Origin of the sequence: Methylobacterium oryzae, assembly GCF_021398735.1 — a bacterium.
Taxonomy (GTDB): Bacteria; Pseudomonadota; Alphaproteobacteria; order Rhizobiales; family Beijerinckiaceae; genus Methylobacterium.
On sequence record NZ_CP090349.1, the window covers coordinates 4,697,947 to 4,753,952 of the forward strand.

At 71.9% G+C, this 56,006-nt stretch carries 55 protein-coding genes and 1 pseudogene (2 of these 56 only partly in view); 25 read left to right on the top strand and 31 right to left on the bottom strand.

What is annotated here, in order from left to right:
- Positions 1-405, top strand: partial view of a cytochrome ubiquinol oxidase subunit I gene (locus LXM90_RS22390; RefSeq protein WP_020091563.1) — the 3' portion only. It extends 1,038 nt beyond the left edge of the window; the window shows 405 of its 1,443 coding nt (coding positions 1,039-1,443); its start codon lies beyond the left edge, outside the window; the stop codon is at positions 403-405.
- 4 nt (positions 406-409) lie between these two features.
- On the top strand, positions 410-1,423 hold the full coding sequence (gene cydB, locus LXM90_RS22395) for a cytochrome d ubiquinol oxidase subunit II (RefSeq protein WP_020091562.1): 1,014 nt from the start codon (positions 410-412) through the stop codon (positions 1,421-1,423).
- Positions 1,424-1,495: 72 nt separating this feature from the next.
- On the opposite strand, the gene LXM90_RS22400 is transcribed toward cydB, so the two are convergent.
- From LXM90_RS22400 to LXM90_RS22435, 8 genes are all read right to left on the bottom strand, one after another.
- Entirely contained in the window at positions 1,496-2,320 is an 825-nt protein-coding gene (locus LXM90_RS22400) for an alpha/beta hydrolase (protein ID WP_020091561.1), read from the bottom strand.
- 64 nt (positions 2,321-2,384) lie between these two features.
- Positions 2,385-3,668 carry a hypothetical protein gene (locus LXM90_RS22405; protein ID WP_234081055.1) on the bottom strand — a complete coding sequence of 428 codons (1,284 nt, stop codon included), beginning with the start codon at positions 3,666-3,668 and terminating at the stop codon, positions 2,385-2,387.
- Entirely contained in the window at positions 3,665-5,449 is a 1,785-nt protein-coding gene (locus LXM90_RS22410) for an alpha/beta fold hydrolase (protein ID WP_234081056.1), read from the bottom strand. The genes LXM90_RS22405 and LXM90_RS22410 overlap by 4 nt, the downstream gene beginning before the upstream one ends.
- Positions 5,439-7,874, bottom strand: coding sequence for a glycosyl hydrolase 2 galactose-binding domain-containing protein (locus LXM90_RS22415; RefSeq protein WP_234081057.1), 2,436 nt, complete (start codon positions 7,872-7,874; stop codon positions 5,439-5,441). Before LXM90_RS22415 ends, LXM90_RS22410 begins: the two co-directional genes overlap by 11 nt.
- Before the next feature lie 8 nt (positions 7,875-7,882).
- A complete protein-coding gene (locus LXM90_RS22420) occupies positions 7,883-8,854 on the bottom strand; it encodes a DUF1839 family protein (protein WP_020091557.1) in 972 nt (323 codons plus the stop codon).
- A gap of 4 nt (positions 8,855-8,858) precedes the next feature.
- Complete coding sequence (locus LXM90_RS22425; protein ID WP_020091556.1) at positions 8,859-9,815, bottom strand: amino acid--[acyl-carrier-protein] ligase; 957 nt, start codon at positions 9,813-9,815, stop codon at positions 8,859-8,861.
- The gene (locus tag LXM90_RS22430) at positions 9,815-10,978 is read right to left on the bottom strand and encodes an acyl-CoA dehydrogenase family protein (RefSeq protein WP_020091555.1); all 1,164 of its coding nucleotides are present in this window, start codon (positions 10,976-10,978) and stop codon (positions 9,815-9,817) included. Before LXM90_RS22430 ends, LXM90_RS22425 begins: the two co-directional genes overlap by 1 nt.
- On the bottom strand, positions 10,975-11,223 hold the full coding sequence (locus tag LXM90_RS22435) for an acyl carrier protein (protein WP_170855117.1): 249 nt from the start codon (positions 11,221-11,223) through the stop codon (positions 10,975-10,977). Before LXM90_RS22435 ends, LXM90_RS22430 begins: the two co-directional genes overlap by 4 nt.
- A gap of 390 nt (positions 11,224-11,613) precedes the next feature.
- Between LXM90_RS22435 and LXM90_RS22440 the strand changes: the two genes are divergently transcribed.
- The 9 genes from LXM90_RS22440 to LXM90_RS22480 all read left to right on the top strand — a co-directional run bounded on the left by LXM90_RS22440 (position 11,614) and on the right by LXM90_RS22480 (position 24,216).
- Positions 11,614-12,702, top strand: coding sequence for an acyltransferase family protein (locus LXM90_RS22440; protein ID WP_020091553.1), 1,089 nt, complete (start codon positions 11,614-11,616; stop codon positions 12,700-12,702).
- Between the two features lie 309 nt (positions 12,703-13,011).
- Positions 13,012-14,181: a glycosyltransferase gene (locus LXM90_RS22445; protein WP_020091552.1), complete on the top strand. Its 1,170-nt coding sequence runs from the start codon at positions 13,012-13,014 to the stop codon at positions 14,179-14,181.
- Positions 14,182-14,192: 11 nt separating this feature from the next.
- Positions 14,193-16,388 (top strand): GumC family protein, encoded by a 2,196-nt coding sequence (locus LXM90_RS22450; RefSeq protein WP_020091551.1) that lies wholly within the window; start codon positions 14,193-14,195, stop codon positions 16,386-16,388.
- The gene (locus tag LXM90_RS22455) at positions 16,385-17,611 is read left to right on the top strand and encodes a glycosyltransferase (protein WP_020091550.1); all 1,227 of its coding nucleotides are present in this window, start codon (positions 16,385-16,387) and stop codon (positions 17,609-17,611) included. The genes LXM90_RS22450 and LXM90_RS22455 overlap by 4 nt, the downstream gene beginning before the upstream one ends.
- Before the next feature lie 44 nt (positions 17,612-17,655).
- Positions 17,656-18,792 (top strand): glycosyltransferase family 4 protein, encoded by a 1,137-nt coding sequence (locus LXM90_RS22460; protein WP_020091549.1) that lies wholly within the window; start codon positions 17,656-17,658, stop codon positions 18,790-18,792.
- The gene (locus LXM90_RS22465; RefSeq protein ID WP_020091548.1) at positions 18,773-20,029 is read left to right on the top strand and encodes a glycosyltransferase family 4 protein; all 1,257 of its coding nucleotides are present in this window, start codon (positions 18,773-18,775) and stop codon (positions 20,027-20,029) included. The genes LXM90_RS22460 and LXM90_RS22465 overlap by 20 nt, the downstream gene beginning before the upstream one ends.
- 110 nt (positions 20,030-20,139) lie before the next feature.
- Positions 20,140-21,363, top strand: coding sequence for a glycosyltransferase family 4 protein (locus LXM90_RS22470; RefSeq protein WP_026604684.1), 1,224 nt, complete (start codon positions 20,140-20,142; stop codon positions 21,361-21,363).
- The gene (locus tag LXM90_RS22475) at positions 21,360-22,871 is read left to right on the top strand and encodes a lipopolysaccharide biosynthesis protein (protein WP_020091546.1); all 1,512 of its coding nucleotides are present in this window, start codon (positions 21,360-21,362) and stop codon (positions 22,869-22,871) included. Before LXM90_RS22470 ends, LXM90_RS22475 begins: the two co-directional genes overlap by 4 nt.
- A gap of 115 nt (positions 22,872-22,986) precedes the next feature.
- Positions 22,987-24,216: an O-antigen ligase family protein gene (locus LXM90_RS22480; protein WP_234081058.1), complete on the top strand. Its 1,230-nt coding sequence runs from the start codon at positions 22,987-22,989 to the stop codon at positions 24,214-24,216.
- A gap of 38 nt (positions 24,217-24,254) precedes the next feature.
- Here LXM90_RS22480 and LXM90_RS22485 read toward each other — a convergent pair whose 3' ends face one another.
- From LXM90_RS22485 to mdcA, 8 genes are all read right to left on the bottom strand, one after another.
- Entirely contained in the window at positions 24,255-25,736 is a 1,482-nt protein-coding gene (locus LXM90_RS22485; RefSeq protein ID WP_020091544.1) for an aldehyde dehydrogenase, read from the bottom strand.
- A 68-nt stretch (positions 25,737-25,804) separates the two neighbouring features.
- Positions 25,805-26,788: a GDP-mannose 4,6-dehydratase gene (gene gmd, locus LXM90_RS22490; protein WP_020091543.1), complete on the bottom strand. Its 984-nt coding sequence runs from the start codon at positions 26,786-26,788 to the stop codon at positions 25,805-25,807.
- A gap of 176 nt (positions 26,789-26,964) precedes the next feature.
- Complete coding sequence (locus LXM90_RS22495; RefSeq protein WP_020091542.1) at positions 26,965-27,891, bottom strand: acyltransferase domain-containing protein; 927 nt, start codon at positions 27,889-27,891, stop codon at positions 26,965-26,967.
- Positions 27,888-28,547 (bottom strand): malonate decarboxylase holo-[acyl-carrier-protein] synthase, encoded by a 660-nt coding sequence (gene mdcG, locus LXM90_RS22500; protein ID WP_020091541.1) that lies wholly within the window; start codon positions 28,545-28,547, stop codon positions 27,888-27,890. Before mdcG ends, LXM90_RS22495 begins: the two co-directional genes overlap by 4 nt.
- A complete protein-coding gene (gene mdcE / locus LXM90_RS22505; RefSeq protein WP_020091540.1) occupies positions 28,540-29,256 on the bottom strand; it encodes a biotin-independent malonate decarboxylase subunit gamma in 717 nt (238 codons plus the stop codon). The genes mdcG and mdcE overlap by 8 nt, the downstream gene beginning before the upstream one ends.
- Entirely contained in the window at positions 29,243-30,172 is a 930-nt protein-coding gene (locus tag LXM90_RS22510; RefSeq protein ID WP_020091539.1) for a biotin-independent malonate decarboxylase subunit beta, read from the bottom strand. The genes mdcE and LXM90_RS22510 overlap by 14 nt, the downstream gene beginning before the upstream one ends.
- A 2-nt stretch (positions 30,173-30,174) precedes the next feature.
- Positions 30,175-30,483, bottom strand: a complete 309-nt coding sequence (gene mdcC, locus LXM90_RS22515; protein ID WP_042671880.1) for a malonate decarboxylase acyl carrier protein — start codon at positions 30,481-30,483, stop codon at positions 30,175-30,177.
- A gap of 38 nt (positions 30,484-30,521) precedes the next feature.
- Entirely contained in the window at positions 30,522-32,168 is a 1,647-nt protein-coding gene (gene mdcA, locus LXM90_RS22520) for a malonate decarboxylase subunit alpha (RefSeq protein WP_020091537.1), read from the bottom strand.
- A gap of 227 nt (positions 32,169-32,395) precedes the next feature.
- On the opposite strand from mdcA, the gene madL reads away from it, so the two are divergent.
- The 3 genes from madL (at position 32,396) to LXM90_RS22535 (ending at position 34,400) form a co-directional block, all read left to right on the top strand.
- Positions 32,396-32,827, top strand: a complete 432-nt coding sequence (madL, locus tag LXM90_RS22525) for a malonate transporter subunit MadL (protein ID WP_042671878.1) — start codon at positions 32,396-32,398, stop codon at positions 32,825-32,827.
- Positions 32,828-32,844: 17 nt separating this feature from the next.
- Positions 32,845-33,609: a malonate transporter subunit MadM gene (gene madM / locus LXM90_RS22530; RefSeq protein WP_026604683.1), complete on the top strand. Its 765-nt coding sequence runs from the start codon at positions 32,845-32,847 to the stop codon at positions 33,607-33,609.
- Positions 33,610-33,731: 122 nt separating this feature from the next.
- Positions 33,732-34,400 (top strand): GntR family transcriptional regulator, encoded by a 669-nt coding sequence (locus LXM90_RS22535; protein WP_020091534.1) that lies wholly within the window; start codon positions 33,732-33,734, stop codon positions 34,398-34,400.
- Between the two features lie 15 nt (positions 34,401-34,415).
- On the opposite strand, the gene LXM90_RS22540 is transcribed toward LXM90_RS22535, so the two are convergent.
- Entirely contained in the window at positions 34,416-35,300 is an 885-nt protein-coding gene (locus LXM90_RS22540) for an NmrA family NAD(P)-binding protein (RefSeq protein ID WP_020091533.1), read from the bottom strand.
- Positions 35,301-35,374: 74 nt separating this feature from the next.
- On the opposite strand from LXM90_RS22540, the gene LXM90_RS22545 reads away from it, so the two are divergent.
- On the top strand, positions 35,375-35,809 hold the full coding sequence (locus LXM90_RS22545; RefSeq protein ID WP_026604682.1) for a winged helix-turn-helix transcriptional regulator: 435 nt from the start codon (positions 35,375-35,377) through the stop codon (positions 35,807-35,809).
- A gap of 72 nt (positions 35,810-35,881) precedes the next feature.
- Here the strand turns inward: LXM90_RS22545 and LXM90_RS22550 are convergent, their stop codons facing one another.
- Positions 35,882-36,253, bottom strand: coding sequence for a cell division protein ZapA (locus tag LXM90_RS22550; RefSeq protein ID WP_234081059.1), 372 nt, complete (start codon positions 36,251-36,253; stop codon positions 35,882-35,884).
- A 42-nt stretch (positions 36,254-36,295) separates the two neighbouring features.
- On the bottom strand, positions 36,296-36,580 hold the full coding sequence (locus LXM90_RS22555) for a DUF4164 family protein (protein ID WP_020091530.1): 285 nt from the start codon (positions 36,578-36,580) through the stop codon (positions 36,296-36,298).
- Between the two features lie 450 nt (positions 36,581-37,030).
- Between LXM90_RS22555 and gap the strand changes: the two genes are divergently transcribed.
- The 6 genes from gap (at position 37,031) to LXM90_RS22585 (ending at position 43,018) form a co-directional block, all read left to right on the top strand.
- Entirely contained in the window at positions 37,031-38,035 is a 1,005-nt protein-coding gene (gene gap, locus LXM90_RS22560) for a type I glyceraldehyde-3-phosphate dehydrogenase (RefSeq protein WP_012317185.1), read from the top strand.
- 89 nt (positions 38,036-38,124) lie between these two features.
- Positions 38,125-38,619 (top strand): hypothetical protein, encoded by a 495-nt coding sequence (locus LXM90_RS22565; protein WP_026604681.1) that lies wholly within the window; start codon positions 38,125-38,127, stop codon positions 38,617-38,619.
- Between the two features lie 34 nt (positions 38,620-38,653).
- Entirely contained in the window at positions 38,654-39,856 is a 1,203-nt protein-coding gene (locus LXM90_RS22570; protein WP_020091528.1) for a phosphoglycerate kinase, read from the top strand.
- A 377-nt stretch (positions 39,857-40,233) separates the two neighbouring features.
- The gene (gene fba / locus LXM90_RS22575; RefSeq protein WP_020091526.1) at positions 40,234-41,304 is read left to right on the top strand and encodes a class II fructose-bisphosphate aldolase; all 1,071 of its coding nucleotides are present in this window, start codon (positions 40,234-40,236) and stop codon (positions 41,302-41,304) included.
- A 20-nt stretch (positions 41,305-41,324) separates the two neighbouring features.
- Positions 41,325-41,969: a thiamine phosphate synthase gene (locus LXM90_RS22580; protein WP_020091525.1), complete on the top strand. Its 645-nt coding sequence runs from the start codon at positions 41,325-41,327 to the stop codon at positions 41,967-41,969.
- A gap of 17 nt (positions 41,970-41,986) precedes the next feature.
- On the top strand, positions 41,987-43,018 hold the full coding sequence (locus LXM90_RS22585; protein WP_020091524.1) for a tetratricopeptide repeat protein: 1,032 nt from the start codon (positions 41,987-41,989) through the stop codon (positions 43,016-43,018).
- A 4-nt stretch (positions 43,019-43,022) separates the two neighbouring features.
- Here LXM90_RS22585 and LXM90_RS22590 read toward each other — a convergent pair whose 3' ends face one another.
- The 9 genes and pseudogenes from LXM90_RS22590 to LXM90_RS32060 form a co-directional block, all read right to left on the bottom strand.
- On the bottom strand, positions 43,023-43,463 hold the full coding sequence (locus LXM90_RS22590) for a cupin domain-containing protein (protein ID WP_020091523.1): 441 nt from the start codon (positions 43,461-43,463) through the stop codon (positions 43,023-43,025).
- Positions 43,460-43,873: pseudogene (locus tag LXM90_RS22595) on the bottom strand (carboxymuconolactone decarboxylase family protein). Before LXM90_RS22595 ends, LXM90_RS22590 begins: the two are co-directional and overlap by 4 nt.
- A gap of 28 nt (positions 43,874-43,901) precedes the next feature.
- A complete protein-coding gene (locus LXM90_RS22600; RefSeq protein ID WP_026604679.1) occupies positions 43,902-44,327 on the bottom strand; it encodes a DUF779 domain-containing protein in 426 nt (141 codons plus the stop codon).
- Positions 44,328-44,489: 162 nt separating this feature from the next.
- Positions 44,490-46,013 carry an aldehyde dehydrogenase gene (adh, locus tag LXM90_RS22605; RefSeq protein ID WP_020091519.1) on the bottom strand — a complete coding sequence of 508 codons (1,524 nt, stop codon included), beginning with the start codon at positions 46,011-46,013 and terminating at the stop codon, positions 44,490-44,492.
- 308 nt (positions 46,014-46,321) lie between these two features.
- Positions 46,322-46,669, bottom strand: a complete 348-nt coding sequence (locus tag LXM90_RS22610; protein ID WP_020091518.1) for a DUF3325 domain-containing protein — start codon at positions 46,667-46,669, stop codon at positions 46,322-46,324.
- Complete coding sequence (locus tag LXM90_RS22615; RefSeq protein WP_020091517.1) at positions 46,666-48,159, bottom strand: PepSY-associated TM helix domain-containing protein; 1,494 nt, start codon at positions 48,157-48,159, stop codon at positions 46,666-46,668. Before LXM90_RS22615 ends, LXM90_RS22610 begins: the two co-directional genes overlap by 4 nt.
- Before the next feature lie 26 nt (positions 48,160-48,185).
- A complete protein-coding gene (locus tag LXM90_RS22620) occupies positions 48,186-48,497 on the bottom strand; it encodes a hypothetical protein (protein WP_020091516.1) in 312 nt (103 codons plus the stop codon).
- Between the two features lie 161 nt (positions 48,498-48,658).
- A complete protein-coding gene (locus LXM90_RS22625) occupies positions 48,659-48,925 on the bottom strand; it encodes a hypothetical protein (RefSeq protein WP_020091515.1) in 267 nt (88 codons plus the stop codon).
- Positions 48,926-49,021: 96 nt separating this feature from the next.
- Positions 49,022-49,810 (bottom strand): cold-shock protein, encoded by a 789-nt coding sequence (locus tag LXM90_RS32060; RefSeq protein ID WP_020091514.1) that lies wholly within the window; start codon positions 49,808-49,810, stop codon positions 49,022-49,024.
- A gap of 314 nt (positions 49,811-50,124) precedes the next feature.
- On the opposite strand from LXM90_RS32060, the gene LXM90_RS22640 reads away from it, so the two are divergent.
- From LXM90_RS22640 to LXM90_RS22655, 4 genes are all read left to right on the top strand, one after another.
- On the top strand, positions 50,125-50,598 hold the full coding sequence (locus LXM90_RS22640; protein ID WP_012317168.1) for a response regulator: 474 nt from the start codon (positions 50,125-50,127) through the stop codon (positions 50,596-50,598).
- 110 nt (positions 50,599-50,708) lie between these two features.
- Positions 50,709-51,791: a Ppx/GppA phosphatase family protein gene (locus LXM90_RS22645; protein WP_020091512.1), complete on the top strand. Its 1,083-nt coding sequence runs from the start codon at positions 50,709-50,711 to the stop codon at positions 51,789-51,791.
- Positions 51,792-51,801: 10 nt separating this feature from the next.
- A complete protein-coding gene (locus tag LXM90_RS22650) occupies positions 51,802-52,527 on the top strand; it encodes an RlmE family RNA methyltransferase (RefSeq protein WP_020091511.1) in 726 nt (241 codons plus the stop codon).
- 11 nt (positions 52,528-52,538) lie between these two features.
- Complete coding sequence (locus LXM90_RS22655) at positions 52,539-53,300, top strand: hypothetical protein (protein ID WP_234081060.1); 762 nt, start codon at positions 52,539-52,541, stop codon at positions 53,298-53,300.
- Between the two features lie 69 nt (positions 53,301-53,369).
- Here LXM90_RS22655 and LXM90_RS22660 read toward each other — a convergent pair whose 3' ends face one another.
- The 3 genes from LXM90_RS22660 to prfA form a co-directional block, all read right to left on the bottom strand.
- A complete protein-coding gene (locus LXM90_RS22660) occupies positions 53,370-54,422 on the bottom strand; it encodes a DUF4167 domain-containing protein (protein WP_020091509.1) in 1,053 nt (350 codons plus the stop codon).
- 420 nt (positions 54,423-54,842) lie between these two features.
- Positions 54,843-55,742, bottom strand: coding sequence for a peptide chain release factor N(5)-glutamine methyltransferase (prmC, locus tag LXM90_RS22665; RefSeq protein ID WP_020091508.1), 900 nt, complete (start codon positions 55,740-55,742; stop codon positions 54,843-54,845).
- Between the two features lie 8 nt (positions 55,743-55,750).
- Positions 55,751-56,006, bottom strand: partial view of a peptide chain release factor 1 gene (gene prfA, locus LXM90_RS22670; RefSeq protein WP_020091507.1) — the 3' portion only. The gene runs 830 nt beyond the window's last position; only the last 256 of its 1,086 coding nucleotides appear in the window; its start codon lies beyond the right edge, outside the window; its stop codon occupies positions 55,751-55,753.

Genomic DNA, 56,006 nt, shown 5'->3' on the forward strand with positions numbered 1-56,006 from the left:
CTCTGGCTGCGCCACCGCGGGCGGCTCTACGACACGCCCTGGCTGCACCGCTTCGCGGTCGGCATGGGGCCGTCCGGCCTGATCGCGGTCACGGCCGGCTGGACGGTGACCGAGGCGGGGCGTCAGCCCTTCACCGTCTACGGCGCGCTGCGCACCGTCGACAGCGTGTCACCGGTGGCGGCCCCGGCCGTCGCCGCCTCGCTGGCGGCCTTCGCGGCGGTCTACCTCGCGGTGTTCGGCGCGGGCATCTGGTACCTCCTGCACCTGTTCAATCAGGCGCCGCACGCCCACGAGCCCGGCCCGCCGCCCGGACAGCCGATCCGCACCGCCGGCATCACGCCCGCCCCCGCCCTCGTCGCCGGCGCTCCGACTGCCGGCCGCCCCCTCGCGCAGCCCGCGGAGTAGCCCGATGCCCCTCGATCTCACGCTCATCTGGGCGCTTCTCATCGCCACGGCGGTCTTCCTCTACGTGGTGATGGACGGCTTCGACCTCGGGGTCGGCATCCTGTTCCCGGCGGTGCGCGGCAAGGCGGACCGGGACGTCATGGTCAACACCGTGGCGCCGGTCTGGGACGGGAACGAGACCTGGCTCATCCTCGGCGGCGGCGGGCTGTTCGCGGTGTTCCCGCTGGCCTACGCCACGATCCTGCCGGCGCTCTACATGCCGCTGATCCTGATGCTCCTCGCGCTGGTCTTCCGCGGCGTCGCCTTCGAGATGCGGTTCCGCGCGGCCTCGCCCGCGAGCCAGCGGACCTGGGACCGGTCCTTCTCGTGGGGCAGCTACGTGGCGACTTTCTGCCAGGGCATCTGCCTCGGGGCCCTGGTCCAGGGCATCCGGGTCGAGGGTCGCGCCTACACGGGCGGCTGGTGGGACTGGCTGACGCCGTTCTCGGTGCTGACCGGGGCCGCCCTGGTCGCCGGCTACGGTCTGCTCGGCGCCTGCTGGCTGATCTGGAAGACGGAGGGCGAGCTCCAGCTCCGGGCCTACCGGCTCGCGCGCCGGCTCGGCCTCGTCACGCTGGCGGCCATCGTGGTCGTCTCGGCGGCGATGCCGATCCTCAGCGACGCGTTCCGCGCGCGGTGGTTGTCCTGGCCGAATCTCGCCCTGGCCGCGCCGGTGCCGGCGCTCGTCGCGCTGCTGGCGTGGCGCTTCTTCGTCGCGCTCGATCGGCGGGCCGAAGTGAAGCCGTTCCTCTGCGCCCTGGGCCTGTTCCTCATGTCGTATGTCGGGCTCGGCATCAGCCTGTGGCCGATGATCGTCCCGCCGGTGGTCACGATCTGGGACGCGGCGACCCACCCGAGCAGCCAGGCGTTCCTTCTGGCCGGCGCGGTGATCCTGGTCCCGATGATCCTGGCCTACACCGGCTACGTCTACTGGCTGTTCCGCGGCAAGGTCGCGGCGGGCGCGCCGGGCTATCACTGAGACCCGCGGCCCGTCGAATGGGGACGCAGGGATCGGCGCGCCGCGCCGGTCCCTGCCCTCGCGCGCTCGGCCTCACGGGCCGGCACGGGCGCCCTTAACGAAACGCGCGACGTCGTCCGCGACCGAGTACCGGAGACTGAACGGGAAGCTCATCGCGTGGACGATCTGCCCGTGCCCGAGACCCGGGTAGATCTTAATCGTCTCCCTGCCGTCGAAGCCGCGCAGCGCCCGGTCGAGCGACAGGGTTCCGGCGGGGTTGACGTCGAGATCCGCCGCGCCGGTGGCCAGCAGCATCGCCGGATGGGGATCGGCGGCGTGGTTGATCGGCTGCAGGGCCGGATCGCTGCCCGCGAACACCTGGCGATCCAGCGGATCGGTCAGCGCCGAAGTCGCGTAGGGTCCGGCCAGCCCGACGATCCCGGCGAGCTTGGCGGGACTGGAGCCGGCCCGCTGGAGCCAAGTCGCGTCGAGGCCCAGCATCGCGGCGGCCCAGGCCCCCGAGGAATGCCCCACGACGGTGACGCGGGCGGGATCGCCGCCGTACTCGGCCGCGTGCGCGAGGGTCCAGGCGACGGCGGCGGCGTTGTCCGCGAGGATGTCCTGGAGGCTCGCCGCCGGCACGTGGCGGTACTCGGGGATGACCGCGACGACGCCCCGCCGCGCGAAGGCCGCGCCCACGTAGGCAACCTCGTCCTTCGATCCGGTCCGCCACCCGCCGCCGTACAGGAACACGGCGACCGGACGCGGCTTCCCGGCGGCTGGCCGGTAGATGTCGGCGCGGTGCGCGCTCCCGTCGGCATAGGGGACGCCCTTGTCCACGTGGACTTCGAGCGGCGCCAGCGCGTTCAGGACCGCGAGGGTCAGGCCGACGATCGTGTCACCCAGGTAGCTCAGCATGGATCAGGCCTCCGCGAGAATCGGAGATCGGGCGCGTCACGGAACGACTCCGTCGGCGGCGACCCTAGGTGAGCTCGACGACGCCGAGGCGGTCCGTGACCGGGACCGGCACCCGCCTGTCCGCGGGAAGCTCCACCACGCTCACGGCGCCGTCGTCGTCGAAGCGATGGAGGCGCACCCGCCGGGGCTGCCGTGACAGCCGGAGCTCGGCGGTCTGCGCCGGCAAGTCCGGCCGGGGTGCCCGGCTACGCCGGTCCCAGCCGTCGAGGCCGAGCCAGATCGGGACGAGCGTCGCCCCGTCCCGCCGCGCGAACCGTGCGGTGATGAGATCGGGAACGGGGCTGCCGAGCGTGACGTCGCGATCGGCCGGAACGGCGGCGATCTCCCCGGCGGGGGCGCCGAACAGCCGGACGAGGTTGCGCACCGCCGCGAAGGCGGGTGTGGGGCGACCGTCGTGGGCGAGAAGGCCGAAGCGGCTCTCGGGATCGGCGTCGCCGCGGTCGAAGCTGGAGATCAGCTCGTACAGGTAGGTCCGCCGCACGCTCTGGAGGTAGCTCCAGAGCAGCATCCGCGGGAGGTAGCGGGCGCGCAGTCCCGGCGAGATCGGCAGGTGGGCGCTGCCGGTGGCGAGCGCCGTGTGGTAGCCGTTCTCGGTCGCGATCACGGGCGCGTCGCCGAAGACCGGGCGCGCGGCCGCGACGAAGCGCGCGAGGCTGCCGCCGCCGTCGGTTTCCGGGTGCTCGGCCCCGGGATAGGCGTGGATGTTGGCGAGGTCGACGACCGCCGCGAGGTTCTGCGCCGCCGCGACGTTACCCTGGATGTAGCTCGGTCCGGCCACACGCACGGCCTCGGCCCGCGTGTCCGCCCGCACCGCGCGGAACAGGGCCGCCTGATGATCGGCCGAGAGCCGCGCGAGGCCCGGCCGCGCCGCGACCGGCGGCTCGTTGCCGCCCTCCGCCACGATGAGCCCGTCGCCGGCCCAGCCGGCGATCTCGGCGAAGCGCTCCGGCGGCACCCGCGGCCCCGGCGTGAGCCCGTCGTAGAAGATCAGGCTGAAACGGTAGCCCCGGTCGGCCAGATCGGCGATGCGCTCGAACTGCCCGGCCGGCTCGTCGCCGACGAGCACGATGTCGTCGCGCAGGTGCCGGATCCCGAGTTCGTCGAGCGCCTGGGCGCAGGCGGCGAAGCGGTCGACGTAGGGGGTGCCGCGATGGCCGAGATGCACGTTGACGCCGATCGAGTCGATCAGCGCCTCGCAGCGGTGCAGCGGCTCGGCCGCGGCGGCCCGCCCGGTCGCGAAGACGCCCGCCGCCAGGGCGAGGGCCGACCGGCGCGTGAGACGGGTCACGTCCGGCCCGCCAGGGTGAGACCGCTTCCCGGCGCGGCGGCCTTCGCCGCGACGGTGCGCGTCGCGTGGGCGCGGCGGACGGCGCGCAGGAGGTCCTGCAGCGCCTCCGCGACCCGGGCCTGGGCCTGGCGGGAACCGAAATTGTGGTCCACGCCCGGTACCACCGTCACGGGCGCTCCGACACGGCGGTCGGCCGGTCCGGGCGAGCGTCCCAGATGGCGGCGGACGGCCGCGAGGCCCGGATCGCCCGCGCTGAAGAGCAGGCGGATCTCCGCGCCCCGCCGACGGAGGGCCGCGACCCGCCGGGCGGGCGAGCCCCCGAGCGGACCGGGGCGGAGAGCCCGGCGCAGGCGGCGGATCCCGGCCTCGATGCCGCGCCGGGCGAGGACCGAGGCGATGGCGGCGATCCGGATCTCGCCGCGGATCAGCCGGCGCCAGGTCGCGCCCCGCTTGAGCAGGGCCGCGTAGGTGGACGCGCTTCCGAAGGTCTGCCGGATGACCTGTTCGAGGTCCTGATCCGGGTCCCAGTCGAAGCAGTAGAGGTTGAGCAGGAGCGCGCCGTCGATCCGGCGGTCCCGGCAGAGCGCGTGGAAGGCCGCGTAGGCGCCGCTGCACCCGCCCACCAGCAGGATCGGGCCGCCCGCGCCGGCGATCAGGTCGACCGCCGCCGCGACGTCGGCGAAGCCGTCCCCGGCGAAGAGGGGCTTGCGGCCGTCCGGCCGCTCGTCGCTGTCGCCGATGCCGCGCAGGTCGAACCGGACCGACGCGATCCCCTCCGCGGCGAGGCGCCGGGCGAGATCCGTGGTCTGGCGCCCCCATCCGGAATGCACGCTCATGCCCGTCGAGACGAACAGGATCGTCGGCGCCGCGCTTTCCGCCCGGTCGGGCCGGCAGCGGATGCCGATCAGGCCGCGCCCGAAGCGGACCGGCGCCTCCGCCCAGCCCGGTCCGGTCAGCCCGTTCCGGCGCCCGTCGATGGCGATGCCGCCGGGTCGCGGCCCGGCGGCCGCCATCCCGTCGGTCGCGAAGCCGATGACGCGGGCGAAATCCGCGGTCGGGACATCCGAGAAGATCGGATCGGCGACGAGCGCCGCGAGACCCGGGAACGCTCCCGTCGCCACGTCGCAGCCGAGAGCGCCGAGGTTCGCGGCCAGCGCCTTGGTCTCGGGTGCGAGGAGCAACGCGTGGCGGGCCGGCGCCCGCGCGAGCCGCGCGAGGTTCAGGTCGGCGAGATCGGTGAGGAACGCCGCCTCCATCCGGAAGCCGCCCACGGTGAGGCTGTCCGGCTCCTGCGCCGGGGCGGACCCGTCCGGCAGGCGGCCGATCGTCTGCGCCCGCAGCCGCATCTCGCGCAGATACGCGCGCCCGGTCGTGACCGGCGCCAGCAGGACGAGGCGGTCGACGGCCTCCGCCTCGCCGGCCAGAGCCGCGAAGGTCGCGCCGAGCCGCAGGCCGACGACGACGATCTCCGCGACGCCGGTCGTCGCGCGCAGGTACGCGACGGCCCCACGCACCGCAGCGACGCAGCCAGCGACCCGCGCCTCGTCCAGATCGGCCGAGTCGCCCTCGCCCGGATAGTCGAAGCGCAGCGTCGGGCAGCCCGCCGCGGCGAGGCCCTCGGCCAGGGAGCGCCAGGGCCGATGCGCGGCCATCTGCTCGAAGCCGTAGGCCCCACAGAGGACGACGCCCCGCGTCCCGGCCGCCGGATGAAGCCACCCGAACAGCCCGTCGAAGGTCACCGGCACCGACACCGCGGCCTCGGACCCGACTTCACCCGTCATGACCGAATTCCACGATCTCGTCGCTGTTGATGGCCCGCACGCGCCCGCGCGGGAGCCGGGCGGCCTCCGCGAAGGAGATGATCCGGCTCGACCTCGGGGCGAGGTGGAAGCCGCTGTCGGCCGGCCGTGCCCCCGGGGCCAGCACCTGGACGCCGCGGGCGAAGCGCTCGGTGCTGATCCGCAGACCCGGCCCCGCCTCGGTCGCGACAGCTTCGGCCCGGAGGCCGACGGTCGACCGGTCGAGCGGCCCCGCGCTCAGGACGTGGAAGCTGTCGGCGATCACGCGCCCGTCGGCGTCGGTCAGCCGCGCGTGCGCGAGATCGTGGATCCGGGGCCCGAAGCGGTAGCTGTCGGTGGCGTCGAAGAAGCGCCCGAGAAGGGTCGCGGAGGTGAACGTGAGCGCCGCCCGCGGGCCAACCACGAGATCGCGCTCGGCGCGCGCCGCGACGCGGCCCGCCACATCGCAGAAGATCAGGGACAGCGTCAGCGCCCGGGCCGTCGCCGTCTCGTTGAGGACGTGGACATGGAGGCCGTCGAGGCCCTCATCGGTCAGGAGGACTTGGACCGGGCGGAAGGCGCGCCTCATCGCGTACCAGGCCGATTTCGGGCGCTGCGTCCAGTCGATCACGCCCCAGCCGGCTCCGGGCGCGAGGTCGCGCATCATCAGGACGAGGCCGCCGGCCGTCGGCGAGCGCGGCCGGCGCCACTCGGAGAAAGTCGCCTCCATGACCTCGGCCACCGCGGCGCGGCCGAGCTCGAGGTAGCGGTCCGGGTCCTCGGCGCGCAGGGACGCCGGATCGACGCCGTAGAGCGCGCCGACGTAGTGGTCGCGCACCGTCTCGAAGTCCCAATCGGTGCCGCGGTCCTGCGGGATGCCGGCCTGCCAGAGCGGGTCGGCCGGTCCGGTCGGGCCCAGCGTGCCGGGTTCGGGCGGGTTGGCGAAGGCGAGGCACTCGCTGGCGAACCCGACCTCGGCCCGGCGGGCATCTTCCAGGGGCCGTCGATAGGCGCCGACGCCGAAATAGTGCGTGCAACCCCCGCGCGGCGAGAACGGCAGGTCGCCGCCGGAGGGCGAGTTCGGCACGACGACGAGATCGGGCCGCCGCGCTGCCACCCGCTCCGCCAGCGTCTCCGCGCAGTAGGCGTCGGCCCAGACGGCGCGCGGCGCCCCGAGCATCGCCGCCTGCTGCCAGACCTCGCTGCCGCCGCAGACCACGCAGAGCGACGGCGCGGTCTGCGTGCGGTCGAGGAATCCGGTCAACTCGCGGTCGAGCGCGGCCGCGAAGGCCGGTTCGACGTGCGGGTAGTCGAAGTTGGCGAGCATCAGGTCCTGCCAGACCAGGATGCCGAGCTCGTCGCAGAGATCGTAGAAGTCCGGGGCCGGATAGAGCGTCGTCCCGGGCACGCGCAGCATGTTCATGCCGGCCTCGCGCGCCAGCTCGAGCGAGGCGCGGGTGCCGTCCGAGCCCAGCCCGACGAGGTCCGGCGGCGTCCAGACGGCGCCTCGGCAGAAGAGCGGCACGCCGTTCACGGCCAGCGCGAGCCCCTCCGCGAACGGTCGCGTGAGCGACAGGGTCCGGAAGCCGACGCGGCCCAGGTCGATTTGCGCCCCGTCGACGCGGACTTCGACCGGGTGGAGGTTCGGTGCGCCGTGGGTATGCGGCCACCAGGGCGCGATGCCGGGCAGCGCCAGCGCGCCCGCGAACAGGCCCGGCTCGACCTCCGCGAGCGGGGCTTCGCCGCCGCCGCATCGGAGGAGGACGATGCCGACCGGACCGTCGACCCGCAGGCGCACGGCCACCCGGCCGACGTCGCCGTCGAGGGTCGTACGCACATCCGCGGCGCTCGCGCGGGGGCGGACCGGCTCGACGGTTATCGGGCGGTAGGGCCCGACGAGGTCGATCTCGGGACACCAGCCCGGCATGAAGCCGAGGACGCTGGTGCGCACATGGCGCAGCGACCCGGGCGTGATCATCCGCGGCCGCCAGCGCCCGCGCTTGGCCGGGCGGTCGAGTTCCGCGCGGAGCGCGCGGAAGCACAGCGCGAGGTCGGAGGCGCCGCCGAGGTCCACGTCGACGACGTGCTCCTCGAACATTGCGCGGGCGCACAGGACTGGGACACCGTCGAGCCAGACCTCGGCGAGGGTGGCGAGGCCCCTGAAACGCAGCCGGGCCGGGCCAGAACCGGAGATGCGTGTCCGATACCAGACGTCGCGGTCGTGGATCGGCTCCGGCGCCGCCTCGCTCCAGCGTCCGGCGGCTCGAAGGGCGTCGGCGGCGGTGCCCGGAACCTCGGCAGCGATCCAGCCGGTGACCTCATCAAGATTGCCGGGACCCGCGCAGGCGCCCGCCGGCGTCGCGGCGAGTCGCCAGGGTCCGAACCGGACCTCCGGCGCGCGGTCGTCGACGCTGCGGATGCGGGCCACGACGCCTCTCAGCGGTCCAGCGCGCGGTCGAGATCCGCGAAGACGCGGTCGTAGGTCGCCGCGAGGCGGTCGAGGCGCGGCGCCAGGCCCTCGGCCGAGCGGCGATGGAACGCGCGGGCGAGCTGGAACTGGAAGGCCTTGGCCTCGCGGCTCAGGTCCGCGGCGGCCGCGGCGGCTGGCCCGAATCCGTCGGCCTCCCGGTCCTCGAGCCACGTGAGATGGCTGGCGAGCATCTCGAAGTTGCCGCCAAGCTGGCGCGTCGTGTTGAAGGCATAGGCGTGGAACACGCTGAGCGGCCGGACGACCAGCTCCGCGGCCGTCGCCGCGAGGGTGTCGCGGAACGCCAGGACGGGGTTGCGCCGGGGCGCCCGGGCGCGATGCCGGACGAGCAGTTCGCGCGCGACCGCCGGCAGATCCGCCGCGCCGAGCGACGGTGCGACGGTCTTCACGAACTCGGCGTAGGGCGGCAGCGTCGCCGGCCCGAAGATCCCGGCGTAATCCTTCCCGGCGAGGCGGAAGCGACCCGCATTGTGCAGGTAATCGAGCTCCTGCGCGGCCGGATCGAGGGCCAAGATCCCGATCGTGGTCTTGCCGTGCTCGCGTCCGTAGGTGGTCCCCTGGGTGTCCGGCAGGTAGATCGCGTCGACCTCGACCAGCACCGGCCGGCCGGCCGCGGCCTGGATCACGGCGTGGTTCTCGAGGCCGCCGTAGACCGCGAGTTCCAGCACCTCCAGACCGTAGAGGCGCTCGATATCACCGGTCGGCGGTTTGAAGAAGGTGAACTGGTCGCCCTCGAAATCCTGCCGCAGGGTGAAGCCCAGCATCGCCTCCGGCACGAGGCCGCGTCCGTGCAGGAGCTCGATCCAGAGGTCGACGTAGCAGTTCGTCTCCGGCCAGTCGCGGCCGGAATCGTGGAGCGGGTGCGGGACGTAGGGTCCCGCGGCTCTGAGACCCTCCGGCAGGCGCAGCGCGGCGGTCACCGCCTCAGCCCCACAGCTCGGCGCGCACGGCGGCCGGCCACGCGGCGAGATCGAGCCCGTGGTGGCGCAGGAGCGCCAGCGTGATCCGCTCCAGGCCGAAACCGACGCAGGCCGTGTGGGCGACCTCGCCGTCGGCCTGGCGCAGCTCCCAGGTGCTGCCGAAATGGTCCTGGTGATAGTTGAAGCTGAGGCAGGCCGTCGGCTTGTCGACGCTGTTGACCGGGACGTTCAGCTCGAACTTCAGTCCCTGCGCCCGCTGGTTGTTGGCGAGCATCCGGCCGGCGCGGCCGAAGAACGGGTCGTTGGCCGCGTCGATCGCGAGCGGGAGACCGAGGGCGCGGATCATGGCCGTGCCGCGCTCGAGCCAGGCTTCGCGGAAGGCCAGGACCTGCTCGGGGCTGCCCATGCGCACGTATTCGCGCATCCGGAACAGCTGCATCCGGGTCGGCTCGAGCGAGGGCTCGCGCCGGAAGCAGTAGGATTGCAGGTCGAACAGGCGGCCTTCGGCCGGCAGCGCGCCCCGCGCGGCGGCGACCGGGTAGACCGGGTAGCAGGCCGCGGGCGTCAGCACGATGTCGGTGGCCTCCTGCTGCCCGGTCCAGTCGGTCCCGGCTTCGAGGCAGGCGAGGATCTCGGCGTGGCCGCGCGCGTCGCCGCAGAAGCTGTGTACGGTGCCGGCGAGGTTCGGGAAGCCCTTCAGGTAGCCGCTGCGCTCGAAGGCCGGGCGGCTCATGGCCGGCGGGAAGCGCAGCACTTCGGCCTCCTCGGCGGCTCCGAGTCGCGTGATCATCCGGTCGAGGGCGTCGACGACGCTCTCGAATCCGCCGCTGCGGCCGTAGAGGCCGTCGACGCCGGTTCGGACGAGCAGGCCGTGGTCGAACAGGCGGTCGAGGAAGGTGGGACCGCCGGCCGGCTCGTCCTCGAGCACGACGTCGCCGGGGGGAGAGGAGATCGATTCCATCACGCGCTCATGAGCTGGCCGCTGCCCTTCTGCACGAGCAGGAGCTTGGCGGTGTTGGCGAGGATGCGGTCATTGCCGATCATCAGCGGCGCGGAGAGGACGTCGCGCAGCGGCCGGCCCAGGCTGAAGGGCGTGTCGTTGCGGTAGCCGGCGAGGCCGACGATCGCGAGCGCCCGCCGGACGATGTCGACCGCCATGTCGGAGACGGTGATCTTCAGGTTGTTGAGCATCACGCAGAAGCCGACGGAGCCGATCGTGTCGGCGTCGCCGTGCGCGTCCTCGAAGCGGCGCAGGGCCGACACGATGGTGCCGCGCATGGCCTGATGCGCGCTGGAGACCTCACCGAGGCGCGTCGCGGTCGGCGGCACCTGCCCGGGCCGGCGCCGCGCCTCGGCCTGCACGAAGGCGCGGGCGCGGTCGACCGCGTAGGTCGCGATCCCGTACCAGACGCTGCTCCACAGGAGGTGCGATGAGGCCAGCATCGACTGGGCGGCGATCTCCGCGAACGGCTTCGGGAGGATCTGCTCGACCGGGACATTCCGCGCCTCCAGGCGGAAGCCGTCGCTGCAGGTCCCGCGCATCCCGAGCGTGTCCCAGTCGCCCGTTCGCGCGAGGGAGATCTGGTCGGCCATCAGCGCGACGAGGACCTGATCGGACGTCGCGGCGTCCGGATGGCGCCGGGCTGTGGCGAGAATCAGGTCGGCGTGGGCGCCGTAGGAGATCACCGACGCGTCCTTGCCGAGGGCGAAGACCTCGCCGGTCGTCTCCACGGCGCAGAGGCTGTTGCGCAGGTCCCCGCCGATGCCCGCCTCCGTGGTCGAGGAGGCGACCAGCAGCTGCTCGCGCGCGATGCGCTCCATCAGGCGCCCGTGCCACGGGCTGTCGATGCCGTGGGTCACGAGGCTGGAGACCTTGATGTGGTGCATCGCGAAGACCATCGCGGCCGCGCTGCAGGCCTGCCCGAGCGTGCTGCACAGCTCGGCGATCTGCGTCAGCCCCGCCCCCTCCCCGCCGAACTGGCCCGGGATCTGGAGGCCGAGTAGCCGCTCGGACCTCATCGCGGCCACGGCCTCCTCGGGAAAGCGGCCTTCGCGGTCGACGGCGTCGGCGTGGTGCGCCGCCACCGCCGCGGCCCGCTCGGCGCGCGCGGCGAGCGTGCTCATGCGGCTTCCTGCTGGATGAGGGTGGAGACGGCCTCGCGGATCGCGCGGATCGACGAGAACGACTTGCGGTTCAGGAGCTCGTCGGGGAACTCGATGCTGAAGCGCTCCTCGAGGCCCAGCATCAGCTGGACGGAACCGAACGAGTCCAGCCCGAGATCGAACAGGCTGTCATCCTCGGAGAGCTGGTCGGCCTTCCCGGCGAAGGCTTCGTTCGCCCCGAGAATCTCACGGATGTCTTGAGCGATGTTCAAGGCGGAACTCCTTATTCCAGTTATCACGACGCTATTGAACGGATCGGCTCGGCGTCAAATTATCTATTGATTAATAGTAAATAGCGGTCCGTAGAGGGCGACACAGGGTTGCGCGCCGTGCAAACAGGAACCGGATGTGGCCGGCGGCTTACATTCGGCGGCGCGACCTTTACGATCACTTTCCAGCTCTTGCTTTCGTGATCGTCCGTCCAGAGATTTCGCGGATTTAGCAACTCATGCGTGTAAATGCCCCGCCTGATCTTAAATTCGAGACCCGGGCCATTTAGGACGTTTCCGGACTCGTCGTGACGCGGCGGGGCCATCTCGGCCATAAGGGCGCGACGTCGCCCTTCCCGGGCGGGCCCAGCGATCAGCCGGCGCGCGATGATCTACAACCTCCAAATCCTGCGCGCCGTCGCCTCGTACCTCGTCTTCCTCACGCATTTCGGCCTCTACATCGGCCCCGTGCTGCCGAGACCGGATCTGCTCGCCTTCGGCGCGAGCGGGGTCGACGTGTTCTTCGTGCTCTCCGGGTTCATCATGTTCGTGAGCACGAGCGGGCGCCGCGAGAGCCCGGGCGAGTTCCTGCTCCGCCGCGCGTCGCGCGTTGTCCCGGTCTACTGGCTCGTCACGCTCGCCCTGGCGCTCATCGCGCTGACGGGCCTGAAGCCCATCGGGATCGTGGAGATCCGGCCAGATTACGTCGTCCAGTCCCTGCTGTTCCTGCCGTTCTCCCGCGGCGGCTTCGTCGAGCCGCTCAACTCCGTGGGCTGGACACTCAATTACGAGATGTTCTTCTACGTGGTCTTCGCGGCGCTGCTCATGGTGCCGAGACCCGCCTTCCGGGCGTTCGGTGCGGCCGCGATCTTCCTGGCGCTGATCCTGCTCGGATTGCTGCCCGCGTCGAATCTCTACTGGGCGTACTACACGAAGCCGATCCTGATCGAGTTCGCCGCCGGCATCGGGCTGGGATACGCCTACCTGCGGCTCCGGGCGCCGGCCGCGGGCTTCCCGGTCCGGCGCGTGGCGTGCGCGGCCGTCGCGGCCGCTCTTGTGCTCATCCTCGGCGGCCAGATCGTGGCCGACGCGCTCGGCGTCAGCCCCGAGCTGTCCGGCTTCGCGCGCCCGCTGATCTGGGGGTCAGCGGCCGTCCTGATCGTCGGTGCGATGCTGCTGCTGGAGCGGGGCGGCATCGCCCTGAAGTCGCGCTGGCTGCTGTCGCAGGGCAATGCCAGCTATTCCTTCTACCTGGTCCACAACCTGCTGCTGCACAGCGCCGCCAAGATCGCGGCGCTCGTCGTCGCGCCCGGCTTCGCGCGCGCCGCCCTGATCTTCGCGATCGCGTTCCCGGCGGCGGTCGCCGCCGGCGAGTTGCTGTTCCGGTATGTCGAGACGCCGGTGATCGCGGCCCTGCGGCGCCGGCTCGACCGGCGGCCCTCGCCCGATCCCCTGCCCGTTCCGGCCGCTTCGTAGGCCGCGCAGCCGGGCCCCCGCCGCCGGTGTGCCGACCCGGCGCAGCGGGCACCCACGGGGAGTCATGCCGAAGATTGCAGGTCTGAGAACACCCTTCGCTTAACGTTAATTATTGGCAAAAATTAAGTTTACACGCCGCGTCTCTCGTCTAAACAGGCGCTATTTTCGACTGTTGCTGCGGCGGTGACCCCTTTTTTACAGATCACGCTGCTATTACCCTCTCGTGTGTGCCTTGGCCCGCTGTCACCGGCGGGACCGGCAGGACGTAATGCATGGTCCAGCGTCCGGCGCACCGACGAGGAAGCTGTGATGCGTGTCGCGATCGTTCACGACTGGTTGTACATCGTCGGTGGCGCCGAGCGTGTCCTCGAGCAGCTGCTGCGGATCTATCCGGACGCGGATGTCTTCGCGCTCTTCGACTTCCTGCCTGAAGCAGACCGGGCGCGGCTGGGCTACACCCAGGCGCATACGAGCTTCATCCAGCGCATGCCCTTCGCGCGGACGCGGCACCGCAACTACCTGCCGCTGATGCCGCTCGCGATCGAGCAGTTCGACCTGTCGGCCTACGATCTCGTCATCTCGAGCAGCTACGCGGTGGCGAAGGGCGTCCTCACCGGGCCCGACCAGCTCCACGTCTCCTACATCCACTCGCCCATGCGCTACGCCTGGGACATGCAGCACACCTACCTGCGGGAGAGCGGCTGCGACGCGGGCATGAAGAGCGTGCTCGCCCGGCTGATCCTGCACCGGATGCGCGTCTGGGATTTTCGCACGGCGGCCGGTCCCAACGCGATCGTGGCCAACTCCGCTTTCGTCGCCCGCCGCATCCACAAGGTCTACGGCCGCACCGCCGAGGTCATCCACCCGCCGATCACGCTGCCGATCCAGCAGTATGACGGGCCGCGCGGCAACCACTTCCTCGTGGCCAGCCGGCTCGTGCCGTACAAGAACGTCGAGGCGGTGATCCGCGCGTTCGCGCTGCTCCCCGACCTCGAACTCGTGGTGGCGGGCACCGGGCCCGATGCCGCGCGGCTGCGCGAGATCGCGGGGCCGAACGTGTCGTTCTCCGGCTTCGTGCCCGACGCGGAGCTGCGCCACCTCATGGCCACGGCCCGCGCCTTCATCTTCGCGGCCGAGGAGGATTTCGGGATCATCGTGGTCGAGGCCACGTCGGAGGGCACGCCGGTCCTCGCGTTGGGCCGCGGGGGCGCCCGCGAGACGGTCCAGACCCGCGGCCCGCAGCGCACCGGGATGTTCTTCGACACGCCCGAGCCCGTGGCGATCGCCGAGTGCGTCCAGCGCTTCCTGCTGCAGGAGAGCCACTTCACCCGCGAGGCCTGCTGGGCGCAGGCCGAGCTGTTCTCGGCCGAGCTGTTCCGCAGCCGGTTCTCGACCTTCGTCGACGACCAGATGGCGATGCACCGGGCCGCCTGCGAGACGCGCCCGCGGATCCTGCCGCGCCTCGAAGCCGTCGGCTGAGGACGCGCCGCATGTCCTTCCTGACTGTCGATCTGGCCGACCGGACGCCGGTTCGCGCCCTCGCCCAGGAGCCGGCGCGCGGCGGTCCGCTGGCCGCGGCCCTCGCCCGGATCTGGCATCGCCGCTACCTGTTCGCGGCGGTGTTCGCCACCGTCCTCGGCCTCGCCGTGACCGCCCTGCTGATGATCCAGCGGCAATACGTGGCGAGCGGCTCGGTCATCGTGGCCGAGGCGGAACCGGGCGCCAATAACGCCTCGATGGCCTGGATCCAGAAGATCGGCGACCCGGCCGACATCGAGAGCCAGATCCTGGTGATCCGCTCGCCGCGGCTCCTGCGCCTCGCGATCGACGACAACCTGGTCGCCGCGGTGCTGGCCGAGTGCCGCTACGCGGCCACAGGGGGGCATCCCGACCGGATCAGCGAGAAGAAGGACGCCGCCTGCACGAAGCTCACGACCGACCGCAACGCGCTCGTCGACTACCTGCAGAAGCGCTACACGGTCCTGAGCTCCGGTCGCTCGCGCATCATCACCATCGGCTACAAGTCGCCGCTGCCCGAGACGGCGCAGACGATGGCCAACGGCCTGATCAACGCCTTCTTGGATGACCAGCGCGAGGCGCAGGCCTCGAGCCGCAAGGCGGCGGCCGACTGGCTGCACACCGAGATCAGCCAGCTGGACGCCTCGATCCGGGCCGACGAGACCCGCATCCAGACCTTCCGGCGCCGCAAGGGCCTGCTGAAGGGCTCGCTCGCCCCGATCAGCGCGGAGCGGCTCACCAGCATCAGCCAGCAGCTCGCCGCGGCCGAGACCGCCAAGGCGGACGCGGCCGCGCGGCTCTCCGAGATCGAGGCCAAGGGTGCCCGCGGCGCCGACAGCGCCCCGGCCGTCCTGGCAAGCCCGACCATCGTCTCGCTGAAGCAGCAGCTCAGCGGCGTCAGCGCGCAGCTCGCCAACCAGAGCACCCTGCTGGGCGCGAACCACCCGGTGATCCGGGCGCTCGAGACCGAGCAGGCGAGCCTGCGCGCTCGGATCGAGCAGGAGATCGGCAACGTCGCCAAGGGCCTGCGCAAGTCCTACGAGGCTTCGAACGCCCTGGCCAAGTCGCTGCGCGCCCAGCTCGAGACGGCGAAGACCGACGCCGCCGCCGCCATGGACGACGAGGCGTCGATCGAGGGCATGGTGCGCAACGCCGAGATCAAGCGCACCCGCTACGCCGATCTGGTCAAGCGGGCGGGCGAGCTGGAGACCGAGCGGCGCATACTCACCGGCAGCACGCGGCTCGTCAGCCTCGCCGAGCTGCCGCAGGAGCCGTTCTCGCCCAAGGCCGTGCCGTTCCTGGCGGGCGGCATCGTGCTGGCGGGCGTGCTCGCGGCCGCCGCCGCGCTGCTGCGCGACTACACCGACCGGCGCGTGCGCACCTCGGCGCAGCTCATGGCCGGCACCGGCGCCCCGGTCTTCGCGCAGCTGCCGAGCCTGGAGCCCGCCGGCCTCGTCGGCCGCTTCTCCGAGCGGCAGCGCGAGCTCGACCTCGCGGAGGCCCTGGCGCGGGCGCGGGTCGACCCGGTGATGCAGAACGTCCTGCGCAACCTGCACGCCCATCTCGTGCTGGCGGGCGCCTGCAAGTCCCGCGTCATCCTGGTGACTTCGGCGAAGCCGCGGGAGGGCAAGTCGTTCACGGCCTTCGCGCTGGCCGGCATCGGCGCCGCGAGCGGCCGCCGGGTGCTGGTGGTCGAGTGCGACCTGCGGCGGCCGAACTTCGAGGCCTCCCTAGGACTCGGCCGCGGCCCCGGCCTCGGCGGCGTGCTCCGCGGCGAGATCGACCCGGCCGACGTGGTGGTCCAGGCCGGACGCTTCGACGTCATCCCCGCGGGAACGCCGACGGCCGACTCGACCGAGCTCCTGATGGGCGACCGGATGGCCGACTTCCTCAAGTGGAGCCGCCGCTACGACCTCGTCCTCTTGGACACCCCGCCGACCAGCCTCCTGATGGATGCGGCGATGCTGGCCCGCCACGTCGACGGCGTGCTCTGCTGCGCCCGCTACGGGCGCTCGCAGCTCTCCGATACGGTCGAGACCGTGGCGAACCTGCGCCGCGCCGGCGGACACGTCCTCGGGATCGCCATGACGATGGTCCGCCCGGGCATCCAGTCGACCTACGACGTGATGCCGCTGCCCGATCCCCGCACGGCCGCGAGCGCGCGATGACCGAAGTGCTCCCCGCCGACGCGCTCGCGAAGCGCGGCCTCCTGGACCGGGCGCAGGCCGCGCGGTCCGTCGTCGCCGCGCGGCCGCGGGTCCTGTTCGTGAGCCATACCGGAACGATGTCCGGTGCCGAGCTGGTGCTCCGCGACGCAGTCCGGCCTTGGGCGGGCTCCAGCGCCTTCCTGTTCGAGGACGGCGCGCTGACCGCGGCCCTCCGCGACGCGGGTCTGGAGATCCGTCTCGCGCGTCGCCAGTCCGCCCTGGCGGGCCTCCGGCGGGACGTGTCACCGCTGAGCGCGCTCCCGGTCCTGGGCCAGCTCGGCGCCCTGGCGCTGGAGATCGCCCGATCGGCCCGGTCCTGCGACGTGGTCTACGCCAACTCGCAGAAGGCCTTCCTGCTCTCGTCTCTGGCCGCGCGCGCCGCCGGGCGCCCCCTGATCTGGCACCTCCACGACATCCTCGACGGGGCGCATTTCGGCCGGGCGCAGCGCATCCTGCAGATCCGGCTCGCCAATCTCTGCGCCGCCCGGGTGATCGTTCCCTCCGAGGCCGCCGCGCGGGCCTTCGTCCAGGCCGGCGGGCGCCGGTCGCTGATCCGCGTCGTGCCGAACGGCCTCGACGTCGATCCGGCACCCTGCTCCGCCGCCGTTCTGCGCGCGGAACTCGGCCTGCCGGACGGCCCCCTCGTCGGCGTCTTCAGCCGCCTCGCGCCCTGGAAGGGGCAGGACGTTCTGATCGAGGCGCTGGCGACCCTGTCCGGCCTCCGCTGCGTCGTGGTCGGGGCGCCGCTATTCGGCGAGGATGCCTACGCGGCGCACCTGCGCGACCTCGCGGCGCGGCGCGGCCTCTCGGACCGGGTGCTGTTCCTCGGACAGCGCGACGACGTCCCCCGGCTGATGCAGGCGGTCGACGCGGTCGTGCACCCCTCGGTCGATCCCGAACCGTTCGGCCGCACCCTGGTCGAGGCGATGCTGGTCGGCGTGCCGGTGATCGCCACCGACGCCGGCGCGTCCACTGAGATCCTCGACGGCGGCGCGGCCGGGACGCTGGTGCCGCCGCGTCGGTCGGATCGCCTCGCGGCGGCCCTGTCGGCGCTGTTCGCCGATCCCGACGCCTTCAGGGCGCGCGCCGCGCTCGCGCGCGAGCGGGCGCTGTCCCGCTACGGCGCGGAGAGCATGCAGCGCGATCTCGCCGACATCATCCTCCAGGTCGCCGGCCGGGCCTGACGGGCCGGCGATCCCCCTTCCCGTTCGGAGCCGCCAGACCCGCCATGCCGCGCGTCCTCGTCAACATGCCGAGCCAGCATGCCGGTCGGCCGTCGGGCGTCGCGCTCGTCGCCTTCCGGGTGATCGCCGGCCTGGTCGCGCGCGGCACCTTCGCGGTGGTGCTCCGCTCCCCGTGGCGCCGCGACCAGCTGCCGGCGTCGATCCGCGACCGCGTCGAGGTCGTGACGGTGCCGCGGCCGCGGATCATGCTGCTCGACGTCCTGCGCCAGTGCCTCGCCGTCCCGCGGCTGTGCCGCGCCCGCGCCATCGACGTCGTGCTGAACATCGACCCGTACGGGGCGGCCTTCGGCGGCCGCGTCCGCGTCAGCGTGGTGCACGACCTGTATTTCCGCACGCTGCCCGAGCGCGTCCGCTCCCGCGAGGCCCTGACCACCGACCCGATCTTCCGCCTGGTCCTCGGCAACAGCGCCCGGGTAATCGCCGTCTCGGACGCGACACGGCGCGATCTGGAGTACCATTACCCGCGGCTCCGCGGCCGGACGCGCACCGTGCCGTCCGCGGCCATGCTGGACCCATCAGTGGCTTGTTCCGTCGCCGAAGTCCCGGCGGGGCCGTACGTGCTGGCCGTCGGCAACGCCCTCTACAACAAGAACTTCGCGACCCTTGCGCGCGCCGTGGTCGCGCTCGGGAGGCCGGGGATCGGGATCGTCCACGTCGGCGAGGATTCCGACGAGGCCGTCGCCGCCGCAATCGGCGACGCGCCGATCCCCCTGACCCGCCTGTCGGGCATCGGCGACGACAGGCTGGCGGCCCTCTATCGCGGCGCGCTGTGCCTGTGCGTCCCGTCCTTCGCCGAGGGATTCTGCCTGCCCGTTCTGGAGGCGCAGGCCCTTGACTGTCCCGTGATCTGCTCGGACCGCTCCGCGACGCCCGAGATCGCGGGAGCCGGCGCCCTCACCTTCGATCCCGCCGACGCGGCGGCGCTGACCGAGTGCCTGCGCCGCCTGCTGGACGAGCCCAATCTCAGGGACACGCTGATCGCCCGCGGCCGCGACAATGTCCGGCGCTACGACTGGGCCGAGACCGCCCGCCGCTACGAGACACTGCTGCTCGACGCGCTTCAAGACGGCGCGGCGGCGCGTTCCGCCCGGGAGGTGCCGCATGCGCATCCTGCACCTTAGCTCCCTCTACGCACCCGAGCAGGTCGGCGGCGCCGAACTGATGGTCGAGACGCTCGCCCGGACCCAGGCGGATCTCGGCCACAGCGTCGCCGTTGCCTGCGCGGCGCGGACCGAGGGCGGACCGGTCCTGCAGGACGGCGTCACGGTTTACCGGATCGGCTACGGGACGCCGTTCCACATCCTCGATTGGCCGCAGCGCGGGCGGGTCGAGCGCCTCCGCTACAAGGTCGCGGCGCAGTGGAACCGCCACGCCGTCGACCGGATGGAGCGGGCGGTCCGGGACTACGCCCCCGACCTCGTGAACACGCATTCCATCTCCGAGCTACCGCCGGCGCTCTGGCCGATGCTCCGGCGGCTCCGGGTGCCGGTCGTGCACACGCTGCACGACTTCACCAGCCTCTGCACCAACGGCGCGATGGTGCGCCACGGGCGTCCCTGCGCCCGGCAGCATCTCAAGTGCCGCCTCTACGCCGCGCCGCACCGGCGCTGCCAGCGCGCCGTGACGGCAGTCGCCGCCGTGGGCTCGGACATCCTCGACCGCCACCTCGCCGCCGGCCTCTTCGCTCATGTGCCGCCGTCGCTGCGCCGGGTGATCTGGAACCCCATCCCGCCCGGCTCGCCGGTGACGCGGGCGAAGCGGGCGCCCGGCGCGCCGGTCCGGTTCGGCTATCTGGGCCGGATCGAGGGCGCAAAGGGCCTCGACGTCCTCCTCGAGGCCTGCCGGCGCCTGCCGGAAACCGGCTGGCACCTCGCCGTCGCGGGCCGTGCCGTGGACGGGCTGGACCGCTACCGTGCCCTGGCCGAGGGCCTGCCCGTCACCTTCCCGGGCTACGCGGAGCGCGACGCCTTCCTCGACGATCTCGACTGCCTCGTGGTCCCGCCGATCTGGCCCGAGCCCTTCGGCCGGACGGTGGCAGAGGCCTACGGGCGCGGCGTCCCGGTGATCGGCACCGCGACCGGCGGCATCGGCGAGCAGGTCGGGTCCGGCCCCTGGCTGGTCCCGCCCGGCGACGCGCCGGCGCTCGCCGCCGCGATGGCCCGGATCATCGCGGAGCCGGCCCGTCTCGCCGAGGGGCTCGCCCGCGCCGCACGCATCCGCGCCGGCACCGATCCGGTCGCTGTGGCGACCGCCTATCTCGATCTCTACGCCGCGACCCGCGACGCGGCCTCCATCGAACCGCTTCCCGAGCCTTCCGCCCGCGCGGAGCGCCCGCACCTCAGCGAGTGCCGTTCATGATGACCCCCACCCTGTCGTCGAGCTACGCCCGGGTCCTCTCGGAGGAACCCCGCGCCCAGGACCGGGACCGCCCGAGGGATCAGGCGGCCGCGCGCGCGGTGACCGGCCCCCTGCGGATCCTGCATCTCAGCGCCCTCTACCCGCCCTACATCGTGGGCGGCGCCGAGCGCTCGGTGGAGCACCTCGCCGAGGAACTCGTCGCGGCCGGCCACACGGTGGCGGCGGCCTGCATCGCCCGGGAGCCCGAGCCCAAGAGCGTGCGGGGCGGCGTCACCGTCTACCGCATGGCCCACCACAACGATTTCTGGCTCGAGGACTGGCCCCAGGCGAGCCGCTTCGGCCGCGCCTGGGCGAAGCTCAAGCAGCAGTGGAATTTCGCCGTCGCGGCCGAGTTCGGCCGCGTCCTCGACGATTTCCGGCCCGACATCGTGAACACGCACTCGCTGCTCGACGTCTCGACTCTCGTCTGGCGCGAGGCGGCCAAGCGCGGGATCCCGATCGTCCACACGGTCTGCGAGTACGACCTGATCTGCGGCAACGCCGCGATGTTCAGGGACGGCAAGCCGTGCGACCGCTGGCACCTGGGCTGCAAGGTGGTCAACGCCGCCAAGCAGATCACGAACCGGTCGGTGGACGCGGTCGTCAGCGTCGGGACCGAGATCCTCAAGACCCATGTCGGCCACGGGTTGTTCGCGCATCTCGCGCCCGAGCGGCGCCGGGTGATCTTCTATTCCTGCACCGTCCCAGAGGGCGACCCGGAGGCCAGGCGCCGGATCGACCGGACCGGCCAGCCGATGACCTTCGGCTATCTCGGCCGGATCAACAACGAGAAGGGGGTCGGCACGATGATCGACGCCTTCCGGCGGATCGGTCCCGGCGATTGGCGCTGCCTCGTCGCCGGCCACGCGATGGACGACTCGATCGAGCGGTTCAAGGCGCAGGCCGAGGGCCTGCCCATCGACTTCGTCGGCTGGGCGAAACCCGCCGAGTTCCTCAGCGCGATCGACGTGCTCATCGTCCCGTCGTTCTGGGCCGAGCCGTCGCCGCGGACGATCTACGAGGCCTACACGATGGGCGTTCCGGTGATCGGGGCGGGCTCGGGCGGCATCCCCGAGCTGATCGGCGAGGACAATGCCGACTGGCTGTTCACGCCGGGCGACGACGCCGACCTCGCCGCACGGCTGCGGACCGTGATCGCCCGCGGCCGCGGTGACCTGCCGGACGAGCGCGCCTTCCAGCACGTCATCCGCGAATCGACCTCGGAGCGCGTCGCCGAGAAGTACCTCGATCTCTACGCCGAACTCGTTGCCGAGCGTCGGGCGAGCCGCCCGTGAGCGCCGCCGCGCCGGTCCTGTCGGAGGCGGCCGCCGCCGAGGAGGAGCCGGGGCTCGCCTCCGGCGCCGCGGTGACGCGGCGCTCGTTCGACGCCGCGCGCTGGGTGGCGGTGGCCTCGGTCGGCAACGTGGTCCTCAGCTTCGGGGTGTTCCTCGTGCTCGCCCGCCTCATCGGGCCCGCCGAGTTCGGGATGGTGGCGATCGCCGCGGTCTTCATCGACATCCTGCAGATCGTCGCGCGCTGCGGCCTGCCCGACGCGGTGGTCCAGCGCGCCGACCTCGACGAGGACTTCGCCGCCACCGCCTTCTGGGTGATGCTCGCCACGGGTGTCCTGTGCGCCGTGGGCCTCGTGGCCCTGGCCGGCCCGATCGCCTGGATCTTCGACCTGCCAGCGCTGCGGCCGGTCCTGTGCGCGCTCTCCGCCTGTTTCGTCATCACCGCAGCGGGTGCGATCCACGAAGCGCGGCTCCAGCGGAGCTTCGGGTTCCGCAAGCTCGCCCTGCGGGCGCTCGGCGCCAACGTGCTCGGCGGCGCCGCGGCCCTCGTGCTGGCCCTCGACGGCTACGGCGTCTGGAGCCTGGTGGTGCAGCGGCTCGTCGCCGCGACCGCGACCACGCTCCTGACCTGGGCGGCGGCCCGCTGGATTCCGCCGCTGCGGCTGCATCTCGCCTCCGTGCGCGAGCAGATCGCGTTCGGCTCGCGGCTGTTCTGCACCTATCTGCTGCTCGTCGCCTCGATCCGGAGCCAGGAAGTCATCGCGGCCTACTTCCTGTCCGCCACCGATGTCGGCTACCTGCGCCTCGCGTGGCGCTGCATCGACCTCGTGAGCCAGGTCGCGGTCATCCCGCTGACCACGGTCGGGCTGACCACCTACGCGCGCCTCCAGGACCGTCCGGGCGAGCTGGCCGCGGCCTTCCACGGATTCACCGAGGCCTCGGCCTTCCTGGCCGTGCCCGCCTTCTTCGGCATGGCGGCCGTCGCCCCGACCCTCATCCCGTTCCTGTTCGGCGACCAGTGGCACGACGCGGCGCCGGTGCTGCGGACGCTCGCGCTCCTCGCCCCGGAATTCGTCGCCACCTCGATGCTGTGGATGATCTTCACGGCCCTGGGCCGCAACGGCACGGCCCTGCGGCTCGCCGGCGCGCAGTTCGGCCTCGGCGCCGCGGCGGCCCTCGTCACCGCGCCCTTCGGCCTCGCCGCACTGGTCGCCGGGCACGTGGTGCGGGCCTACCTGTTCACGCCCGCGATCGTCGCCAGCGTCGGGCGCGTCGTCCCGGTCACGAACGGGCGGCTCGTGCGGCTCCTCGCGCCGATCACGCTCTGCGCCGGCGCGATGGCCGGGCTGGTGCTGCTCGTCCAGGGGCCGATCCACGCCGCCCTCGGGGACCGGGTCGGCCTGTTCGCGGCGGTCGGAATCGGGATCGCGGCCTATCTGGGCCTCGCCTGGATCTTCATGCGCGGCACGCTCCGCACGGCCGTCGGCCTGGTCCTGAGACGCCCCGCCTGATCTGCACCCTCCGCCAACCTTTGTGGGCGACACTGCCCGCTAGAGGCCGCGGCCGGCGGAGCGTTCATCGGCGGCCGATGCGCGGGGACGGTGCAGGGTGATGGCGGGACAGGCGTTGCCGATCGAGACGCGTGCGCCGGCCGCGTCCCTCCTCGCGGACCGCGTCGCCGTGTTCCTGCTCGGCGCCGCCCTGAACTTCAACGTCCTGACCTCGACCTTCGGGCTGCCGTTCCAGCGCCTGTCCGACCTGCTGCCGTTCCTGCTCATCCCCTGGCTCGGGTTGCGCCGCGCCGTCGTCGCGGAGGCACTGCGGCAGGCCGCGCCCCTCGCCGGCATCCTGGCGCTGATCGCGGCCTCGTTGGTGCTGAAGGCCCACAAGCAGGCGGGCGACGTCTACCTGACCCTCGTCCTGCTGCTCTACGTGGTCCAGGCGTTCATCCTGCTGGTGATGTTCCGCGACCGGCGCGTCGAGGACGCATTCTGCGTCGGCCTGCTCGCCGGAATGCTCGCCTCCCTCGCGGTCCTGCTGCTCGCCGCCTCCGGCATGCCGCTCGACCGGTTCGGACTCGCCGTTCCCACGGACGGGCTCGACGAGGAGCTGAAGCTGTTCGTGCAGGACAAGCAGGGCGGCCTCTGGGCCTCCGGCAACGAGACCGGCCACGTCTTCGCCCTGGCCGGGGCCGCGGCCCTGCTGCTCAGCCTGCGCTATCGCCTGAAGATCGTCTATCTCGCCTACTTCGCGGCCCTCCTGGCGAGCTTCCCGTTCACCAACAACCGCGCCGGCCTGTTCATGCCGATCCTGTTCCTCGGCCTGCTGATGCGGCGGAACCTCAAGGCGCCCGCGGTGCTGGCCGCGCTCGGCGTCCTGGGCGTCCTGCTCGTGGCCTGGGCGGTGACGGGGGAGATCCCGCTGCCGGGGACGCTGTCCCAGGCGATCGAGCGGCGCTTCGCCGAGGACCACAACGTCACGGGCAATTTCGACGAGCGGTTCCTGTCCGGCGTGACCGCGCTCCAGCTGGTCCTCGAGTACCCGTTCGGCGTCGGCGAGGTCGCCCGCCGGGAGGAGCTGCAGGCCCTGACCGGGCTCGTGACACCACACAACGGCTTCGTGTCGCTGGCACTCCAGAGCGGCATCGCCGCGGCGCTGCTGCTCGTCGCCGGCCTCGGGCGGATCCTGCTGGCGCCCGCCGCCTTCGGGCCGTTCCTGACCTACAGCGCGGTGTTCCTGATCCCGTCGCTCATGTTCGAGGAACTGTCGGTCAACCAGTACTTCCTCTTCTTCATGGGCTTCGTCCTGGCATCCCTCGCGCTGCCACCGGACCGCGCCCAATCGACCCCGGATTAGGGACCGCGCCGCCACGGATCGCGGCGCGGCCCGCGGGCTCAGCGCATGACGAAGGGGTTCTCCGGGGCGTCGCGGCTCGTGGAGATCCAGACGCTCTTGGTCTCCAGGTACTCGCGGATCGACTCGATGCCGCTCTCGCGGCCGATGCCCGAGCGCTTCATGCCGCCGAACGGCATCATGTAGCTCACCGCCCGGTAAGTGTTCACCCAGACGGTGCCGGCCCGCAGACCCTTCGACATGCGCATCGCGCGGCCGATATCCTGGGTCCAGACACCCGCCGCGAGCCCGTAGATCACGTCGTTGCCGACCCTCAGCGCCTCGGCCTCGTCCTCGAAGCCGATGATCGACAGCACCGGGCCGAACACCTCCTCCTGGGCGATGCGCATGTCGTTGGTGACGCCCGTGAAGATCGTCGGCTCGACGAACTGGCCGCCGAGCACGCCGGGTCCGGAGGCGGGGTTGCCGCCGAAGACGCAGCGCGCGCCCTCGCTCTTGGCGAGCGCGATGTAGTCGAGCACCTTCGTGTACTGGGGCGGCGTCGTGATCGGCCCGATATTGGTGTCGGCCTGCATCGGGTCGCCGAGCTTGGCGGTGCGGGCCAGCTCGATCAGGCGCTCGGTGAATTCCTGGCGGATGCTGTTCTGCACCAGCAGGCGCGAGCCGGCGATGCAGGTCTGCCCGGTGGCCGCGAAGATGCCCGAGATCGCCCCCGCGGCGGCGGCCTTCAGGTCGGCATCGGCGAAGACGATGTTGGGCGATTTCCCGCCTAGCTCCAGGGAGACGCGCTTGATCTGCCGGGCGGCGGCCTCGTAGACTTTCGCGCCGGTGACGTCCGAGCCCGTGAAGGTGATCTTGGCGACGTCGGGATGCTCGACGATGGCGGTGCCGGCCTCGCCGCCGTAGCCGGTGACGACGTTGAACATGCCGTCGGGCAGCCCGGCCTCCTTGGTCAGGCGGGCGAATTCCAGCGTGCTCGCGGAGGCGAACTCGGACGGCTTCACCACGACCGCGCAGCCCGCCGCGAGCGCGGGCGCGCATTTCCAGGCGACGAACAGGAGCGGCGAGTTCCACGCCGTCAGCGCCCCGACCACGCCTACGGGCTCGTGCCGGGTGAACGCGAAGGTCTCGGGCTTGTCGATCGGCACCTGCGCGCCCTCGACCTTGTCGGCGAGCCCCGCGTAGTACCACCACCATTCCGGCTGGTAGCGGGTCTGGCCGTACATCTCGGCGAAGAGCTTGCCGTTGTCGCGGACCTCGATCTCGGCCAGCGCCTTGGCCTCGCGCTCGACGAGATCGCCGATCCGGCGCAGGACCTTGCCGCGGGCCGAGGCCGTCATGATCGCCCAGGGTCCGTCCCACATGGCGCGCTTGGCCGCGGCTACCGCCCGGTCGACGTCGGCGCGCCCAGCGCGCGGGATCCGCGCCCAGGGCTCGCCGCGATAGGGGTCGATGGACTCGAACCACGAGCCCTCGACCGGATCGACGGACTGGCCGTCGATGTAGAGCTGGTAGGTCTTCACGGCGCGCCTCTCCGTCCGGGGATGCGCGCCATATGGATCCGGAGCCCGCTCGCGGCGAGCCCGACGGCTCAGGCGTTGGCGCTGAGGCGCTTGATGTCGGCGTCGACCATCTCGGTGATCAGCGCCTCGAGGCTGGTCTCGGCCTCCCAGCCGAACGTCGCCTTGGCCTTGGCGGGGTTGCCCAGCAGCACCTCGACCTCCGCCGGCCGGAACAGCGCCGGGTCGACGATCAGGTGGTCGTCCACCTTCAGGCCGACATGCTTGAACGCGATCTCGCACATGTCCCGCACGGTCGTGGTCCGGCCGGTGGCGATCACGTAATCGTCCGGGCGGTCCTGCTGCAGCATCAGCCACATCGCCTGCACGTAGTCCCGGGCGTGGCCCCAGTCGCGCTTGGCGTCGATGTTGCCCAACCGCAGCTCCTTCTGCTTCCCGAGCTTGATCCGCGCCACCGCGTCGGTGACCTTGCGGGTGACGAACTCGACGCCGCGCAGCGGGCTCTCGTGGTTGAACAGGATGCCGTTCGACGCGTGCAGCCCGAAGCTCTCGCGGTAGTTGATGGTCATCCAGTGCGCGTACAGCTTGGCCACGCCGTAGGGCGAACGCGGGTAGAACGGCGTCGACTCGCTCTGCTTGGCCTCCTGGATCAGGCCGAACATCTCCGAGGTCGAGGCCTGGTAGTAGCGCGCCTGGGGCGCCGCCGAGCGCAGGCATTCCAGCATGTGCACCGCGCCGAGGCCGGTCACCTGCCCGGTGAGCAGCGGCTGCTGCCAGGACGAGGTCACGAACGACTGGGCGGCGAGGTTGTAGATCTCGTCGGGCTTCGTGGCCTGGACGATGCGCAGCAGGGCGGACTGGTCGAGCAGGTTGCCGTCGACCAGCTCGACGTCGTCGGTGATGCCGAGCCACTTCAACCGGTGGTCGAAGACTCCGGCGTGGCTGGAGCGCCGCACGATGCCGGTGACGGCGTAGCCCTTCTGCAGGAGCAGCTGCGCCAGATACGCGCCGTCCTGGCCCGTCACACCCGTGATCAGCGCTCGCTTGGCCGTCATGAACCCGTCCCGTCCCGAAGATGCCCGGCTGCTACGACCGCAACGGGCCGCGCGTCAAGGCGATGTGTCGACATCAGTATTGCGCCAAGCAAGCGGAGCCGGAGCGGCACATCGCCAGACTAGCGTCGCAACTCGACAGCCATCTGCAATGGTCATGCGACCCCAGTGCGGCACGGCTAAGGTCGCGCGAGCCAGTCCGCCACGCCGTCGAGCGAGCGGAATTCCTCGACGGCGTGGACGCGCGCCGCCGGGAGGGCGGCCCGGGCCATGGTGGCGAGGGCGTGGCCCGGCCCGAGCTCGAGGACGCGGTCCGCGCCGTACTCGCGGCACGCCTCCAGGCAGGCGGCCCAGTCGATCGTGCGCGAGATCTGGAGGGCCAGCTTCCCGCGACCCTCGGCATCCCGAAACACCGTGCTCCCGTCCAGCCCGCTGAGCAGCCGGGGCGCTCCGGGCGGCGGGCGGCGCGGCGGCACCGCGGCGAGCGCGTCCCGGAATGCGACCGTCGCGGCGTCGAGCAGGGGCGTGTGCGACGGCGTGTGAACGGGCAGGACCACGGCGCGCTGCGCGCCCGCGCCGGTCGCCTCCCGGCACAGCACCTCCAGCGCCGCGCGCGGACCGCCGACGACGCCGCTGTCGGCCGCGTTGCGGATGGCGAGGTGACAGCCGTGGCGCGCCGCGAGATCCGCGAGCCTGTCGAGGCTCAGGCCGCGGACGCCCGCCAGCCCGAACCCCGCGCCGGAGGCGGCATCCATGGCCTCCGCGCGCCGCGCGGCCAGGGCGAGGACGTCCGCAGGATCGAGGCGTCCGGCCACGCCCCAGGCGGCGAGATCGCCGATGCTGTACCCGGCCACGATCGACCGGTCCGGCATCGCCCCGACCAGGGCCCGCCACGCCGCCAGGGCGGCGACGCAGCACAGGATCTGGCCGGTCCGATTGGCGGTCAGGGTGTCGCCGCCGGCGCGCGCCAGGTCGCGCGGGTCGGCGCCGTCGAGGAGCGGTCTGGCGGCCGCGAACACGTCCTGGGCGGCTGGATGATCGGCCGTCAGGTCGAACATCGCCGGGTGCTGGCCGCCCTGGCCGGAGAGGAGGATCGCGAGGGTCATGCCGGGGGCGCGCCCCTCAGGCCCGCGACCGGCCGCAGGACCAGCCGGTCCAGGCTCTTGGCGAGCACCGAGCCGTCCTCCGGCGCGTCGCGCAGCTCGCGCCAGTGCAGGTCGGCGCCGTCCGGCAACTGGATCTCGCCGTCGATGCCCATCGGCGCCGTCTCCGCCGCGGCGGCGATGCCGTCGAGAAGGTTGACCGGCACCGGTGGTGGGCACGGCCAGAGCAGGTCGAGATCGGAGCTGGCGCTCAGGTAGGTTAGGCCGGTGACCGCCTGCCAGAGCAGGCTGCCGAAGGGGCGCGGCACGAGGCCGTGCCGCCGGCCGAGCGCCGTCAGGGCGTCGAGGCTCGGGCCCCAGGCCGCCGGCGCGCGAGTGGCGGCCTGGGCGAGGGTCACCACCGGTGCGGGCGCCAGCGCCGATGCCGGCAGCGCTAGCCCGATCCGCCGCTTGCCGTCCGCGGGCGGCAGCGGCAGGCCGAGCGGCACCGCGTCGCCGGTCTCTCCGGGGACGCGGCGGCGGACGATCAGCGGCCGGCCCGCAGCGGCCCAGCCGTCGAGATGGGGGACGGCGCCGAGGTCGGGCCGGTCCGCGCGCCACGCCGCCCAGGCCGCCGGATCGACCCGGACGAGGTCGTGGCGTCGGAACGGCTCAGCCAAGACGGGCTTGGTCGGCCACGGCCGCCGCGACGGTGCGGGCGACCGGGCGACCGCCTCGCTCGGCGCCCAGCCGGTCGCGGATATCCTCCGCCGGCAGGGTATCGATCACCGCGCGGATCTGGCCCTCCAGGGACAGGTCCGGGTTTAGAACCACGTGGACGGCGCCGGTCGCCACCATGTTGTCGAGGCCGGGCGCGAAGACGGGCGTCGACTTCGCCATGTCCTTCAGCGTGTCGAGCGGCAGCTTGGTCACCCGGGCGACGGACGGCAGGTCCATCACGCTCGGGTTCGCCCCGGGCAGGGCCGCGAGGACCCGCGTCGCGAGGGCCGTGGCGATGAAGGCGCCGGCGGCCGAGTGGCCATAGATCAACCCGATCGTCGGATGGCCCGCCCGGTCCGCGAGGAGCAGCGCCTTGGCGAGATGCGCGAGGCACTCGTTGAGACCCAGCAACTCGTCGCGGCGGCTCATGCGCTGGCTGTCGGAATCCACCGCCACGAGGATCGGCGCGCGGTCGCCAACCCGGACGGCGTCGAGCACGGCGCGCGACAGGACCAGCGCCCCGTCGACGCCCAGGGGCGTGTCGCCGTCGACGCCGACCACGTGCATCCGGCCGTCCGCGAAGGGGCCGGTCCCGGTCACGAGGCCGTCGCGCACCGCCACCGCGTGTCCTCGCGGGAACAGGGAGGCGAGGATCTCAGCGAGCGTCATGGTCGGCCTCCGGGCTCCGGGCCACGGTCTCGTCGAAGGCGGGCGTGTCCATCGCCGGCACCGCGTCGGGATCGTTCACGCCGAGGCGCGCCCAGACCTCGGTGGCGTCGCGGCAATCGCCGAATCGCTCGATCCGGGCCTTCAGGCGCGCCTGCTCGGCGTCCAGGGTCGCCAGATCGAAGGCCGGCGCTCGGCCGACGAGGTCGCGGGCGGCCGCGCGGAAGGCCGCGACCGTGTCGGCGCAGAAGGCGTCGGCGCCCCCGATCAGACGACGGTGCTTGCCACCCATGGTCCGCCAGACCAGAGCGCGGTCGCGGGAATCGAACTCCTCGGCGCCCTTGTTGGTCTCGATCACCTCGGGGCCGGAGACCGAGATGCGCCCGCTCTCCGACACGGCGAGCCGCGAGCAGGTGCCGGCGATGAGGCCGCCGCCGCCGTAGCAGCCGGCCCGCCCGCCGATCAGCCCGACGACCGGGATGCCGGCCGCGCGGACGTCGACGATGGCCCGCATGGTCTCGGCGATGGCCGTCTCGCCGGCATTGGCCTCCTGAAGGCGGACGCCGCCGGTGTCGAACAAGATAAGGACCGCCTTCGGCTTCAGCTCCAGGGCCGCGCGGAGCAGGCCGACCAGCTTGCCGCCGTGCACCTCGCCGAAGGCGCCGCCCATGAAGCGGCCCTCCTGGGCGGCGACCAGGACCGGGTCGCCGTCGAGGCGCGCGCTCCCGACCACGATACCGTCGTCGAAGGCGCGGGGCAGGTCGAAGAGCGGCAGGTGCGGGCTCATCCGCCGCTCGGTTGGCGGCAGGAACTCGCGGAAGCTTCCCGGATCGGTGAGCGCCAGCACGCGCTGGCGGGCGGTGGCCTCGTACCAGCTCAGGGCGTCCGGATCGAAGCGCGCGGCGCGGTCGGCAGCCATGGTCAGGCCTCCATCAGCCGCGCGCCCTGGAGCAGGCGCAGCGACACGGTGTCGGGGCGAGCGCCGCCGTCGTTGATGCTGATGCGGAGGCCGCCCGGCTGCGCCCGGGCAACGAAATCGGCCACCACCGCCTCCCAGACGTCGCCGTAGCCGGCGATCGGGGTCTCGATGGCCACCTCGCAGGCATCCGGCGGCAGCACCCGCTCCAGCAGGATCTCCAGGTTGCCGGAGGCGACGACGCCGGTGATCGCACTCGGCGCCGAGCCGGCCAGCGGCTTCCTGGTGGTGTGGCGGAAGGTCAGGGATTCCATCGCCGGCTCCTCGGGTGCGGATACGTCATCGCGCGACGCTACCAGTTCCGGAAGCGGGCGGGCGGCTCGTAGAGCCCGCCGGACCAGTGCACGAGATCCTTGATCGACTTCGCGGCGAGCAGTGCGCGGTCGGCGTCGAGCGGCTCGATGCCCAGATCCTCCGGGCGTCGGATGACGCCCCGGGCGCGCAGCTCCTCGACCTTCGCCCGGTCTCGACCGCGACCGACCTCGGTGTAGCCGGCCACGCCCCGGATCGCCTGCTCGCGCTCGTCGGCGTCGCGGCAGAGCAGGAGGTTGGCGATGCCTTCCTCGGTGACGATGTGAGTGACGTCGTCCGCATAGATCATGACCGGCGCCAGCTCGAGGCCGATCTTTTTGGCCAGTTCGAGGGCGTCGAGCTTCTCCACGAAGGTCGGCACCAGCTTGTCGCCGAAGGTCTCGACGAGCTGCACGACGAGCTTGCGCCCGCGCATCAGTGCCGGATCGCCGACGATCTGGCCCTCGCGGCCGGCCTTCATCCAGGCGTCGGAGGGGTGGCGTCGTCCGTGCGGGTCCGACCCCATGTTGGGCGCCCCGCCGAAGCCCGCCACCCGCGACTGGGTGATGGTCGAGGAATGGCCCATCAGGTCGATCTGCAGGGTCGCGCCGATGAACATGTCGCAGGCGTAGAGGCCGGCGGTCTGGCAGAAGGCCCGGTTCGAGCGCAGGCTCCCGTCGGCGCCGGTGAAGAAGACGTCCGGCCGCTCGCGGATGTAGCGGTCCATCCCGACCTCGGAGCCGAAGCAGTGAACCTGCTTGACCCATCCGGACTCGATCGCCGGGATCAGGGTCGGGTGCGGATTCAGCGCCCAGTGCGTGGCGATCTTGCCCTTGAGGCCGAGCTTCTCGCCGTAGGTCGGCAGCAGCAGCTCGATCGCGGCCGTGCCGAACCCGATGCCGTGGTTGAGCCGCTTGATGCCGTACTCCGCGTAGATGCCCTTGATCGCCATCATGGCGATCAGGATCTGCGTCTCGGTCATCGCCGCCGGGTCGCGGGTGAAGAGCGGCTCCACGTAGAAGGGCCTGTCGGCCTCGACCACGAAGTCGATCCGGTCGCCCGGGATGTCGACTCGCGGGACCGCGTCGACGATCTCGTTGACCTGCGCGACCACGACGCCGTTCTTGAAGGCGGTCGCCTCCACGACGGTCGGCGTGTCCTCGGTGTTCGGCCCCGTATACAGGTTGCCGTTCCGGTCGGCCGAGACGCCGGCGATCAGCGCCACGTTGGGCGTCAGGTCGACGAAGTAGCGGGCGAACAGCTCCAGGTAGGTGTGCACCGCCCCGAGCTCGATCTGGCCGCCGTAGAGCATCTTGGCGATGCGGGCGCCCTGCGGGCCCGAATACGAGTAGTCGAGCCGCTTCGCGATCCCGGTCTCGAACACGTCGAGGTGCTCGGGCAGCACGATTCCCGACTGGACCATGTGCAGGTCGTGGACCTTCCCGGGATCGCAGGCGCTCAGGCCGCGGGCGAGGCAGTCGGCCTGCTTCTGGTTGTCGCCCTCGAGGCAGACACGGTCGCCGGGCCGCAGGATGGCCTCCAGGAGGTCGACCACGGCTCCGGCCGGCACGACCTTGCCGTCCGCATGGGCGCGCCCCGCCGCGATCCGCGCGTCGCGCGCCTGCCTCTCACCGCGCCACTCGCCCATCCGCGTGCTCCCACCGGTGTACCGAACGTCATATAGCGGGCGCTCTGGTATTCTCAAACCCTTCTCTATCACAGTTTCGTATACGGGATTGCGCACCTGTCAATATCTTGCATACTTTCACCAACGGCCCCCGAGGCCGATCCGGGAGGGCAACGCGCTATGTCGCACGCGTCCATACGGCCGTCGGATGCGGCCGGAAGAGCCGCTTCCTGGAAGGGGCAACGCCGATGATCGTCCTCGGTGTCGCCCTGCTCGCCGCCTGCACGCTGGTCGGCGTGTATCTCGGCGATCTCCTCGGCCTGGCCCTCGGCGTGAAGGCCAATGTCGGCGGCGTCGGCATCGCCATGATCCTGCTCATCGCCGCGCGCCTGTGGCTGTCCCGCCGGGGCCGCCTGACGAAGGGCGTTCAGTTCGGCGTCGAGTTCTGGGCGGGGATGTACATCCCGATCGTGGTCGCCATGGCGGCCCAGCAGAACGTCGTCGCCGCCGTGAGCGGCGGCCCGATCGTGCTGATCGCCGCGACCGGCTCCCTGGTCCTGTGCTTCGGCGCGGTCGCCCTGCTGAGCCGGATCGGCCGGCGCGATCCCGGCGGCGGCCCCGTCGAGCACGGCGGATCCGTGATCGACGGCGACGCCGACCCCATCGCCAGGAAGGGATGATCGCCATGGGACCCGACATCTGGCACGGCATCGAGCACGTCTTCGTCGAGCAGAGCCTCGTGGCCGCCTTCGCGGTGGTCGGCGCGCTGATCCTGGTCTCGAACTTCGCCGCCAAGCACCTGACCAACGGCCGGGTCCACGGCTCCGCGATCGCGATCGTGCTCGGTCTGGTGCTCGCCTATGTCGGCGGGCTCTACACGGGCGGGAAGAAGGGCCTCGCCGACATCCCGGCGCTCGCCGGGATCGGCCTCATGGGCGGGGCGATGCTGCGCGACTTCGCCATCGTCGCCACCGCCTTCGAGGTGGACGTGATCGAGGCGCGGCGCGCGGGCCTGCTGGGTGTCCTGGCGCTGGCGCTGGGCACGATCCTGCCGTTCATCGTCGGCACCCTGACCGCCGTGGCTTTCGGCTATCACGACGCGGTCTCGATCACGACGATCGGCGCCGGGGCGATCACCTACATCGTCGGGCCCGTCACCGGCGCGGCGATCGGCGCGGATTCCACCGTGATGGCGCTGTCCATCGCCACCGGAGTGACCAAGGCGGTGATGGTGATGGTCGGAACGCCCCTGGTCGCCCGGCTGATCGGCCTCGACAACCCGCGCTCGGCCATGGCGTATGGCGGCCTGATGGGTACGGTCAGCGGAGTCGCCGGGGGCCTCGCGGCGACGGATCCGAAGCTCGTCCCCTACGGCGCACTGACGGCGACGTTCCACACCGGCATCGGTTGCCTCGTCGGACCGTCGATCCTGTTCCTGACGGTGCGGGCCCTGGTCGGCTGACGCGTCGGCTCACCGGCTTCCCGGCCGAACAGCGGATCCGCACGCGCGGATTAGGGTATGGTCCCGCATCGTCTTCCCGAGGACGGGCAGGCGCCGCTCAGGGGACGATCGAGGAACGGCGGATGCACGGCGACTTCCAGAAGATCGACAGCGGGCTGCTCTCGGACCGGATCCGCGACGCGCTCACCGACGCCATCGCGTCGGGGACGATCGCGGCCGGTACGGCCCTCGACGAGCAGAACCTCGCCGATCGCTACGGCGCATCGCGCACGCCCGTCCGTGAGGCGCTGCGCCAGCTCGCGGCCTCGGGCCTCGTGGAGATCCGGCCCCGGCGGGGCGTGGTGGTGGCGCGCCTGACGCCGCAGCGGATCGCCGACATGTTCGAGACGACCGCCGAGATCGAGGCGATGTGCGCCCGGCTGGCCACCTACCGGATGACGCCCCTCGAGCGCGGGGAGCTGATGGAGCTCCACGAGGAATCCGCCAAGGCGGTCGAGGCGGGCGACGTCGACGCCTACGACCGATTCAACCGCGCCTTCCACGAGGCACTCTACACGGCGACGCACAACGGCTTCATGGCCGAGCAGGCCCTGGCGATCCGCGAGCGGCTGGCCGCGTTCCGGCGCACGCAGCTCCGCCACGCCGACCGGATCCGCCGCTCGCGGGAGGAGCACGGCGAGATCCTGTCGGCCATCGCAGAGGGGGACGGCGAGACGGCCGCCCGTCGCATGCGCGCCCACATGCTCAGGGCCGCGGCGGCGCTGGGGCGCTACATCGCCGAGACGGAGTGACGGGCCGGCGCGGGTTCAGAGCCGCGCGACGGCGTCGCGCACCGTGGACCGGTAGGGCGTCGTCGGCCTGCCGATCAGCGCGCTCAGCTGACGCGTGTCGTCGTTGAGGGCGCCGCGGGCCGCGGCCGCGTCCGAGTCGGCGAGCAGCGCCGCGAAGTCCGCCGGCATCCCGGCGCCGACCAGCGCCGCGCGGTATTCGGCCTGCGGCAGATCGCGGTACGTGACCGGCTTGCCGGCGGCCGCAGCGATCGCCGCGGCGAACTCGGTCAGCGTGTAGGCCTCGTCGCCCGCCAGCTCGTAGACGCGGCCGCCCTGCCCGTCGCCGGTGAGAACCGCCGCCGCCGCCGCGGCGTAATCCGCCCGCGCCGCCGAAGCGATCCGCGCGTCGCCCGCGCAGCCGAGGACGGCCCCATGGGCGAGCGCCGGCGCGATGCCGGCGGCGTAGTTCTCCGTGTACCAGCCGTTGCGCAACACCACGAACGGCACGCCGGAGGCTTCGAGCAGATGCTCGGTCCGACGATGCTCCTCGGCCAGGGCGAGGGCCGACGTGTCGGCGCGCAAAACACTCGTGTAAGCGATCAGGCCGGCACCGACCCGCTTGGCGCTGTCGATGACGTTGCGATGCTGCGCCACGCGCCGGCCGATCTCGCTGGACGAGATCAGCAGGAGACGCTGGATGCCCTCGAGCGCCGCGTCCAGGCTCGTCGGGTCCGCGTAGTCGGCCCGTCGGACCGCGACGCCGAGGCTTCGCAGGCTCCGTGCAGCCTCGCCCTCGGTGTCGCGCGCGCCGGCCATCACCGCGCTGGCCGGTACGCGATGCAGAAGCGCCGCGACGACTTGGCGGCCGAGTTGGCCCGTGGCGCCGGTCACGAAGTAGGTCGGCTGACTGGTCGAGCTCATGCTGGCTCCTCATGGTTCAATATCGGAGCAAGGTCACTAGATGAGACCGTCAGCGCGGTGAAGGAGGCAGGATTTTGGGACCAGGTTACTCGAAGGAAACCGCGGTGCCGCTCGCCCGCGCCGAGCTGGCGGCCAAGTACGCGGCCTGGCAGGCCGGCACCCTCGATCCGGCGGCGTGCCCGGTGCGGGACGTGCTGGATCGGGTCGGCGACAAGTGGTCGATGCTGCTCCTCATCGCCCTGGCCGACGGGCCGCACCGGTTCAGCGCCCTCCTCCGGACGCTGCCCGACATCTCGAAGCGGATGCTGACGCAGACGCTCCGGGACCTGGAGCGGGACGGTTTCGTCGCGCGGACGGTGTTCCCGACGAAGCCGCCCAGCGTCGAGTACCGGCTCACGGATCTCGGGGCCGCCTTGCTCGAGCCGCTGGCGCGCCTCGTGCAATGGGCGGAGGAGCGTCACGGCGCGATCCGGGCGGCGCGGACCCGGTTCGACGCAGCGCCCCTCTAGGAGCGTCGCGCGCGGCCTGCCACGGCTTCTTGGGGACGTCGGACCTCGCGCTGTCCGCCCGCGCGAAGAGGGTCAGGCCCGCGGCGCCGATCCGCCGAGGGCGTCGGCGAGCCGCCCGATATGCTCGGCCGCCCGGCCGATCCCGAACGCCGCCCGCTCGGCATCGTCGACCCGCCCACGCTCGGCGGTCTCGGCGGCAGCGCGCAGCTCCGCGACGCTGCTCTCCAGCGACGCGATCCGCGACCGCAGCTCCGTGAGTTCGTCGGCGATGGTCAGCGCCGCCATGACCTGCAGGCGCATGTCGCCGATCTCGCCGAAGCTCTTGCGCATCTCGCCGATGCGCCCGTCGAGGAGGGCAGCGAGACCGGTGAGATGCGCCTCCTCACCCTCGCCGCAGGCCATGCGGTAGCTGCGGCCGTCGATGGTCACGTTGATCTGCGGCAAGGATCGCTCCGGTGGTCGCTCCGACAGGCTTGAGCGGTGGCGTCAGGCGCGTCCGAGCACATCCTGAACGGTCTCGATGGCCCGGTCGAGCCGGTGGCCGACCTCCCCGGTCGTCGCCGAGACCGTGGCGAGGCGGGCGCTCGCCGCGTCCAGGGCGGCGGCGAGCCGGGCCCGGTCCTCGTCCATCAGGGCGAGTTCCGCGTCCCGGTCGTCGGGCTGCGCGTCGGTCTCGAGGTGATGCTGGACGACGGCGTCGAGGCGGTTGATCGCCGCTTCGAGCCGGTTGAGGGCGTCGTCGATGGAACGGGTCTCGGTCTCGTCGGCCATGGTTCTTCGTCTATCCCGACGCGAAGCTTTCCGTCGAATGCAGGCGAAATTCCAGCGCGAAAACGCGTTCGATCCCCGATCCGGTCGCTGATCGAATGGATCGTCGCGATCCCTGTTTATTGGTCGGTGGATCGAAGGTCTTTGTCACAGCCACGCGTTTGACAGGTCGAGGCTCCATGCTAGACAGCCGCGCGATCCCGAGAGGGACCGCGCGAGACATGCCGGAGGGCCGGTCCGCGACAGTTCCGAGGCCTCAGCCAGCACCGTCCGAATTGACGGTCACGGGCGTGGAAGCCCGGCCTCTCCCGGTCCGGTTCATCGCAGGTTCAAACCCGCCCGCCCAGATCCCGCCCGGCCCGGCCCGGACGGTATGGCGGGCCGCCGAGACCGCTCCGCGGACCGCCCCCCTGAGGTCCGGCGCGGCGAGCCGCATCAGGAAGGAGTCACGCCGTGACGAAGGTTGCCATCAACGGGTTCGGGCGCATCGGCCGCAACGTCCTGCGCGCGATCGCGGAAGCCGGCCGCAGCGACATCGAGGTCGTGGCGATCAACGATCTCGGCCCGGTGGAGACCAACGCCCACCTGCTCCGCTACGATTCCGTGCACGGCCGCTTCCCCGGCGAGGTCGCGGTCGACGGCGAGTTCCTCGTGGTCAACGGCAAGCGCATCAAGGTCACGGCCGTGCGCAACCCGGCCGAGCTGCCGCACCGCGACCTCGGCGTCGACATCGCCCTGGAATGCACCGGCATCTTCACCTCGAAGGACAAGGCGAAGGCCCATCTCGACGCCGGCGCCAAGCGCGTTCTCGTCTCGGCCCCGGCCGACGGCGCCGACCTGACGGTGGTCTACGGCGTCAATCACGACAAGCTCACGGGCGAGCACCACGTGGTGTCGAACGCCTCCTGCACCACGAACTGCCTCGCCCCGGTGGCGAAGGTGCTGGACGAGGCCGTCGGCATCGAGCGCGGCTTCATGACCACGATCCACTCCTACACCAACGACCAGCCCTCGCTGGACCAGATGCACAAGGATCTGTACCGGGCCCGCGCCGCGGCGCTCTCGATGATCCCGACCTCGACCGGCGCGGCCAAGGCCGTCGGCCTCGTGCTCCCGGAGCTCAAGGGCAAGCTCGACGGCACCGCGATCCGCGTGCCGACCCCGAACGTCTCGGCGGTCGACCTCGTGTTCACGGCCAAGCGCGCGACCACGGTCCAGGAGATCAACGACGCCATCAAGGCGGCCGCCTCCGGCCCACTCAAGGGCGTCCTCGGCGTCACCGACCGGCCGAACGTCTCGATCGACTTCAACCACGATCCGCACTCGTCGACCTTCCACCTCGACCAGACCAAGGTCATGGACGGCGTGCTGGTGCGCATCCTGACCTGGTACGACAACGAGTGGGGCTTCTCGAACCGCATGGCCGACACGGCCGTGGCGATGGCCAAGCTCATCTGAGCCGGACTTCAGCGGTCGCCGCCTCCCTTGAGGCCGGCGGCCGCACCTCTCTTCGGACGGCCTTTCTTCGAACCAGGGACTCTCCAGGGATGACCGACGCTTCGCAGGGCACGTCGAGCGGGCCGGCTGCCGTGCCGCCCGCCCCCAGGCCGGCTCCGCCGCCGCCCACCACCCAGACCGCACCACCTCCCGTGGCGACCGCCGCGCCCGCCGCCTCCGCGCTCCCGTCCCACGCGCTCCCGGCCAACCAGCTCTTCGATCAGCTCGCGCGCATCGAGGACAAGTGCTCGCGCATCGAGGACAAGTACGCCCGCTCCGAGGCGCTGCTGTCCCGCGTCGAGGACAAGGTCGAGAACGCGGCGAACCGGATGAACGAGTCCGCCCGCCAGTCCGACCTCGCCGCGCTCCGCACGGAGATGCGCGGCCTCGCCGAGCGCACCCGGCGCCTGCCCGGGACCGGCGCCCTCGTCCTCACCGCCGTGATCACCGCCATCCTGACCGTGGTCCTGATGGTCGCCGTCCAGCGGCTCAACCTCGACCGCCTGCTGCCGCAGCGGGCCACCATCGGCACCACCGCGCAGTAACCGCCCCGCCCCGAACAGGACCGCACCAGACCGCATGAGCGCCTTCCGCACCCTCGACGATGCCGGCTCCCTCAAGGGCAAGCGGGTCCTCATGCGCGTCGACCTGAACGTGCCCATGGAGAACGGGCGGGTGACCGACGCGACCCGCATCGAGCGTGTCGCGCCGACGATCCGCGAGGTCGCCGAGCAGGGTGCCAAGGTGATCCTGCTCGCCCATTTCGGCCGCCCGAAGGGCAAGCGCGAGCCGAAGGATTCGCTGGAGCCGGTGGTCCCCGCCCTCGGCGCGGCCCTCGGGCGCAGCGTCGCGTTCGCGGCGGACTGCGTCGGCGACGCGGCCGCGCAGGCGGTGGCGGCCCTGAAGGACGGCGATGTCCTCCTGCTCGAGAACACCCGCTACCACGCGGGCGAGGAGAAGAACGACGCGGCCTTCGCGGACGCCCTGGCGGCGAACGGCGACGTCTACGTCAACGAGGCCTTCTCGGCGGCTCACCGCGCGCACGCCTCCACCGAGGGTCTGGCGCACCGGCTGCCGGCCTACGCGGGCCGCGAGATGCAGGCCGAACTCGACGCGCTGACCAAGGGCCTGGAATCGCCCCAGCGCCCGGTGATCGCGCTGGTCGGCGGTGCCAAGGTCTCCTCAAAGATCGACCTCCTCGAGAACCTCGTCGCCAAGGTCGACATGCTGGTGATCGGCGGCGGCATGGCCAACACCTTCCTGCACGCGCAGGGCAAGGCGGTGGGCAAGTCCCTCTGCGAGAAGGATCTCGCAGAGACCGCCACGCGCATCCTGGCGGCGGCCGAGAAGGCCGGCTGCCGGATCATCCTGCCGGTCGATGCCGTCGCCGCGACCGAATTCAAGGCGCAGGCCCCGCACGAGACCGTGCCGGTCGATGCCGTGCCGGACGCGAGCATGATCCTCGACGCCGGTCCGCGCTCGGTCGCCGAGATCAACGCCGCCATCGACGGGGCAAAGACCCTGGTGTGGAACGGCCCGCTGGGCGCCTTCGAGCTCGCCCCGTTCGACGCCGCGACCGTGGCCGCCGCCAAGCACGCGGCGTCCCGGACCGAGGCCGGCCAGCTCGTCTCGGTGGCGGGCGGCGGCGACACGGTGGCCGCACTCAACCACGCCGGCGTGGCGCAGGACTTCACCTACGTCTCGACCGCCGGCGGTGCCTTCCTCGAGTGGCTGGAAGGCAAGGCCCTCCCGGGCGTCGAGGCGCTGCGGGCGAAGGGCTGAGACGGCCGCCTTGCTCTCCTCCCCCTTCGACCGAGCCCTATCTACGGTACCGGCCTCCATCGGCTGGGGGGCCGAGTCGATCGGTGACGACGTGGCGAACGCGACCTTCGAGATCCTGAAGGGCATCCGGGCGCGTGGCGATGCCGGCTATGGCGGGCGGCTTCGACGCGCGTGTCAGCGCGATCGCGGAGGCCGTCGTAGCCCTGGAGAACCGGTCCGGGTGCCGATCATCCGCCGAAAGAATGCCCTGCGCCGCGTCGGAGATTGACCGAAAGCAAGGCACTCGGCAGAGCGACACGATACAGCTCAGCTGAGGGCCTGACGGCAACTCCAGCGATCGGGCGGACGACGAAACGGGAAACGGGAAGACACGCACGATGGCACGCATCACCCTCCGGCAGCTCCTCGATCACGCCGCTGAGTACGAGTACGGCGTGCCCGCCTTCAACCTGAACAACATGGAGCAGGGGCTCGCCATCATGGCGGCCGCCGACGCCACCGACTCGCCGGTGATCCTCCAGGCGAGCCGCGGCGCCCGCGCGTACGCCAACGACGTCGTGCTCGCGAAGCTGATCGACGGCCTCGTCGAGATCTACCCGCACATCCCGGTCTGCATGCATCTCGACCACGGCAACAACGAAGCCACCTGCGCCACCGCCATTCAGTACGGCTTCACCTCGGTGATGATGGACGGCTCGCTGAAGGCCGACGGCAAGACCCCGGCCGATTACAACTACAACGTCGAGATCACCCGCAACGTCACCAAGATGGCCCATTGGGCCGGCGTCTCGGTCGAGGGCGAGCTGGGCGTGCTCGGCTCGCTGGAGAGCGGCCAGGGCGAGGCCGAGGACGGCCACGGCGCCGAGGGCACCCTCAGCCACGACCAGCTCCTGACCGACCCGGACGAGGCGGTGAAGTTCGTCGAGGCGACCAAGGTGGACGCGCTGGCGGTCGCCATGGGCACGAGCCACGGCGCCTACAAGTTCACCCGCAAGCCCGACGGCGAGGTGCTGGCGATGAACGTGATCGAGGAGATTCACCGCCGCCTGCCGACGACCCACCTCGTCATGCACGGTTCCTCCTCGGTGCCGCAGGACCTACAGGACATCATCAACCAGTACGGCGGCCAGATGAAGCCGACCTGGGGCGTCCCGGTCGAGGAGATCCAGCGCGGCATCAAGCACGGTGTGCGCAAGATCAACATCGACACCGATAACCGCATGGCGATGACCGGCCAGATCCGGAAGGTGCTCACCGAGAACCCCTCCGAGTTCGATCCGCGCAAGTACCTGAAGCCCGCCATGGAGGCGATGACGAAGCTCTGCAAGCAGCGCTTCGAGGAGTTCAACACCGCCGGGAAAGGCTCGAAGCTCCGCCCGATCTCCGTCGCCGAGATGGCCAAGCGCTACGCCAGCGGCGCCCTCGACCCGAAGATCGGCCCGCAGTAGGGCGCGGATTGTCGGCCGCGATGAGCAACAGCGCCCGCCTCGCCCTGCTCGGACCGCACGGTCTCGACGCGGAGGGCATCGCGGACTTCGTGACGGTCCTGAAGGCCGCCTGCGAAGCCGGCGATGTCGCCGCCGTGATCCTGCGGCTCGCCGCCACCGACGAGCGCGGGCTGACGGCCCGCGTCAAGTCGGTCGCCCCGATTGTGCAGGAGCGCGGCGCGGCGCTGGTCGTCGCCTGCCCGGGCTTCGCCGGTGACCTCGCCACGGTGGCGATCCGCGGCGGGGCCGACGGCATCCACGTTGACAAGCCGCGCGACTTGAAGGACCTGCGCGGCCGGCTCCGGGACGGCCGCATTCTCGGCGCGGGCGGCCTCGAGACCAAGCACGGCGCGATGGAGGCCGGCGAGGCCGGCATCGACTACCTGATGTTCGGCGGCCTCTACCCGGACGGCGTCGCGCCCGAGGCGGAGACGGTCCGGGCCCGCGCCGCGTGGTGGGCCGAGATCTTCGAGACGCCCTGCATCGCGGTGGCCGCCGCCGCCGACGAGATCGCGCCGCTCGCCGCGACGGGTGCGGAGTTCGTCGGCCTGGAGAGCGGCCTATGGCTGCAGGATTCGGGCGCGGTCGAGCGGGCCCAGCGCGCCGTCCGGGAGATCGAGGCGTGAGGGGCCGCGACGTTCGCTTGGCGGCTGCTCTCGCCGGGGCCGCGCTGCTGGCGGCGCCGGCCTGGGCGGCCTCGGGGCCGGCCGATCCGGCCCGGACCGCGGCGCCCGGCTCGCTCGGACCCGCGGCGCAGACCGGCAAGGCGTCGATGCCGGAGCTGCCGAGCCCCTACACGCCGAACTACGCGCGGGGCGCCGTGCCGCCGCCGGGGAGCCAGCCGCCGGATTTCGCCTACGGCGCCTACCAGAAGGGCCAGTACGTCACCGCCTTCCGCGAGGCGACGAAGCGCATCGAGGCGAATCCCAAGGACGCCGCCGCCATGACGCTGCTCGGGGAGCTGTACAATCAGGGCCTCGGTGTGAAGCAGGATCCGGTGAAGGCGGCCGACTGGTATCGCCTGGCCGCGGCGCAGAACGACGCCTCCGCCATGGCGTCCCTCGGGTTGATGGCCCTCGACGGCCGCGGCATGCCGAAGGACCCGAAGGGCGGGCGGCGCTGGCTCGAGCAGGCGACGGCCCAAGGTTCGCCGACCGCGGCCTACAATCTCGGCCTGATCCTGATCGGCACCGGCGCGACCGCCGACGAGGCGGCAGCGGCGGCGCAGTTCCGCAAGGCGGCCGACGCCGAGATCGGCCCGGCCCAGCACGACCTCGGCGTGCTCTACCTGCAGGGCCGCGGCGTGCCCAAGGACCCGTCGAAGGCCGCGGAGCTGTTCCGGCGCGGCGCCGACAACGGCGATCTCGCCAGCGAGGTCGAGTACGCGATCCTGCTGTTCAACGGCACCGGCGTCACCAAGGACGAGCGGGCGGCCGCACGGTACTTCCTGCACGCGGCCTCGCGCGGCAACGCCATCGCGCAGAACCGCGTCGCGCGGCTCTACGCCGTGGGTCGCGGCGTCGCCAAGAATCCCGTGGAGGCGGCCGCCTGGAACCTAGCGGCGGCCGGACAGGGCCTGTCCGACGCGTGGCTGGATCAGACCCTCTCCGGTCTCTCGGCCGACGAGCGCACCCGGGCGGAGCGTCTCGCCAACGAGCGGATCGAGCAGCGCTGAGCCGCTAGACCTCGGCCTTCGACCAGTCGACGCCGGCCTCGAGGTGCGGCAGCAGGACGACGCTCTCCTGCTCGTTCGGGTCCGTCCGAGCGATCACCGCGGTGACGGGCTCCGTCTGGCTGCGGTTATAGGGCAGGTGCGGCACGTCGGCGGCGATGTAGACGAACTCGCCGGCGCCCGCGATCGCGTGGTTCTCCAGTCGCTCGCCCCAGAAGCAGCCGGACACGCCCGACAGCACGTAGATCGCCGTCTCGTGGGATTCGTGCTTGTGGGCGTGGGCCCGCTCCCCGGGCGGGATCTCCAGGAGCTGCATGTGCAGCGCCTTCGAATCCACGGACTCGGCCGAGACGGCCGGTCGGTAGATGTGCCCCTGCTTGCCGCGGAACGGCGCACTCTCGTGCACCACCCGGAACCCCTGCTTCTCCGTGCCGGACGCGGAACTCATGGACCTTCCTCCACTCTGAAGGCGGGATCGACGGGGATCTGCATGCCGTTGACCAGCGCGTTCGTCTGGTTGGCCATCCCGACGACCGCCAGGAACTCGCCGTGCTGGGCCTCCGTCAAGCCCTTGGCCCGCGCCGCCGCGGTGTGGGAATGGATGCAATAGGGGCAGCCATTCGCGATCGAGACCGCGATGTAGACCAGTTCCTTGGTCAGCGGATCGAGGGTACCCGGGCCCATGACGATCTTGAGCGTCGACTAGGTCCGCTCCAGCAGTGCCGGATCGTTGGCGAGGCCCCGCCAGAAGTTGTTGACGAAGTCGGATCCGCGGGTGGCCCGGATGTCGGCGAAGACCGCGCGGACGCGCGGGTCGGCCTCGGCCTCGGAATCGGACCAGAGTTTCACGGTCGCCATCGCAGTCCCTTCCTCGAAGCTCGCGCCGTCAGAGCCTGCACGCCTCCTCGAGCGCCCGGTTCTCCGCTTCGGAGAACAGGCGCGAGCGGATGTGGAAGCGCTTCTCCCGCCCGTTCTCCAGCGAGAACATGCCACCGCGGCCCGGCACCACGTCGAGGATCAGGTGCGTGTGCTTCCAGACCTCGAACTGCGACCGGCTGATGTAGAAGTCCGCGCCGCCGACGGTGCCGAGATGGACGTCGCCGTCGCTCACCAGGAAATCGCCGACGGGATAGCACATGGGAGACGAGCCGTCGCAGCAGCCACCCGACTGGTGGAACATGACCGGACCGTACTCGCCCCGCAGCTCGTCGATCAGCGCGAGGGCCGCCGGGGTTGCGGTGACCCGCAGCGGCGTCCCGTCGGCGCCGGCCTGCTCGGCGACATTGGCGTCCACACTCTGCTCCGAACTCATGCGATCCTCCCGGTCGATGCCTGAATATGCGTGCGCGCCGGCCGGTTTCCACTGCTGCGCCCTCCGGAGCGCGGAGTGCATGGTCACCGGGTCCGGGATCGAAAAAGCCCCGGCCTTGCGGCCGGGGCTGAAGTTGTCTCGGGGGTTGACCCGGGAAGAAACTCAGAAGAACCCGAGCTTCTTGGCCGAGTAGCTGACCAGCATGTTCTTGGTCTGCTGGTAGTGATCGAGCATCATCTTGTGGGTCTCGCGGCCGATGCCGGACTGCTTGTAGCCGCCGAAGGCCGCGTGGGCCGGGTAGGCGTGGTAGCAGTTCGTCCAGACGCGGCCGGCCTGGATCGCCCGGCCGAAGCGGTAGGCGCGGGTCCCGTCGCGGGTCCAGACGCCGGCGCCGAGGCCGTAGAGCGTGTCGTTGGCGATGGAGAGCGCCTCGGCATCGTCCTTGAAGGTCGTGACCGACAGGACCGGCCCGAAGATCTCCTCCTGGAAGATGCGCATCTTGTTGTGGCCGCGGAACACGGTCGGCTTCACGTAGAACCCCTCGGCGAACTCGCCGTCCTTGACGTTCCGCTCGCCGCCCGTGAGCAGCTGCGCGCCCTCCTGCCGGCCGATGTCGATGTAGGAGAGGATCTTCTCCATCTGCTCGCCCGAGGCCTGGGCGCCGATCATCGTGGCCGGATCCAGCGGCGAGCCCTGCGTGATCGCCTCGACGCGCTTCACCGCGCGCTCCATGAACCGGTCGTAGATCGACTCGTGCACGAGCGCGCGGCTCGGGCAGGTGCAGACCTCGCCCTGGTTGAGGGCGAACATCGTGAAGCCCTCGAGGGCCTTGTCGAGGAAGTCGTCGTCCTCGTTCGCCACGTCGGCGAAGAAGATGTTCGGCGACTTGCCGCCGAGCTCCAGCGTCACCGGGATCAGGTTCTGCGACGCGTACTGCATGATGAGGCGGCCGGTGGTCGTCTCACCCGTGAAGGCGATCTTGGCGATCCGCGGCGAGGAGGCCAGCGGCTTGCCGGCCTCGAGGCCGAAGCCGTTGACGATGTTCAGCACGCCCGGGGGCAGCAGGTCGCCGACGATCTCGGCCAGCACCAGCACCGAGGCGGGGGTCTGCTCGGCGGGCTTCAGGACCACGCAGTTGCCGGCGGCGAGGGCCGGGGCGAGCTTCCACACCGCCATCAGGATCGGGAAGTTCCACGGGATGATCTGACCGACGACGCCCAGCGGCTCGTGAAAGTGGTAGGCGACCGTGTCGTGGTCGATCTCGGAGATCGAGCCTTCCTGCGCCCGCACGCAGCCGGCGAAGTAGCGGAAATGGTCGATCGCCAGCGGGATGTCCGCGTGGGTCGTCTCGCGGATCGGCTTGCCGTTGTCCCAGGTCTCCGCCAGGGCGAGCAGATCGAGGTTCTCCTCCATCCGGTCGGCCATCTTGAGGAGGATGCGGGCGCGCTCGGCCGGCGCCGTCTGGCCCCAGGCCTCCCGGGCGGCGTGGGCGGCGTCGAGGGCCTTCTCGACGTCCTGGGCGTCGGAGCGAGCGACCTCGCACACCACCTTACCGGTGATCGGCGAGGTGTTCTCGAAGTAGCGACCGGCCGCGGGGGCGACCCACTGCCCGCCGATGAAGTTGTCGTAGCGGGCCGAGAAGGGCGACTTGACCTTCGAGTCGCCGAGGAATTCCGGCTTGTTCATCGCTGTGTTCCCTCCGTGGGCCCCGGCCTCGCGAACCGCGGCTCTTGGGCTTAAGCTGGCGCTCGGGCGACCGAATCTGGGGGCCGCATCCGCTTCCGCTCTGTTCGCAGCCAATGGCTTTTGGCCTGCCGAATCAAGGTGGACTTTTGGCCAGTGCGCGAGTGCGCCGATCCTACGCGCTTCCCGGCATCACCGCGAGCGGGCAAAAGTGCCTCGTCTCCGGCACCGTCCGGCCGGCCGCCGGGCGACGATCGGCCGGACCCGGCGACCGGCCGAATCGATGATGTGCCGAATCGGCGCGCCGTTCCTCAGCCGAGCAGGGCCAGCGGAACGGACGCCGCAGCGAGCGGGAGCGCCGCCAGGGCCGCGTTCCGCAGCCACGTGGGCCGGTACGCGACGATCGCCACCACGGCGAGGGCGGAGCCCGTCAGCGATCCGACCCACTGCACCGGGCCGAAATTCCAGCCCCCCGCCGCGACGGCCGCCGCGAACGAGAGGCCGAGCCCGCACCAGCCCGCCATCCGCAGGCTGCCGACCCGCGCCTTCGGCACGCCGACGCGGTAGGCGGCCCGATGGTGCCGGTCGAGGCTGAGGGCCAGGGCCGCGAAGCCCGAGAAGCTCAGGAGCAGGCTGAGGATCAGCGCGGCGGCTGTCATGCTTCGACCGTCCGGGACAGGGTTACCTTGGCCGGACGGGCCGCGGCCACGCCCCGCCGCGTGGCCAGCCGGGCCGCGAGGCCGAGCGCGAGGCCGACGGCCGCCATGGCGGCGTCGAAGGCGAGGAAGCGCTGCTGGCCGATGAGGATCACGTCCACCAGCGGGATCGCCAGGAAGGCGCAGGCCGGCACCGCCAGGGCGAGCGACCACGCGCGCCGTCGCGGGTACAGGGACGCCGCGAGCGCGGCCACGAGCCAGGCGGCGAAGAAGGCGCGCACCTCCCAGTCCGCCCGGGCCCCGAGCCCGTCGGGCAGCAACCGGTTCGCCAGGAAATACGCGGCGAGGCCCACCGGCAGACCCGCGATGGTGCCGAGGTTGAGGAACCGCACGAGACGCAGGCCGAAACCCTCGGGATCCGCGCCCTTCGGCGCCCGGGCCACGGTCCAGAGCACGAGGCCGCTGGCGACCGTGGCGGCACCCATCACGCCGCAGAGGAAGAACAGGAGGCGCAGGGGGGCGGCGGCGAAATGCGCCTCGTGCAGCCCCACCATCACGGCCCCGGTCCGGGTCGCCGCGCCAGCCTCGCCGACCCGGGCGATCTCCCAACCGGTATCGGCCGCGTAGGCGATCTGCGGGTGCAGGTGCGCGAGCCCGTGCGGCTCCTCGAAATACGCTGTCACGGTGGCGCCGGCGTCGCCCGGCCGCGTTACCAGCACCACCTCGGGCACCTCGCCCCCGGCGGCCGTCGCGCGGGCGACGATCTCGCCGAGCGGCAGCGGCGTGCCGGGGCGCCCGACCGGGGCCGCGCCCGGGATCGCCAGGCCGGCCTCGGCGTAGTAGCGCAGCACGTCGTCGCCGTAGACGGCCTTCATGCCCCAGGGCATCAGCATCGCCGACAGGGTGACGAGGCCCGTGTAGACGATCATCAGGTGGAACGGCAGCGCCAGGACGCCGACCACGTTGTGGGCGTCGAGCCAGCCGCGCTGCGCCGAGCGGTCGCGCCGGAAGGTGAAGAAGTCGGCGAAGATGCGCCGGTGCGTCACGATCCCGGAGATCAGCGCGATCAGCAGGACCATGGCGCAGGCCGAGACGATCCAGCGACCCCAGATCGGCGGCAGGCTCAGCTCGAAGTGGAATCGGTAGAGGAAGTCGCCGCCGCGCGTGTCGCGGATGCGCGCGGGCTCGCCCGTGGCGGGATCGAGGAGCGCGTGGTGGAACGGGCCACCCGGACGCGGCCACCAGTAGACCTCGACGGCCGGGGTCTCGGCATTCGGCAACTTGACCGACCATCCGGCCGCGTCCGGCATGGTCCGGCGCAGGAACGCCCCGGCCCGCGTCGCCGCTGCGGCGGGATCCGGTGCGGTCGCGGACAGTTCGGGCCGCATCCAGTGCGAGATGTCGGTGCGGTAATAGCTGGCGGTGCCGGTGACGAAGATCGCGAACAGCACCCAGCCGACCACGAGGCCGGACCACGTGTGCAGCCACGCCATCGCCTGGCGGACACTCCGCGCCCGGCTCACGCGGCCGCCCCGTGCGCGAAGGCGCCGGCGAGCCACAGGGCACCGGTCAGCAGGAGCGCCGTCAGGCCCAGGACGACGGCCGCCCGGCCGAGCGTGCGGGCCGCGAACACCCAGATCGCCGCCCCCGCCATGATCGCGAAGCTCGCCAGCGTCCCGGCCGAGACCGCCTCGGCCCGCGGGAAGGGAAGAACCAGGGCCAGCAGCGCGCTCGACAGGGCGGCGACCGCGTAACCGCCGAGGATCGCGAGCAGTACCCGGCCGGCGACCGCCGCGCGGTCGGCCAGCGTCGGCATGGCGCGGGCGCTCATGGCGCCATCCCTCGTTCCCGTGAGCCCATGGCGCGACGTACCAGCGGTCCGGGCCGCCGCGCAACGCCTATGTTCCGGAACGATTCCAGTGTGAAAAGAGGCGTTTAGGACGCCGGAAAGCGGCGCGTCCCGAGGTCGGATCCGACGCTCGCAGCCCAGCGCTACGGGCCGGCGGCTCCCGACGCACCGTCGCGGCTCGGCCTGCGGATCGCCACGGCCGCATTCCGCGCGCTCGGCGGCAGATCGGCCCCGGGATCGGGTTTGCTGAACGCCGCGGCCGATCCGGGTGCCGGGCCGACCGCGCGGCCGTCGCGCGCGTGTCCCCAGCCGTAGCCGGCGTTGATCCCCGCGTAGAAGCCCGTGAAGTCCTCCGCTCGCGCAGTTCCCGCGAGCAGCACCAGGGCCGTGGACAGCACAAGGCGGCGCATCGATCGTCCCCGAACGAGAAAGGCGGCGGCCCCGCTCGGAGCCGCCGCCTCATGATCTTCGCGGAACGCGGCGGCAAAGAGACCGCCGCGAATTCCTCAATCTTCGACGTTGATGCTCTGGGCCTCACGACCCTTCTGGCCCTCGACCACGCCGAGCGTGACCTGCTGGCCCTCGGCGAGCGAATCGAGACCGGCGCGGGACAGCGCGGAGCGGTGCACGAACACGTCCTTGCCGCCGTCGTTGACCGAGACGAAGCCGAAGCCCTTGGCGGGATCGTACCACTTCACGGTGCCGCTCATCTCGACCGACGGGCCGCTGGCGAAACGGCCACCGCCGCCACCACCGCCGCCGCCGTAGCCGCCGCCACCGCCGCCGCCGTAACCACCGCGATCGCGGTCGCCGTAGCCGCCGCCGGCCCCGGCGCCGAAGCCGCCGGTGCGCGGACGGAACTCACGCCGGGGCGCGGGCGCCTCGGCCGTGGAGGTGTCGACGCTGGTGACGCTCGTGACCTGCGGGCCCTTCTGACCCTGGGCCGTCGTGACCGTCAGCCGGGTGCCCGGCATCAGATCGTCGTGGCCGGCCGCCTCGACAGCGCGGATGTGGAGGAAGGCATCGCCCGAACCGTCGCCGAGTTCGACGAAGCCGAAGCCCTTCTCCTTGTTGAACCACTTGACCGTCGCATCGCGCTCCGGTCCGGACGCGACGGGAGCCGCGCCACGCGACGGGCCGCGATCGAAACCGCCCCCGCCGAAACCACCGCCGCCACCGCCGAAACCGCCGCCGCCGTATCCGCCGCTGGGGGGAGCCTGATCAGGCCATCTCGGCTCGCCACTCTCGTCGAAGCCGCGCTTCTGCGGCCCTCTGAAATCACGACCACGTCCCATAGAAAGCTCGCAAAAACCGTCCGCCGCCCTTGTCTCGAATACCGCGTGCGCGCCATCCCAGACAGCCCACGCCCCGCACTATCATTACCCCAGGTCGCGGTAACCAAGAATAACGCCCCAGTCCTGACGCAATCGGGCCTTGACCGCAAGGACCTTCTTGGCTCAGAGGCGCCCGTTTCGTTACTTTCTTGCGGCAAACAACGGAGTCCGCCCCCGCTCCCGGGCCGGCCCTTTCTCATTCGAGGGAAGGCGTTAGCGAAACGCAAAGGCTGTCCGGCTAGACTCGGCCCCGCGCCCCGCAGAACCGGCCGGCCATGATCGCGACACCGACTTTCCCCGATCTCTCCGCTCTTGTGGTCGACGAGAGTCTCTACATCCGCCGAATCGTGCGCGACATGCTGATGCGCGTGGGCATCAAGCGTGTGCTGGAGGCGCCGGACGGGGCCGAGGCGCTGGGCGTGCTCGCCGAGAGCAAGCCCGACATCAGCATCATCGACTGGGACCTGTCGATCCTGTCGGGCGAGGAGTTCATCCGGCTCGCGCGGACCCCGACCACCTCCCCCTGCCCCACGATCCCGATCATCCTGATGCTGGCCCAGCCCCGCCGGAACGTGGTCGACCGGGCGGTAGCGCTCGGCGTCAACGAGATCATCGCCAAGCCGTTCTCGCCCAAGACCCTGTGGTCGCGGCTGGACGAGGTGATCAACCGGCCCCGCCCCTACTCGCAGGTGAAGAGCCTCCTGCGGCCGATCCCGCGCCGGGCCAGCGCGATGAAGGCCGTCGCCTGAGCGCGACCGCGATGGGGCGTTGCAGTTCCCCGCCGAGCCTGTAGGGTCGCAGTTCAACAGAGTCCGAGCGCGCTGCTCAGGGCCGACCCGAAGGATCGACGGCCGCGCCGATGAGGGACGAGACCGCCGCGGCCGCGCCGTCCCGAATCCAGACCGGCGCGGTGCCGCTCCAGACGCAAGCCCCCGTGCCGGGCCGCGAGCGCCGCCGCGCCGCCTACGCGGCGCTCGACCTCGGCACCAACAATTGCCGCCTGCTGGTCGCGGAGCCGACCTTCAGCGGCTTCCGCGTGATCGACGCGTTCTCGCGGATCGTGCGCCTCGGCGAGGGCCTCGGCACGTCCGACCGCCTGAGCGAGGCGGCGATCGAGCGGACCGTGGAGGCCCTGCGGATCTGCCGGGCCAAGATGCAGGCCCGCGGGGTGCAGCGGGCCAAGATCATCGCCACGGAGGCCTGCCGCCTCGCGGTGAACGGCGCCGCCTTCGTGGAGCGCGTCCGCCGCGGCGTCGGCCTCGACCTCGAGATCGTCGACCGGCAGACGGAGGCGTATCTCGCGGTCACCGGCTGCGCGGCGCTCGCGGACCCGCTGGCCGAATCGGTCATCATCTTCGACATCGGCGGCGGCTCGACCGAGATCGCGTGGCTGGACGGGGCGGCCGCCAACCCGTCGACCGACCCGACGCTGCGGATCCGGGCCTGGGATTCGCTGCCGGTCGGCGTGGTCACGCTCGCCGAGCGCCACGGCGGCGCCGAGGTCACCCGGCGCATGTTCGAGGGCATGGTCGAGGAGGTGGCCGAGAAGCTCTCGGCATTCGCGCTCCGCGCCGCGCCCGCGGCGACGGCGCCGCATTTTCACCTGCTCGGCACCTCCGGGACCGTGACGACCATCGCGGCGATGCATCTGCGGCTCGCCCGCTACGAGCGGCGGCGCGTGGACGGATTGTGGATGAGCGACGACGCGGTCTCGACCGCGATCGACGACCTGCTCGACACGCGCCTGGAGCAGCGCGCCGACAACCCCTGCATCGGCCGCGACCGCGCCGATCTCGTGCTCGCGGGCTGCGCGATCCTCGAGGCGATTCGCAGGGCGTTCCCCTCGGAGCGCCTGCGCATCGCCGATCGCGGCCTGCGCGAAGGATTGCTGATGAACATGATGCGCGAGGACGGGGTCTGGAACCGGAAGGCGGTCCGATGAGGGCGGCGCGATGAGCGACCGGCGCGGCGGCGCGAGTTCCGGCGGCGGTGTCCGAGGCGAACTGAAGCAGCGGGTGAAGACCGGCCGCGGACGGACCCTGTCCCAGAAGCGCTGGCTCGAGCGCCAGCTCAACGATCCCTACGTGGCCCGCGCCAAGCGCGAGGGCTACCGGTCGCGGGCGGCCTACAAGCTCCTGGAGATCGACGAGCGCTACAAGCTCCTGCGGCCCGGCCAGAAGATCGTGGACCTCGGCGCCGCGCCGGGGGGCTGGTCGCAGGTGGCCGCGCGGGTGGTCGGGCCGACGGGCCGCGTCGTGGGCATCGATCTCCTGGAGATCGAGCCGATGGCCGGGGTCGAGTTCATCACCCTGGACTTCCTCGATCCCGAGGCGCCTGACCGGCTGACCGGCATGCTCGGCGGCCCCGCCGACCTCGTCATGTCCGACATGGCCGCCAACGCCACCGGCCACAAGAAGACCGACCACCTGCGGATCATCGGCCTCGCCGAGACGGCGGCGGAGTTCGCCCGCGAGATCCTGGGCCCCGGGGGCGCCTACCTCGCCAAGGTGCTCCAGGGCGGCACCGAGGGCGCGCTGCTCACCGACCTGAAGCGCGACTTCGCCACGGTCCGGCACGTCAAGCCCGCCGCGAGCCGGGCCGATTCGAGCGAGCTCTACGTCCTGGCGACCGGCTACCGGGGCGCGCCGGGCCGGGCGGCGTCCGCCGACGAGGGCTGAGCCGCCCGGCGATGCTCCTCGCCTGGACCCTGTCCGTCCTCAACCCGGCGCCGCTGCCCCTGCGCCGGCTCGGCTATGTCCGACAGAGCGGCCTGCTCCACGCCCGCTCACGCCGCTGCCGGGCGGCCTGGGCGCCGCACCTCGCGCGGGCCCGGTCCGTGATCGCGGCGGCGGCCGAAGCGACCCGGCAGCGCCGGCACGCGGTGGTGCTGGGCTCGGGCCTGCTCGACGACGTGCCGCTCGACGCCCTCGCCCGCCGGTTCGACCGGGTCAGCCTCGTGGACGCCGTCCATCCCTGGCCGGCGCGCCTCGCCGCCCGCCGCGTCCCGAACGTCGCGCTGGCGACCGCGGAGATCAGCGCCGGTCTCGCGGGGGCCTGGGCCGACCTCTGCGCGGACGCCGATCTGATCGTCTCGGCGAACCTGCTGTCGCAGATCCCGCTCGTCCCGATCGACGCCCACGAGGCGCGGGGCCACGAGGCACCGCCGCGGCTCGGCGCGCACCTCGTCGCGACCCATCTGGCGGCCCTGGATACCCTCGCGGCGCGCGTCGAGCGTGTCTGTCTCATCACCGACACGGTGCAGCGCGAGGAGGATCGGGCCGGCCGGACCGTCGACAGCGCCGATCTCCTGTTCGGGATCGCGGTCCCGCCCGCGCCGGAGACCTGGGACTGGGAGATCGCGCCGTTCGGCGAGATCGCGCGGCGTCGCCGCCTGATCCACCGGATGCACGGCTATCCGGACTGGAAGGCCGCGCGACAGCCGGTGCGCTGAGCCGCGAATGAAGAAGGCCGTCCCGGTTCCCCGGAACGGCCTCGCTTCGACGTCATCCGCGATGTCGGATCACTCGGTCGGCACGTCCGCCGCCGGCGTGGTGGCGCCGCCCTCGTCCGCGGCGCTCTCGAAGCGCGGGCGCCGACGGCGGCGGGGCTTGGCGGCCGGAGCCTCGTCGGCCGCCGCCTCGGGCTCGGGAGCGCTCGACGGCTCGACCGCGGGCGCGGGGCGCGCAGGGGCCATCAGGAAGGCCGGCAGGCCCGTGGGCTCCTCGGCCTCCGCGGCGGGCGCGGCCTCGCGGCGGCGCTCGCGGCGCGGCGCGGCCTCGGCGCGGGGGGCCCGCTCCGGGCGAGCCTCGGGACGGGCCTCCTGCCGGGCCTCGGCGCGCGGGGCATCGCCGCGCCCGTTCTCGTAGCGGCCCTGGTCGCCGCGATTGTCCTGACGGTTGTCCAGACGCGCGTCCTGGCGGCCATCCTGCCGATTGTCCGGACGGTCCTGGCGATCCGGCCGGCCCTCGTGCCGCTCCTGGCGGTAGTCCGGACGGCCGTAATCCTGGCGGTCCTGACGATCCTGCCGGTTCTCCTGGCGATAATCCTGCCGCTGGTAGTCCTGGCGCTGATAATCCTGACGCGGCTGGTCCTGGCGCCGGTAGTCCGGACGGCCGTTGTTGTCGAACCGGCGCTGGTCGCGGTTCTGGAACCGGTCGCGGCCCTGGCGGCCGTCCTGATTCCCCTCCGGACGGCTCTCGTAGGGCTGCGGCTGCTGGCCGGGATCGTTGTCGTCGTAGCCGTTATAGGCGTGACCGTTCTGCGACCCGCCATTGCCCTGGGCGTCGTCGTCGCCCTCGTCCATGTCGTCGTCGTAGGGACGACTGGCATAGCCACCGGTGTTAGCCGGTCGATTCTGGTCCTGCGCACCGGAGACAATACGGAAGTAGTGCTCGCCGTGCTGAAAGTAGTTTTCGGCGGCGACCGGATCGCCGGCGGCAAGGGCATCCCGCGCGAGCTGCGCGTACTTGTCGGCGATGTGCTGCGCGGTGCCGCGGATTTTGACGTCGGGACCGTTGGATTCGTAGGAGCGCGTCAGCGGATTCGGACCCTTCGGCCGGTTCCGGCCGCGCATCCGTCGATTCTGGTTTGGTCTCATCGGTCTGTTATGACCCTCGTTCACGCAAACGACTGTCTACGGAGGCGCCCGGGCGGATCTCGTGGCGCGAACCGGCCAAGCGCATCCGGCGGCGCCGCGCGTGGGACCGCTCTTCGGTCCGCGCGTCTGCCTGACCACCCTTCGAACCGGGCGCCCGGTGAAGGCCGCCGATCCTCAGTCGATTGTCAGGTTCGAATGTGTCGTACCGCCGCGCTGGCACCGGCGCGTTCTGGTTCGACGAGTTAGGGGGATCAGCGAACCAATCGGCGACCCATGGTCACCACCGACCTTACAGCCGTCCGTCTTAACGGACGGTTCGCGATCTTCAAGCCGACTCTAGCGTTCCCCGGTTGATGCAACAAGCAATTTTTCGGTGCCGGGATGGTCGACCCAGACTTAGGCATCCCTGTGGCCGGATAAAAGACCCTCCGGCCGGTCGAAACACAGGACTCGGTCATGACCGGCAAGATCGCGGGTCAGCCCGCGCTCGCGATAGCCGGCGGCGCGCGCGAGCTCCGTGACGGCCGCCGCCTGATCGTAGCCGATCTCGAGCACGAGCAGGCCGCCCGGGGCGAGACGCGCGCCCGCGCCGTCCAAGATCCGCCGGTAGGCGTCGAGTCCGTCGGTGCCGCCGTCGAGGGCGGCCTCCGGGTCGTGGCCGCGGACCTCGCGCTCCAGGGTCGCGATCACGGCGCGGGCGATGTAGGGCGGGTTCGAGACCACGAGGTCGAAGCGGCCTCGCAGGGCGTCGCACCAGTCGCCGGCGACGAAGCGCGCCCGGTCGTCGACGGCGTTCAAGACGGCGTTGTCCCGGGCGACGCGCAGGGCCCCCTCGGAGCGGTCGAGCCCGACGCCGGTGGCCCGCGGCCGCTCGGACAGGAGGGCCGTCAGGATGCAGCCCGTCCCGGTCCCGAGGTCCAGGCAGCGGAGCGGCGCGGCGCGCTCGGGCCGCACCGCCAGCGCGACCTCGACCAGGATCTCGGTGTCCGGGCGCGGCACGAGCGTGTCGGGGCCCAGCCGGAACGGCAGGCCCCAGAACTCCCAGGCGCCGAGGATGCGGGCGACCGGCTCGCCGGCGAGCCGCCGGGTCAGCGCCGCCGCGAGGGCGGCCGCACCCGCCGCGCCGACGCGGCGATCTCCCTCGATCAGCAGGTCGCGGGTCTCCAGGCCGAGGAGGCCGAGCAGCAGGAACCGGGCATCGCCCGTCGCCTCGGCGACGCCACCGGCGTGCAGGCGCGCCGTCAGCGCGCGCAGCGCCTCGCGGCGGGTCAGGTCCTGCATCACGTCCGGCGTCACGGCGCGGATCAGGCCATGCCCTCGGCGGCCAGCAATTCCGCCTGGTGCTCGGTGATGAGGGCGTCCACCACCTCGTCGAGGGCGGTCCCGGCCATCACCTCCTCGAGCTTGTAGAGGGTCAGGTTGATCCGGTGGTCGGTCACGCGGCCCTGCGGGAAGTTGTAGGTCCGGATCCGCTCGCTGCGGTCGCCGGAGCCGACCTGCGCCTTACGGTCGGCCGCCCGGGCCGAATCCTTGGCGCTGCGCTCGGCGTCGTAGAGCCGC

What these genes read in the sequence shown, in the direction of transcription:
- cydB (WP_020091562.1), top strand. Translation starts at nt 410, where the DNA reads ATGCCCCTCGATCTCACGCTCATCTGGGCGCTTCTCATCGCCACGGCG.
- LXM90_RS22400 (WP_020091561.1), bottom strand. Translation starts at nt 2,320, where the DNA reads ATGCTGAGCTACCTGGGTGACACGATCGTCGGCCTGACCCTCGCGGTC.
- LXM90_RS22410 (WP_234081056.1), bottom strand. Translation starts at nt 5,449, where the DNA reads ATGACGGGTGAAGTCGGGTCCGAGGCCGCGGTGTCGGTGCCGGTGACC.
- LXM90_RS22425 (WP_020091556.1), bottom strand. Translation starts at nt 9,815, where the DNA reads ATGGAATCGATCTCCTCTCCCCCCGGCGACGTCGTGCTCGAGGACGAG.
- LXM90_RS22430 (WP_020091555.1), bottom strand. Translation starts at nt 10,978, where the DNA reads ATGAGCACGCTCGCCGCGCGCGCCGAGCGGGCCGCGGCGGTGGCGGCG.
- LXM90_RS22440 (WP_020091553.1), top strand. Translation starts at nt 11,614, where the DNA reads ATGATCTACAACCTCCAAATCCTGCGCGCCGTCGCCTCGTACCTCGTC.
- LXM90_RS22445 (WP_020091552.1), top strand. Translation starts at nt 13,012, where the DNA reads ATGCGTGTCGCGATCGTTCACGACTGGTTGTACATCGTCGGTGGCGCC.
- LXM90_RS22450 (WP_020091551.1), top strand. Translation starts at nt 14,193, where the DNA reads ATGTCCTTCCTGACTGTCGATCTGGCCGACCGGACGCCGGTTCGCGCC.
- LXM90_RS22455 (WP_020091550.1), top strand. Translation starts at nt 16,385, where the DNA reads ATGACCGAAGTGCTCCCCGCCGACGCGCTCGCGAAGCGCGGCCTCCTG.
- LXM90_RS22460 (WP_020091549.1), top strand. Translation starts at nt 17,656, where the DNA reads ATGCCGCGCGTCCTCGTCAACATGCCGAGCCAGCATGCCGGTCGGCCG.
- LXM90_RS22465 (WP_020091548.1), top strand. Translation starts at nt 18,773, where the DNA reads ATGCGCATCCTGCACCTTAGCTCCCTCTACGCACCCGAGCAGGTCGGC.
- gmd (WP_020091543.1), bottom strand. Translation starts at nt 26,788, where the DNA reads ATGACGGCCAAGCGAGCGCTGATCACGGGTGTGACGGGCCAGGACGGC.
- LXM90_RS22495 (WP_020091542.1), bottom strand. Translation starts at nt 27,891, where the DNA reads ATGACCCTCGCGATCCTCCTCTCCGGCCAGGGCGGCCAGCACCCGGCG.
- mdcE (WP_020091540.1), bottom strand. Translation starts at nt 29,256, where the DNA reads ATGACGCTCGCTGAGATCCTCGCCTCCCTGTTCCCGCGAGGACACGCG.
- LXM90_RS22510 (WP_020091539.1), bottom strand. Translation starts at nt 30,172, where the DNA reads ATGGCTGCCGACCGCGCCGCGCGCTTCGATCCGGACGCCCTGAGCTGG.
- mdcC (WP_042671880.1), bottom strand. Translation starts at nt 30,483, where the DNA reads ATGGAATCCCTGACCTTCCGCCACACCACCAGGAAGCCGCTGGCCGGC.
- mdcA (WP_020091537.1), bottom strand. Translation starts at nt 32,168, where the DNA reads ATGGGCGAGTGGCGCGGTGAGAGGCAGGCGCGCGACGCGCGGATCGCG.
- madL (WP_042671878.1), top strand. Translation starts at nt 32,396, where the DNA reads ATGATCGTCCTCGGTGTCGCCCTGCTCGCCGCCTGCACGCTGGTCGGC.
- LXM90_RS22535 (WP_020091534.1), top strand. Translation starts at nt 33,732, where the DNA reads ATGCACGGCGACTTCCAGAAGATCGACAGCGGGCTGCTCTCGGACCGG.
- LXM90_RS22540 (WP_020091533.1), bottom strand. Translation starts at nt 35,300, where the DNA reads ATGAGCTCGACCAGTCAGCCGACCTACTTCGTGACCGGCGCCACGGGC.
- LXM90_RS22555 (WP_020091530.1), bottom strand. Translation starts at nt 36,580, where the DNA reads ATGGCCGACGAGACCGAGACCCGTTCCATCGACGACGCCCTCAACCGG.
- LXM90_RS22565 (WP_026604681.1), top strand. Translation starts at nt 38,125, where the DNA reads ATGACCGACGCTTCGCAGGGCACGTCGAGCGGGCCGGCTGCCGTGCCG.
- LXM90_RS22570 (WP_020091528.1), top strand. Translation starts at nt 38,654, where the DNA reads ATGAGCGCCTTCCGCACCCTCGACGATGCCGGCTCCCTCAAGGGCAAG.
- fba (WP_020091526.1), top strand. Translation starts at nt 40,234, where the DNA reads ATGGCACGCATCACCCTCCGGCAGCTCCTCGATCACGCCGCTGAGTAC.
- LXM90_RS22580 (WP_020091525.1), top strand. Translation starts at nt 41,325, where the DNA reads ATGAGCAACAGCGCCCGCCTCGCCCTGCTCGGACCGCACGGTCTCGAC.
- LXM90_RS22590 (WP_020091523.1), bottom strand. Translation starts at nt 43,463, where the DNA reads ATGAGTTCCGCGTCCGGCACGGAGAAGCAGGGGTTCCGGGTGGTGCAC.
- LXM90_RS22600 (WP_026604679.1), bottom strand. Translation starts at nt 44,327, where the DNA reads ATGAGTTCGGAGCAGAGTGTGGACGCCAATGTCGCCGAGCAGGCCGGC.
- adh (WP_020091519.1), bottom strand. Translation starts at nt 46,013, where the DNA reads ATGAACAAGCCGGAATTCCTCGGCGACTCGAAGGTCAAGTCGCCCTTC.
- LXM90_RS22610 (WP_020091518.1), bottom strand. Translation starts at nt 46,669, where the DNA reads ATGACAGCCGCCGCGCTGATCCTCAGCCTGCTCCTGAGCTTCTCGGGC.
- LXM90_RS22615 (WP_020091517.1), bottom strand. Translation starts at nt 48,159, where the DNA reads ATGGCGTGGCTGCACACGTGGTCCGGCCTCGTGGTCGGCTGGGTGCTG.
- LXM90_RS22620 (WP_020091516.1), bottom strand. Translation starts at nt 48,497, where the DNA reads ATGAGCGCCCGCGCCATGCCGACGCTGGCCGACCGCGCGGCGGTCGCC.
- LXM90_RS22625 (WP_020091515.1), bottom strand. Translation starts at nt 48,925, where the DNA reads ATGCGCCGCCTTGTGCTGTCCACGGCCCTGGTGCTGCTCGCGGGAACT.
- LXM90_RS32060 (WP_020091514.1), bottom strand. Translation starts at nt 49,810, where the DNA reads ATGGGACGTGGTCGTGATTTCAGAGGGCCGCAGAAGCGCGGCTTCGAC.
- LXM90_RS22640 (WP_012317168.1), top strand. Translation starts at nt 50,125, where the DNA reads ATGATCGCGACACCGACTTTCCCCGATCTCTCCGCTCTTGTGGTCGAC.
- LXM90_RS22645 (WP_020091512.1), top strand. Translation starts at nt 50,709, where the DNA reads ATGAGGGACGAGACCGCCGCGGCCGCGCCGTCCCGAATCCAGACCGGC.
- LXM90_RS22650 (WP_020091511.1), top strand. Translation starts at nt 51,802, where the DNA reads ATGAGCGACCGGCGCGGCGGCGCGAGTTCCGGCGGCGGTGTCCGAGGC.
- LXM90_RS22655 (WP_234081060.1), top strand. Translation starts at nt 52,539, where the DNA reads ATGCTCCTCGCCTGGACCCTGTCCGTCCTCAACCCGGCGCCGCTGCCC.
- LXM90_RS22660 (WP_020091509.1), bottom strand. Translation starts at nt 54,422, where the DNA reads ATGCGCGGCCGGAACCGGCCGAAGGGTCCGAATCCGCTGACGCGCTCC.